We start from the raw sequence: 57,671 nt of genomic DNA on the forward strand, positions 1-57,671 counted from the left end.
AATATACAATACGATGGTGGCATCAGGATTCTGTGCCCGCAGATTGTCAACCATGTATTCCGCACACTTTCCCGAATACCAGGGAGCGTTGTTGAAACGGGTCACAGCATCGTTTTCCGAAAAGCCGAATATCAATAAATCGGGTTTGCGGCTCAATACGGAGTCTTTGAAGTTTTCAGTTGCCCAGAAAGAGCCGATTCCCGACTTCGAGCAGTTGTAGAACGTTATCTTTTCGGGGAATCTGCGTTCGAGTCTAGTACGAAGCTGGTCCACCCAAGCCCGGTTGGAGGTATTGATGGCAGCACTGGCACCGTAAAACACAACAGTCTGCTTTTCGCCTTTCTTGAGTTTCTTCAGGAAAGTGGTTTGAGCACTGGCTGTGGAGACTGTAAAAATTGATACTAATATTAAAAGAAATATACGGTTCATATTTATCTTATTTTTTCCATGGTTTATTATTCACATTCATATTCACATGACGATACCAGTCGAACAGACCTTTCTCGTCCAAGCGGTTCTGCAAGCGACGTACATCGAGATTACGCACACTCGTCTTCTGCAAAGCCGCCATCGCTGCTGCCGTACCGGCTGCTTCGCCAATAGTTGCACATATCGGTTGCACCCGATAAGAACTCATTGCCAGACGGGTTCCGCTGATAATGCGTCCGGCTGTCAGCAATCCTTCGGTATTAACGGGAATCAAGCTGCGGTATGGGATGCCGTAAGGTCCTACGCTGTTCTTTATTTTGGGGTCTACATTCATTCCCCATGGGTCTAACGAGTACCAGGCATCGGCAATCTTATCATCGTGCATCACTCCTTTCAGTACATCATCTACTGTCAACACATATTCTCCTTTGATACGGCGGCACTCTCTGATTCCGATTTTCGGGGCTACATGAGTGACGTATCCGGCCTGGTTGAGGGCTTCGAATTGCGGTTCCAGTTTTTTCATGGCACGGCGATGCGCGTCGGCTACCAATACCGGGTCGGTGGTGTCGGTACATTCTACCGTTGCTCCCCAGTGGAGGTATATGCCGGAGTCTATCTTCCGGAATTCTTCTTCCGTCTGTTGGGTCACCCACTTCTCCTGGTCGTGGTCGAGTACACCGGTTTTGAATATGTGGCGGGGAAATTCCGCGTCGCTGCGGGTGCGTTGGCTGATGTACATCATGGTACATGGCTGCACTCTGCCGTCACTCTTTTCGAGTCCGATGCTTTCGTTGAAGTCCTTGCGGGCGTCGCTACCGTAGAAGTATTCACAACCGGCTTTGGCTGCCAATAGTCCGGTACCGGTGGCGTCGATGGTAACCGGAGCGGAGACTTTCTGCAACATACCCTGACGCATCACGCAGACGCCGGTCACTCTGTTTCTGTTGCCTTTTGTCTCGACCACTGCATCCACAACCGGTGAACCACACATCAACGTGATATTCTTTTCCGCTTTCATAATGCCGTAAACGACTTGCGCAAATGACGACGGCAACCACCAATGCTGCTTATTATCCCATGCCCATTGTCCGAACGTGTTGCTGGGGGTAATGCTTAGTGAATGTTTCTGGTTCAGTTCGCGCACCATGTCGATAAATACACCGACACGGGGTGCGCCGCACATATATGTGACATACATATCCACCGGAGCTCCTCCGGGCATCATATCTTCTTCCAGTAAAATCACCTTGGCCCCCTCTCTGGCAGCAGCAACGGCAGCAGGTATACCTGCCGGTCCGGCACCCACTACAATCACATCGCAATGCAATTCGGGCAATTTAAACAGGGATTTATCTTGGGGATTCATCGCTTCATTCGCAGCAAACATGGAGACTCCGGGCAAAGCTGCACCAGCAGCGCCTATTCCCATGTTCTTCAAAAACTGTCTTCTATTCATTGTCATAGTCGTACGCTTATTTCTTTTTTAAACCATCGAAAAGCCCCATTGAGGCAAGTCGGTCTTGTAGTTGTTTGATATCTATGGAACGAAGTCCGGTTTGATTCAAGGCGGACATAGCTGCTGCCGTACCGGCTGCCATTCCAATGTTGGAACAGATAGGCTGCACTCTAAGAGAACTGTGCGCAATGCGTGTCGCACTGATGATACGTCCGGCAGTGAGCAACCCCTCGGTCTTGGTTGGCAGAATACTGCGATAGGGAATGCCGTAAGGGCCGATATGCTTCATTTCTTCGGGAATTTTCATTCCCCATACATCGAACGAATAGTGTGCGTGGGCTATCACATCATCGTGCATCGTTCCGGCAATCAAGTCATTGGCTGTAAGCACGTACTCGCCTTTGATACGGCGCACTTCGCGCACGCCCAACTTAGGAGCCAGATGTACTGCGTAGCCGGCTTCGTGCCAGATTTCGAGGTTTTCCTGCAGGCGTTCCAGTGCTTCCTGCTGGGCTTGTGCCAGCAACAGAGGGTCGCGGGTATCCTTGCAATATACAGTCCGTCCCCAGTGCAGATAGATGCCGGCGTCTCTCCGGATCATATCCTCCTTATCGTCGGCTTTCACCCAACGATTCAGGTTATCTTCCACAGCACTGCTACCTTTCAGTTTATCAATAGGTAGTATGGCATTGCGCTTGATTCTTTCACTAATCAGCATCCAGGTACAGGGCTGCACCTTACCATCGGCCACTTCGATGCCTACGGGCTCGTTGTAGTCGCTCTTGGCTTCACTGCCAAACATATATTCACATCCTGCCATATCGGCAATCAGTCCGTTGCCGGTGGCATCTATGGTAACTGCCGCATCAATATCCTGATAATCGCCATTACGCATGATACGCACTCCGGTCACCTGGTTTCTGTTGCCGGAGGTCTTGACCTTTACTCCTACAACGGGTGCTGCGCACATCAGCGTGATGTTTTCTTCTTTTTCGAGAAGCTGATAAATCACTTCCGCATAAGAACCGGGCATCCACCAGTGATTCTTTCCGTCACTGCCTGTTTTTCCGAACGTCTCACAAGTACGCCCGCCAATGGTGTGTTTTGCATTCAATACCTGAATCATCTCCTGAAACACTCCCACCCTGGGACCACCGCATATAAAGGGAACATACATATCGACCGGGGCTCCTCCAGGCATATTATCCTCTTCCAGCAATATTACTTTAGCTCCCTGACGGGCTGCCGCAATGGCGGCAGGCACTCCACCTGGACCGGCTCCGACTACCACCACATCACATTTCAATGTTGGATACTTGGGCTTGGCCTTCTCTACCTTCTCATTGCCCATAGCGGCTACAAATGACGAAGGCAGGACACTCAATGCTGCAATAGCAGACATTTTAGTAATGAAATCTCGTCTGTTAATTTCCATATATGTGTATACTTTAATGTTTTTCAATTAGAATTTATGGCAGAATCTCTATTGACGTGTTTGATTCTTAACCGCCAAAGCAACTCATCTACCGGCACTACCTGTACCTTTTTGTCCAGCAATTGCTTACACCAGTACACGGGAGTCACTCCTCTCGGCGAACGGCTGTTCTGCGGCGCACTGACAATACTGTCTTTCGACTCTTTCTCAAAGCGCGACCAGGCATGAACAATGGTCCACGCTATCTCACCCTCGGGAATTTTATTCGTCGCATCTTCATTAATTACTGCTGCAATCTGGGAGGGAGTACCGGACTTTTCTTTTTCCTGGTTAGCCCATATCTGTCCGCGTGCGGAAATCACCGGAATATCGTTCCCTTTCCGGTCTTTCATCCAAAACACTTTACCATATCCGCCATTATAGGGAGAATACTGCACGGCAAGCATTCCGGCTATTCCCTCCAATTCTTCGGCAAAGACACGATACGCATCCAGAGCTTCTTTCGAATCTATCTTATGACAAATGAAACCAAATGCTTTGATACCCATCTTTTGCATGTGCACATTCACGATACGGGCAAAACTCCGCAACAGTCCCTCTCTGTCGGCGCGCTTTGAAGCAAAAAGGTCGGGGTAATAGTATCCGCCGCCATATTCGGCAAGCGATACGTTCCGTGGCTGACTGTTCATCAGTACATTAAGCACATCGGGAGCAGCCATTGACAGGTTGACCATACACGTAGTGAATGACATGGGAATCTTGCCATTATGTTCGTTACTCCAAAAGTCAGGATTATTGATAAAACTACCCAATGTCCACTGCATATTATCTCCGTCGCTCATCACAAAGGAATGATAAATTGCATCAGATTCCCAATTTATCCGGGCCGGATTAACAGTTTTAATCTTTTTTATTTTTTCGTTGCCGGTGATGGAGAGCATGGCCAGATTCATGCACCAGTCGGAAGCTGTATTAATTAATCCCCAATGGGAACAGGGGGCGATGTGCTGAAATTCCGGGCCGCTATTCCAGCCTATCACCGGTGACAAGGGGCGTACCCACTCCAGTACAGTATCCAGTAATTCGTCCACTCCGTAATAAACCATTCCCTTATGGGCAATGGCATAATCACGATTATTGGCTATCGACGGATTGGTCAGAACGATGAAATTATTGTTCATTCGGGATTTGTGTTCGTCAAACCAGGACTGGGTCAGATTCTCCTTGCTGGCGTCATACAATTTCTTCAAGCCGGATGCTTTTGCCTGTTCTTCCAGCGTTATATCTACCAGAATCCCTTTCAGGATGCCGGCTTGTGCAGTTGCCAGATTGATGGAGTTGTCTTTCCGGTTATAATCATATAGAATGTAACCTTTTATATAGCCTTGCTTTTGAAAGCGTTTCACGACTTCCCAAGTATTCAGGGAACCCCGTTCCTTTACTTTGAGGCGTTTCAGCCAGGCCTTATAATACAACTGATAATCCGGTGTACGATTCTCAACCCAAAGTCCCTCGTTGCCGATACCCTCATTTACTGCTTGCGCGGCAAGTCCGCATAAGGATTGAGCGACATTCATCTCACGAATATCACCGGGACGGGACAGTGTACATTTCAAGATGTAACCGGGCCTTTTCTGAACAGGCCACCAGTTATCCGGTGAAGAGGAAGCAACGACCGGTGAGATGGTTCCTCCCAGCAGCATTCCTATTAAGAAGAGTGTTTTAATTAGATTTTTCTTTTTCATCGTGGCATTAGTTTATATAGACAAAGATATCCGGGAGCCTATAATATATGGGTTAATTTATAGGTTACCTCCCACTTTTATTTTATTAATCCTACCCGAAAAGGGCTTTTTTTCGTGCAAATGTGTTCATCTGCTATCGAACGGTGTCGAAGTTCCGTTCATAGATGAATTTGCAGGGAACGTTCCATTCCATGCATCAGTTTAGGAAACATATCTGTAATTCCAGAATAATTAAATGCATGGGAATTACAGCCAATGACAGGACACACGCCAAAAGCAAAATGATTGGACAACAAAAGGGAGCGACGGGAAGCAATGTCAGAAGAAATATGCATCATGTTCTAATCAGTATTATATAGGTTCATCAATTCGATGACACAAAAATAGGGTCGAAGCAAAAAAAAGGGGTTAATTTTCGGATTAGTGCGCTTTTTATTTCATTAATCACCCCATAAAAAGGTAGATGTCAGGCAATCACCCAAGAGAATTAAACTGAATTATTAGGAATACATGAGGGAAATTTCTAACTTTGCATTGAAACGCATTTCTAAAACGTCGTTTAATTATGCAGAGAACATACCAGTTTTTTATATTCATTGCCATATTTGCTCTTTCTTTTCAACCACTAAAAGGGGCAGGACTGCTCTTTTCAAGAGAAACTCCCCAGACTTATTTAGACTTATTCAGTGGAAACGATATTTCATTCACCAATTCTGTAACGATCTCTTTCGATTTATCTATCCTTAGCCATGAGAGTTTCGGACAGATATGGGTGTATGAGGATAAGGCCGCGCCATATAGTTTTGCTTATATCGGTCGCGATAAGAGCAGTTCATCGTTTGTCATCAACAGCCTTTCGGATAAAAAACAATTTCTCGAAATACCCGTTTCGCCCCAAACTATCGGTGCGCGCAAATGGCTACACGTAGAAACGCGGTTGGACTTTCAGCACCAGAAAGCGGAAGTGACTATCGACGGGCAGAAATACTCGCTCGATGGTATTACTATTCCGAATCCGTCTAAGGCAAATATTATCTTCGGTGCCAATATCAAGGCGATTCCGGAAGTGCCTGTCATGGTGATTAAAAATATCATGGTGCGGGATGAGGCTTCTCATTCTTTCCTGTTCCCGCTCACGGAGTCGGATGGGAATTTGGTGCATGAGGCAGGTAACAAGTTGCACGGAACAGTGGTCCATCCCACATGGCAGATTAATAAACAGTTCTTTTGGCAGGAAATAGGTACGTTCACCAGTTCGGCGGCTGCCGGGATAGCGTTTGACGAACCGGACCGACAGATATTAGTTGTAGGTGATAATAATATAGGTAAGTTCGACATCAACACGCTGAAACTGACCGAATACCCCAAAGAAACGGTGGGCACGCAAACGGGATATTCGGGGGAGGCTATTTATAACCCGGATAAGCAGGAGACTTATTTCTATAACTTAGCGGATATTGGCGGACAAACCGGTCCTTTCTTCTCCACTATTTCGGATAAGGATCTGCCCACCCGTATCGTTTCTCCTCAATTCTCCAATCCGTTGCACCATCATGCTTACTTTTTCGATCAGGCAAGCCAATCGCTCTATATTTTCGGCGGATATGGAAACTACCAGTATTCAAATCTGACTTATCAGTATGACTTCGATCATGGAGCATGGAAGGAGATACAATTTACGGGCGATGTCATTTATCCCCGTATGCACACCGTAGCAGGTAAAGGTCCTGTGGAGGGAAGCTTTTTCGTATTCGGAGGAGTGGGTAACGAAACGGGCAAACAGGAGCTTGGCAAGGATTTCTTCTGCGACCTATATCTGTTTGATACTTCCAAGCGTACCGTCAAGAAATTGTGGAGCAGAGCGTTTCCCGACAATTACTTTATTCCGACCCGCGGGCTTGTGTTCGACAGTAAAAAAGGGTGTATTTATCTTTTGTGCATAGACCGGAAAACAACGAATGCCTCTTTGCATCGGTTTGACGTGAAGACAGGAGAACATGCCATTGTCTCCAACGAGATCGTTTTTCAAACAAACTGTATTCTGTCAACAGCCTATCTGTTCAGTAATCCGGAGGACAATGAATTATATGCCGTCATCCGGTATAGCGAAGATAATAATCCGAAAGCGAAGATTGGTGTCTATAAGTTGAATGCTCCTCCTATTACTTATCAGGAGCTTAAAAAATGGGATACGGACGACGACAACGAAGCAGGCAGAGCTAACCTTTATTATATAATCGGAGGAGTCGTACTTTTGCTGATTCTTTGTTTTGCTTATTATCGGCATAGAAAAAGAGGTAGTACACAAGAGGTAGTATCACCGAGCGTTCCTGAAGATGGTATACCTGTCGATGAGAAGAGTGCCGATGGTAGTAATGTTCCTCAACCCCAATCTCCAATAGATGCATCGGCCAGTACTCCGATAAAGGTCAATGCTGTCTATCTGTTTGGAGATTTTCAGGTATTCGATGCCAAAGGCAACGAAATTGCTTATCGTTTCGGTCCGAAAATAAAACAAATGTTTGTCCTCGTACTGCTTCATTCACACGACGGTCAGGAGGGGATCAGTACTAATAAGCTGTCCGCCCAACTCTGGCCAGAGAAGACTACGACCTCTGCCAAGAATATACGTAACGTCACAATCAACCATCTGCGGAACATTCTAACTGATTTAGAGGGAGTGGAACTTGTTTTCTTAAACGACAAATGGAAGATTGTGTATGGAGATAATTTCTACTGTGACTATCTCAAAGCCTTGAATATAGCAAAAATACTGCAACAGGTTCATTCACCTCAAGAACAAGAAGAAGAGGTGAAGCAACTTATCGGCCTGCTGCAACGAGGCACCTTATTGCCTACTTTTGTACATTACGAATGGTTTGGCAATATCAAAATTAACCATGATGAACTTTTCATCCGGATCATCGAGCAACTGCTTCCTATCGTAGAAGCGAATAATGAAGCCAGAAAGGTTATCGTATTGTCCGATGTGCTTTTTTCGTTCGATGGAATGAGTGAAACGGCATTGACCTTCAAAATAAAAGCACTCAAGAAACTTGGGCAGAAAGCATACGCACAAAGTGTTTATGACCGTTTCCAAAAGGAGTACCAGCAACTCTATGGAGAGAAGTATAAGGAAAATTCGTTAGAAGAATAAGGATTTAATGTCATGCTTGGGAAACTCTTTTTCCTTCAAAAGAATAAAGGACCCTATTATAACTAATGATTTTATTAGGCACTTTTAAATAATTGCGTTCCTATCGATAAGAGTAGAGACTTAAAAAAAGCATAAGAGAAATCTCCTAATTGCTATTTACATAGAAAAATAGTACTTTTGTACTCCATTCAAAAAAGAATTTATGACGAAAGCATTATTTTTTGATATAGACGGAACATTGGTCAGTTTTGAAACTCACCGCATCCCGTCGTCTACCATTGAGGCACTAGAAGCCGCCCGTGCAAAAGGACTGAAGATATTTATCGCTACAGGACGTCCGAAAGCCATAATCAACAACCTCTCCGAATTGCAAGACCGGAATCTGATCGATGGATATATTACCATGAACGGGGCTTACTGCTTTGTCGGGGAACAGGTAATCTATAAAAGTGCCATCCCCCAAGACGAAGTAAAAGCGATGGGAGATTTCTGCGAGAAAAAAGGTGTTCCCTGCATTTTTGTAGAAGAACATAATATCTCTGTCTGCCAACCTGATGACATGGTGAAAAAGATATTCTATGATTTCCTGCACGTGAATGTGATTCCGACTGTATCTTTCGAGGAGGCAACCAGCAAGGAAGTCATCCAAATGACACCCTTTATCACGGAAGAGGAAGAAAAAGAAATCCGTCCGTCTATTCCTACCTGCGAGATAGGCCGGTGGTATCCTGCATTTGCCGATGTGACCGCCAAAGGAGACACCAAGCAAAAGGGCATTGATGAAATAATCCGCTATTTTGATATTAAACTCGAAGATACCATGGCTTTCGGAGACGGAGGAAATGACATCAGCATGCTCCGCCATGCAGCCATCGGAGTAGCCATGGGACAAGCCAAAGAGGATGTGAAAGCCGCTGCCGATTATGTGACAGCTCCCATTGACGAGGATGGCATCAGCAAGGCAATGAAGCATTTTGGTATTATCTGATTATGAGTGTAGACACCAATAACGCAGCGTTTCAGGACGCCCTGAATCTGATTCAATATACGCGTCAATCGGTTTTCCTGACCGGGAAAGCGGGTACAGGGAAATCTACATTCCTGCGTTACGTCTGCGAAAACACCAAAAAGAAACATGTTGTACTCGCCCCGACAGGCATCGCTGCTATCAATGCCGGAGGAAGTACGATGCACAGTTTCTTCAAACTCCCTTTCTATCCGCTGCTGCCGGATGACCCGAACTTGAGTCTCCAGCGTGGTCGTATCCATGAATTTTTCAAATACACCAAGCCTCAGCGGAAGCTGTTGGAACAAATAGAACTGGTCATCATCGACGAAATTTCAATGGTAAGGGCGGATATCATTGATGCCATCGACCGAATCCTACGTGTATACTCTCACAATCTGCGCGAACCTTTCGGAGGAAAACAACTGTTATTAGTAGGTGACGTATTCCAACTGGAACCCGTCGTAAAGAACGACGAACGGGAAATATTGAATCGCTTCTATCCCACTCCCTACTTTTTCTCTGCCAGAGTATTCGGACAGATAGATCTGGTATCCATCGAACTTCAAAAAGTATACCGTCAAACAGACCCCGTTTTTGTCGGTGTCCTCGACCATATCCGGAACAATACAGCCGGAGCGGCCGATCTGCAACTACTGAACACCCGTTATGGAAGTCAGATAGAAGAATCGGAAGCTGATATGTATATCACTTTGGCCACCCGCAGAGATACGGTAGACTCTATCAACGAAAAGAAACTGGCAGAACTTCCCGGCGACTCCATTACTTTTGAAGGAGTCATCGAAGGAGATTTCCCCGAAAGCAGTTTGCCCACTTCACAAGAACTCGTACTGAAACCCGGTGCACAAATCATCTTTATTAAAAATGATTTCGACCGCAGGTGGGTAAACGGTACCATTGGTGTCATTGCCGGAATTGATGAGGAAGAAGAAACGATCTATGTTATCACCGATGATGGAAAAGAGTGTGACGTAAAGCGTGAGTCATGGCGCAATATCCGTTATCGCTACAACGAAAAGACCAAAGAAATAGAAGAAGAAGTCTTAGGCAGCTTCACCCAATACCCCATCCGGTTAGCTTGGGCCATCACTGTCCATAAGAGTCAGGGACTGACTTTCAGCCGTGTAGTCATCGACTTCACAGGTGGTGTATTTGCAGGTGGACAAGCATACGTGGCACTAAGCCGTTGTACCTCACTGGACGGTATTCAGCTCAAAAAACCTATTAACCGTGCCGACGTCTTCGTCCGCCCCGAAATCGTAAACTTTGCCGGACGCTTCAACGACCGCCAGGCTATCGACAAAGCTCTGAAACAAGCACAGGCCGATGTGCAATACGCCGCCGCTTCACGCGCTTTCGATAAAGGAGACATGGAAGAATGCCTGGAACAGTTTTTTCGTGCTATCCATTCCCGCTACGATATTGAAAAACCTGTTCCCCGCCGTTTAATCCGCCGCAAGCTCGGTATCATCAATACGCTAAAAGAGCAAAATAAAAAACTCAAAGAACAAATGCGTGAACAACAGGAACGCATACGACAATATGCCCATGAATATCTATTAATGGGTAACGAATGTATTACCCAAGCCCACGATATACGCGCTGCCCTCGCCAACTACGATAAAGCCCTTAGCCTCGACCCTAATTATGTGGACGCCTGGGTGAGAAAAGGCATCACCCTCTTCAACAATAAAGAATATTTTGACGCTGAAAACTGCTTCAACATCGCAGTCAACCTCCATCCCGCAAACTTCAAGGCTGTTTATAATCGGGGAAAACTTCGATTAAAAACGGAAGATACAGAAGGAGCAATTGCAGATTTGGACAAAGCAACAAGTCTGAAACCGGAACATGCCGGAGCACATGAGCTATTCGGGGATGCCCTGTTGAAGGTAGGTAAAGAAGGGGAAGCTGCTTTGCAATGGAGAATTGCGGAAGAACTCAAAAAGAAAAAAGGGAAATAAAACAGCCCCTTTGGCGAAGTTAATTCAATACCGAAATGAGGTAAATGCTCATTTATGAGTTCACCACAGAGGACACAGAGGTTTAATATTTTTTATTCACTATAGAGTAACACAGCTTCTCACGTATTTATCGCTCTGTTTTACTTGCAGAAAGAGAGAAAAGAACTCTGTGTCCTCCGTGTCCTCTGTGGTGAAATTATTTAGCGAAGAGATATGCATTCATTATTTTTCTTTATATCCAAATCTTATTGTTGTTTAATAATGACATGTTTTTCAAGAGCGAGGTACTATTAATCAAAAACTTTTATTAGTTTTGCTCTTTGTAATATCTCAAACTCTTAAAATAGAAGCAAATGAAAAAAGGTTTGAAAATCGCAGCTATCACAGTAGGAGTCATCATCATTCTGATGTTCCTTCTTCCTTTCGCCTTCCAGGGAAAGATAGCCGACATTGTAAAAACAGAAGGCAACAAAATGCTTAATGCACAATTTGACTTTAAGAACCTTAACATTAGCCTGTTCCGTAACTTTCCACAGGCTTCTGTCACTCTCGAAGATTTCTGGTTGAAAGGTACTGGTGAATTCGCCAATGACACCCTTGTACAGGCCGGAGAAGTTACTGCCGCAGTCAACTTATTCTCTCTTTTCGGAGATAGCGGTTACGATATTTCTAAAATATTTATTGAAGATACACGGTTACATGCCATTGTATTGCCGGACGGACGTGCCAACTGGGATATCATGAAACCGGATACAACAGCAACTGCCGAAACTCCTGTTTCAGAAGAAGAAGCATCTTCTCCTTTCAAAGTAAAGCTACAACGGTTTGTTATCAAAAACATGAACCTGATTTATGACGATCAACAAGGGAAGATGTATGCTGATATCCGCGACTTTAACGCAAGCTGCGCCGGAGACTTAGGAAGTGACCGTACTACTCTGAAACTGGAGGCGGAAACCCAATCACTTACTTACAAGATGAATGGAATCCCTTTCCTTGCCAATGCCAATATCTCCGCAACAATGGATGTGGATGCCGACCTTGCCAATAATAAATACACATTAAAAGACAACACCATCCGCCTCAACGCCATTCAGGCAGGTATCGACGGTTGGGTAGCTTTGAAAGATCCGGCTATCGACATGGACCTGAAACTTAACACGAACGATATCGGGTTTAAGGAAATCCTGTCACTGATCCCAGCCATTTATGCTACGGAATTCTCCAGTCTGAAAACAGACGGAACCGCTACGCTTACCGCAACGGCGAAAGGTATCTTGCAAGGCGACACCGTTCCTGCATTCAACATTGATATGCAAGTCAAGAATGCCATGTTCCGCTATCCGGCTTTACCGGCAGGAGTGGATCAAATCAATATCAGTGCCAACGTCCAGAACCCGGGAGGAAATATCGACCTGACTACGGTCAATATCAATCCTTTCAGTTTCCGTCTTGCCGGAAATCCGTTTAGCCTGACGGCTAATGTGAAAACGCCGGTCAGCGATCCGGACTTTAAAGCTGAAGCTAAAGGGATTCTCAACTTAGGCATGATCAAACAAGTCTATCCACTTGGAGACATGGAGTTGAACGGTACCATTGATGCTGATATGCAAATGTCGGGACGACTTTCCTATATCGAAAAAGAGGAATACGAACGTATGCAAGCTTCGGGCACTATCGGACTGACGGGTATGAAACTCAAAATGAAAGATATGCCGGACGTAGAAATCAAGAAGTCCCTCTTCACTTTCACCCCGAAATACCTCCAGTTGAGCGAAACAACCGTCAACATCGGGAAGAATGATATCACAGCCGACAGCAGGTTTGAAAACTATATCGGTTATGCATTGAAGGGTACTACATTGAAAGGGAACCTGAATATCCGTTCCAACTATTTTAATCTGAACGACTTCATGACCGCTTCTGCGGATGAAACGACTGCATCAGAAACTGCGTCTACCGACTCCGTAGCTACAGCTGCCACGGGTATTATGGAAGTTCCCCGCAACATCGACTTCCAAATGGACGCTAACCTGAAACAGGTGTTATTCGATAAGATGTCTTTCAATAATATGAACGGTAAGCTTGTGATAAAAGATGGCAAAGTGGATATGAAAAATCTCTCCATGAACACCATGGGTGGCAACGTGGTCATGAACGGCTACTACTCCACTGCCAACGTAAAGAAGCCGGAAATGAAAGCCGGATTCAAACTCTCCAATATCGGTTTCGCACAAGCTTACAAAGAGTTGGATATGGTGCAGAAGATGGCTCCTATCTTCGAAAACCTGAAAGGTAATTTCTCCGGAAGCATCAATGTACTGACAGATCTGGATGCAACCATGAGCCCTGTACTGAATACAATGCAAGGTGATGGCAGCCTTTCCACCCGTGATCTTAGTTTAAGCGGAGTGAAAGCAATTGACGAGATAGCCGATGCCGTTAAACAGCCAAGTCTGAAAGACATGAAGGTGAAAGATATGACACTGGATTTCACCATCAAAGACGGACGCGTAGAAACCAAACCGTTCGATATCAAGATGGGAGACTACACATTGAATCTTTCCGGTAGCACAGGCCTCGATCAAACCATCGACTATTCCGGAAAAGTGAAGCTGCCCGCATCTGTAGGCAATATCTCTAAACTAATGACTCTCGACTTGAAGATCGGCGGTTCATTTACCTCTCCGAAAGTCAGCGTCGATACTAAAAGTATGGCCAACCAAGCTGTCGAAGCTGTAGCCGATGAAGCTATCAGCAAACTCGGACAGAAACTAGGACTGGACTCTGCCGCTACCGCCAATAAGGACTCAATCAAACAAAAGGTGACAGAGAAGGCTGCAGAAAAGGCACTGGATTTCTTAAAAAAGAAACTCAAATAAGAAAGAAGGAGAATGAATTATGCTTCTGAAGCTATATGACAAAAATAATAACCCGCAGGATTTACAACGAATCATCGATATCCTGAATGACGGCGGACTGATTATCTATCCCACTGATACGATGTACGCCATCGGCTGTCATGGTTTGAAGGAACGTGCCATAGAAAGGATATGCCGGATCAAAGAGATAGACCCTCGAAAGAACAACCTGTCTATCATCTGTTATGACTTGAGTAGCATCAGCGAATATGCGAAAGTAGACAATAATATCTTCAAGCTGATGAAGCATAATCTTCCGGGGCCATTTACTTTTATTTTGAACGGAACCAATCGGTTGCCCAAAATCTTCCGCAACCGGAAAGAAGTGGGTATCCGTATGCCGGATAATAACATCATCCGCGAAATCGCACGCCTGTTGGATGCTCCCATTATGACTACCACACTGCCCTACGAAGAGCATGAGGACTTGGAATATATGACAGATCCCGAACTGATAGATGAGAAGTTCGGTGACATCGTTGATCTGGTCATTGACGGAGGTATCGGAGGTATAGAACCTTCTACCGTAGTGAAATGTACCGACGACGAGCCGGAAATCATCCGGCAAGGGAAAGGATGGCTGGAAGAGAATTAATATCTTTCCACCGGAATCAATCTTTCTATCAAAAAAAGGGCTGCCCTCCGTTCGATACGGAAGCAGCCCATTCTTTTGATGGAATCCATTCAGAGGATAGAATCTTACTTAATCAATGATTCCGGATCCAAATGAGCAGATTCGATATCTTTAAAGTAACGGTAAGTACCCACTTTCAATTCCGCCGTAGCAGCATCATCACAAACGATAATACCCTTTTCATGCATTTGCAATGCACTGATTGTCCACATCTGTGTGATAGCACCTTCTACAGCGTGATACAAAGCACGAGCTTTGTTATGACCATTTACAATAATCATCACTTCTTTTGCAGAAAGCACAGTACCCACTCCCACTGTCAAAGAAGTCTTAGGAACTTTGTTGATGTCATTATCAAAGAAACGGGAGTTAGCAATGATGGTATCCATTGTTAACGTTTTCTGACGAGTGCGTGAAGTCAATGAAGATCCCGGTTCGTTGAACGCAATATGTCCGTCAGGACCGATACCGCCCATAAACAGGTCAATGCCACCATATGACTTGATCTTTTCTTCGTAACGAGCACATTCTGCATCCAAATCAGGAGCATTACCATTCAGAATATTCGTATTCTCCGGTTTGATATCGATATGACCGAAAAAGTTATTCCACATGAAAGAATAATAGCTTTCCGGATGTTCTTTCGGCAATCCTACATATTCGTCCATGTTGAATGTTACCACATTCCGGAAGGAAACGATTCCTTTCTTATTCAGGTCAATCAAAGCTTTATACATGCCCAGAGGAGATGATCCGGTAGGACAGCCCAACACAAATGGTTTTTCGGGGGTTGGATTGGCAGCTTTTATTTTAGCGGCAACATAATGTGCAGCCCACAGAGATACGGACTGATAGTCCGGCTGAATAATAAGTCTCATAAGTCGATTGTTTTATAGGTTAGTTAATAAATTATCTCATTCACTGTTTTAACGATCTTTCTTCAAACGGTCTGCCATGGCACGTGCCAGATTTTCGCACTGGGTATAAGTCAGGTCTTTCATCGCCTGCTTCATCTCCACCGGATCACCGATCAATTCGAATTTACTCTTTTCAGCAAACTCCGCCAGACGTTTCACCGCTGCACCTGCCCATGCGAAAGAACCGAAGTAACCCAAATAGCGTCCCTTCACCTCACGCAGCAGAATCTTTGAAAGCAGCGCTTCCACCTCCGGGAATATCTGATTACTATACGTAGGAGAACCGATAATCAATCCCTTATAACGGAAAATATCCGCTATAATATAAGAAGGATGACTCTTTGTCACGTTATGCATAACGATATTCTTAACCCCCTGTGCAGAAAGCTCTTCAGCAATAGCTTCCGCCATCTGCTCCGTATTTCCATACATGCTTCCGTAAGCAATAACAACACCTTCATCCGCATCATAACGGCTCAAACGATCATATATACCGATCACCTTTGCAATATTCTCCGTCCATACCGGTCCGTGAGTAGAACAAATGGCAGAAATGGGAAGTCCGCCCAATTTCTGCAAAGCCTTTTGCACGGGGCTTCCGTATTTACCAACGATATTAGAGTAATAACGGACCATTTCTCCCCAATACTTATCTACATTGATCCGAGTATCCAGGAATCCGCCATCCACCGTACCAAAACATCCGAATCCGTCGCCGGAGAAAAGAACTCCATCCGTTTCATCAAAAGTCATCATCGTTTCCGGCCAATGCACCATCGGAGTCATATAAAAACGCAGTTTGTGACGTCCCAAAGCAAGGAAATCACCATCCTTTACCAGATATTGTTCACCGGTTACCCCATAGAAACCTTCAATCATACCGAATGTCTGCTTATTACCCACAATGATAATCTCCGGATAATGTTGTTTAATCAATCGGATAGATCCCGAATGATCCGGTTCCATGTGATTTATAATCAAATAATTAATGGGACGTTCTCCAATCACTTGCTTGATTTTACGCAAGTAGACTTCAAAATAACAGATATCTACCGTATCTACCAATGCCACCATTTCATCATCAATCAGATAAGAGTTATATGAAACTCCATAGGGCAATGGCCACATCGCTTCAAATCTGTGCTTGTTACGGTCATTTACTCCCACATAGTGGACATTTCCTTTAATTCTTGTTTTACTTTCCATCTTTCAAATCCATTAAATATTTCTTCCACTATTCTATACTCCGCAAAACAGCTGTTTATTAAGTGGTAAGTTTATCGTCTGCAAAAATAATCCTTTTTTCCGAATCCCTATACTTCTTACCTTGATAAGCACCTCTTTCTTTCATTCTTTTTTGTAAACGAGCTACAAATTCATAATTTTTCAATCCCCAGTCCGGAGCTATTAATAAATCTTTAGGAGATTGGGAAACAAAGCGTTCCACAACCATATCCGGACGGAGATGCTCTACATAATCAATCACCAGATCAATGTATTCCTCAACCTCACTAAACAAATGAAAGTCAGCAGGAGTTACGTCATACTCATGTGCCATTCGCGTACCACGGATCAACTGTAACTGATGAATTTTGAGCGTAGCTAAAGGCAGATCGGAAAGAATTTCCGCTTGCGCCACCATTGTATCATGCGTTTCTCCCGGAAGCCCGAGGATGATATGTCCACCTGTCAGGATACCACAGGCCGCTGTCTGGCACACAGCTTCTACTGTATCTGCATAAGTATGCCCCCGGTTAATACGTCTCAAGGTTTCATCACAAGTGCTTTCGATCCCATATTCTACCATGAGAAACGTATGTTTGTTCAATTCTTCCAGATAACGCAACAAGCTTTCCGGCATACAATCGGGACGCGTACCAATCACCAGCCCGACTACTCCATCCACCGCCAATGCTTCCTCATACTTACGCTTCAAGCCTTCCAACTCCGCATACGTATTGGTATAAGCCTGAAAGTAGGCTAAATATTTCATTTCCGGATATTTATGGGCAAAAAAACATTTGCCTTCTTCCAACTGGGTAGTAACAGATTTCTCTGTCCGACAATAATCCGGATTAAAAGTCTGGTTATTACAATACGTACATCCGCCCCATCCTTTTGTTCCATCACGATTAGGGCAAGTGAAACCTGCATTCAATGAAATCTTTTGTACTTTGTAAGGAAAATATTTCCGCAGAAAAGTAGGGAAATCATTATATAATAGCTGCGTAGACATATTCATTCACTTTTTTTCTTTATTTTACCTACAAACATAAGCAAAATCAACGAGTTACGGAAAGTTGGCACAAAATATCTTCAATATATTAAAAAAATCATAATTACTATAAGATAAATTAATAAATATTGCAATACGAAAAACTATTTAATTAGCTTTGCTATGATTTTAGGCATTGGCAGGAGGATACTTGTGAAAGTCTTGTGCAATTTATTCCCCAATTATGATTTCATCTCACCATACCCCATGCAACTCTTGTCAATAAAATTATCCTCTTTATAATCTGAAAAGATTATAAAGAGGATTTTTTACTAATATGATTCCTTGACTTTATCTAAAACACAAAATAGAAATCAGAGCTATATAGCAAGAAGAGGAAAAAATAGGCAAAAACGAGTATTATTCGTTCAAACCACCTATCTATCTTTCTATTCTGCTTTGTTTTCTCTATTTTTGCTACAAACATTAAAACAACTACTATGAAACGGCTCCATATTCTATTTCTTTTTCTGACAATAACAATCACTCTAACCGCTCAACCCATCTGTCAGGTCAAACACTTTTCGGTAAGTGACGGTCTCGCTCAAGGAGTAGTGATGAGCATATTACAGGATCAGAAAGGGCTTGTTTGGTTTAGTACCTGGAATGGGCTTAACAAATTTGACGGATACACGTTTAAGACTTATAAAACTTCGCAAGAAAGTAAATATGCATTCGGAAGCAATCGCATGGGGACTATTTCAGAAAGCAAATACGGAGATATATGGTGTCCCACTTACGATGGACAAGCTTGTCTTTTTGATGTGGAAACCGAGAAGTTTATCGATGTCCTCCAACCTATTGAGCTTGCCACGAAACAAACAAATGATGTCACGCGTATTTATTCGCTGGAGAAAGGGATCGCCTGGATTCTCTGTAAAAACGGATATGCTTTCAGAGTAGACGAACAACGATGTAAAAAAGGAGAAGGTATCACTCTTTATTCAACTTCCAACCACAATCTGAAAGGAGATCAGATATTGAGCGTTTATCAAGACTCTGAAGAAGATGAATGGATATTGACGGACAAAGGTGTTTCTATCATAGGAAAGAAAACACTGGATACAGACTTTCCTTTCCAGTTTATCACTCAAATAAAAGAAACCATCTATCTGATTGCAGAAAATGACAAGTTAGCCAGATATAACTTCCACACTAAAAAACTGAAATTCGTAGACATTCCTTATCCCCATCATAAAATAAACAATGTCACTGCCATAGGAAAAGATATGCTGGCATTGGGAACGGACAATGGACTCATTTTATATTCTATCCCGAAGAATAGTTTCCAGCAAATAGACATCCGTACAGCTACCCAAACTTCCAACGATGTGGAATCTGTCTATCAAGACCACTTGGGAGATATCTGGATCTTTTCAAAAGATCCGGGGATTGTTCATCTTAACCTCGCGACCCATGAAAAAGAGCATCTGTTCACTCCCAAAGATGAGATTATCAAGCATGGGCGTAAAAGTCGCAAACTTATTTTTGAAGACAATGCGAAAAACCTATGGCTACTCCCCACGGAAGGAAACTTTTGCTACTATGACCGGAAAGAAAGAACTCTCAAACCGCTTCTTACGGATATCAATAATCCCAAGTCTATTTTCAGTCCGTTAGTCAGGTCTTATACATTGGATAATCAGGGGAACTGCTGGTTTGCAACAGCACGCGGCGTAGAGAAACTATGCTTCTTTCCACAGAGTTATCAATTTAACTTGACTGATTACGAGGCGGAAACACGTGCCTTCCTGCAAGACAGCAATCAACGTCTATGGACAGCATCGAAATCTAATTATATCCAGATATTTGCACCGGATGGTAGCTTGGCGGGATATTTATCCAAACAAGGAAATATCATTAAAGAAAAACAGTCGTTCTATAATGGAGTATATTCCATTCTGGAAGATAAAGATGGAAATATCTGGTTGGGGACTAAAGATATCGGACTTTTCCAACTCAAAAAGACAGGAGTAAATCATTATTCTATTCACCATTTTGAACACCAGCCAAACGATCCTTATAGTTTAAGCAGCAATAGCATTTATGCCATCTTTCAGGACAGTCGCAACAACATTTGGGTGGGATGTTATGGGGGCGGTTTAAATATGCTGACACAGGATAAAGATGGAAAAACATCCTTTATTCATAGTAATAATGAATTAAGAAACTATCCCATAGCTTACGGTATGAAAGTACGCAATATTGCAGAAGCTCCGGGAGGAGTGATTTTGGTGGGAACGACTAACGGGCTGCTTACATTCTCAAACAACTTCGAACGTCTGGAAGAAATTAAATTCTACCGGAATATCCATAGGCCGGGAGATAAAAACAGTCTTAGTGCCAATGATATCATGCATATCTATACAGACAAGAATAAAACCACTTATGTCATCAGCTTTACCGGAGGTGTAAACAAAGTGATATCTCCCAACCTGCTTAGCGATCATATCCAATTCAAGAACTACGACAAGAACAACGGGTTGGCCTCCGACTTGGCACTATCAATCATTGAAGATGCACAGAATCAATTATGGGTTGTTTCGGAGATTGCGCTCTCCAAGTTCGATCCGGCCAAAGAAACTTTTGAGAACTATGAATTAAGTTCCATCTATCAGGAGTTCAATTTCTCCGAAGCTCTTCCTATCATCAATGCCCGTAACCAAATTGTATTGGGAACTGATAAAGGCTTTCTGGAAGTTTCTCCGGAGAAGATGCGGAAGAGTAGCTATGTTCCTCCTATTGTGTTTACAGGACTCAAGATTCAAGGACACCTTACCGATCACTCCATTGACAATCTGGAAGAATTGGAACTGGAACCGTCGCAAAGGAATGTAACTTTCCAGTTTGCTGCGCTTGATTATGTCAATCCGAAAGGGATTCTATATGCTTATCGCCTGCAAGGATTAGAGAAAGAATGGAATGAAGCAGATAATAACCGTTCCGCTAGCTACATCAACTTACCTGCAGGCAAATATCAGTTGCAGATAAAGTCAACAAACAGTGACGGGGTCTGGGTGGACAATGTACGGACTCTATCTATACATGTACTCCCCACCTTTTGGGAAACCTACTGGGCATGGCTGCTCTATTTCATTCTATTCATACTCTTTACGGCAAGCATCGTATATGTATTATTTTACATCTACCGGTTACGTCACAGAGTGGATATGGAACAACAATTAGCAAATATCAAACTGCGATTTTTTACGGACATATCTCATGAGTTACGCACTCCGCTGACTTTAATCAGTAGTCCTGTGACAGAGGTATTAGAGAATGAACCTCTTTCTCCTTCTGCCCGTGAACACTTGACTTTGGTACATCAGAACACAGAGCGCATGCTCCGACTGATGAATCAGATTCTGGATTTCCGCAAGATTCAGAATCAGAAAATGAAACTACTGATTGAAGAAACCGATTTGATTCCACTTCTGCAAAAGGTGATGAGTAGCTTCAAACTGATAGCCGAAGAAAAGAACATAAACTATCAGCTGACTTCTACCATCCAATCGGTGTATAGCTGGGTGGACAGAGACAAGTTTGAAAAGATATTCTTCAATCTGCTTTCCAATGCATTCAAGTATACACCTGCCGACAAATCGATCACCGTTCATATCACAACGAAAGAGAAGACGGTAGAGATAGAGGTTGCAGACGAAGGAATCGGAATTGCAGTAGAAAAGCAACATTCCTTGTTCCAACGTTTCGAGTCATTGGTAAAACAGAATATTCTGCAACCATCTTCCGGAATCGGACTGTCTCTCGTGAAAGAGATGGTGGAAATGCATCATGGCACTATTACAGTAAATAGTCAACCCGGAGTAGGCAGCCGTTTTACAGTAAGCTTGCCTTTACAACGGGAAATTTTCGAAGAGGATGTGCAGGTAGAATTTATCCTGAATGATAGCCAGCGTTCAGCGCCTCATCCCGTCGATAGCATGAAAGCACCGGAAGAGGTGGAAAAAAAAGAAGACCTTGAGACTAATTCGGATAGTTTCTCCATACTGGTGGTAGAAGATAATGAAGAGTTAAAGGCTTTTCTGAAAAGTATTTTATCGGAGAATTATACGGTAATCACAGCTTCCAATGGTGAAGAGGGATTGCAACATGCTGTTGACGATCTGCCCGATCTTATTATCAGTGATGTTATGATGCCGGTAATGGACGGTTTAGAAATGATCAGGCAAATCAAAGAGAACAACAATATTTGCCATATCCCCATCATCGTATTATCTGCCAAAGCCTCTCTGGACGACCGTATCGCCGGATTGGAACAAGGCATTGACGATTATATCACCAAACCTTTCAGTGCTACTTATCTAAAGACCCGTGTAGCCTCCTTGTTACGACAACGCAAAGCATTGCAGGAGCTCTATATGAATAGACTGATGGAAGGAAAGAAGACCTCTTCTCCCGATCCTCTGACTCCTTCACAACCACAGATTACTCCATACGACGAGCAATTTATGGAGAAAGTAATGGCATACATGGAAGAACAGATGGACAACGCCGAACTAACGATTGACGAATTTGCAGAACAGTTGATGCTTAGCCGCACAATCTTCTACCGGAAATTAAAATCAATTGTCGGGTTGACACCAGTTGACTTTATACGGGAAATACGTATCAAACGTGCTGTACAACTGATTGACAGCAACGAATATAACTTCTCACAGGTAGCATACATGACGGGGTTCAACGATCCTAAATATTTCAGCAAGTGCTTCAAAAAAGTGATAGGAATTACTCCGTCAGAATATAAAGAAAGGAAAAAGTGAAGAAATCCTCCTTTTCTACCGGATATTCCCCACAAAAAGAATGAAAAGGGCGTACTATTGCAGTCTCAAATCTAAAAACCAAAAAAACTAGAAAATGAAAAAGCAATGGATCATTGCCTGTTTTATCGGAATTCAAGGGGTAAATGTACAGGCACAACAACCCAGCAAGTATCCCTATCAGGACACGAAGCTGACTGTGGAACAACGGGCGGATGATTTACTTCAACGCCTCACATTAGAAGAAAAAGTGGCGTTGATGCAAAACAATTCACCGGCTATTCCCCGGCTTGGCATTAAGCCGTATGAATGGTGGAACGAGGCCCTTCATGGCGTTGCCCGTGCCGGACTGGCTACTGTTTTTCCGCAAACCATAGGTATGGCCGCTTCTTTCAACGATGCATTACTATATGAAGTCTTTGATGCCGTATCCGATGAAGCACGTGCCAAGAACCGCCAATTCAATGAAAAAGGACATTATAAACGTTATCAGGGACTGACCATGTGGACTCCCAACGTCAATATCTTCCGCGACCCCCGCTGGGGACGGGGACAGGAAACCTATGGCGAAGACCCTTACTTGAGCGGTCGGATGGGAATGGCAGTAGTCAGAGGCCTGCAAGGACCGGAAGATGCCGAATATGACAAACTTCATGCCTGCGCCAAACACTTTGCCGTGCACTCGGGTCCCGAATGGAACCGTCACAGCTTCAACGCAGAAAACATCGCACCCAGAGATTTATGGGAAACCTATCTGCCTGCCTTCAAGGAACTGGTACAAAAAGCAGGAGTTAAAGAAGTGATGTGCGCCTACAATCGTTTCGAAGGCGATCCCTGCTGCGGCAGCAATCGTCTGTTAACCCAAATTCTCCGCAACGACTGGGGATTCAAAGGAATCGTAGTCTCCGACTGCGGAGCAATCGGAGACTTCTTCCAGCGCAAAAAACATGAAACGCATCCCGATGCCACCCATGCCTCTGCCGACGCTGTTTTAAGCGGAACGGATCTCGAATGTGGCGGCAACTTCAAAAGCATCACCGATGCTGTGAAAAAAGGGCTGATTTCGGAAGAGAAAATCAACACATCAGTCAAAAGACTACTGAAGGCCCGCTTTGAACTGGGAGAAATGAATCCGACTCATCCTTGGAGTAACATTCCATTTTCTGTTATCGACTGTCCCAAACACAAAGAACTGGCACTGAAAATGGCACATGAGAGTCTGGTATTGCTCCAAAACAAAAACAACATCCTTCCATTAAACCGCCAGATGAAAGTGGCAGTCATCGGCCCCAATGCCAATGACTCGGTCATGCAATGGGGCAACTACAACGGCTTCCCTTCACATACCGTTACTTTACTGGAAGGAATACGCGCCAAACTGCCCGACGCACAAATCATCTACGAACCTGTATGCGGATATACAAACGACACCACCCTGCACAGCCTGTTCAACCAGTGCAGTATCGACGGAGAAGCCGGATTCAACGCCACCTACTGGAATAACCGCGAATACAAAGGCAAGATTGCCGCAACCGACCGCCTGACCACTCCTTTCCATTTCAGTGCCGAAGGTTCTACCGTATTTGCTCCCGGTGTAGGATTGAAAAACTTCACCGCCATCTATCGTTCCACTTTCCGCCCGGTGGATTCCGGTGCCGCCACTTTCCGCGTGATGACGAACGGAGGAGTCACTTTATTCCTCAACGGCAAGCAAATAGCTGAAGCCACCAACATCAAGAATCATACCAATCTGTATTCTTTCAACTACGAAGCAGGAAAGAGTTACGACATTGAGTTGCATTTTATCCAGGTAAAAGATAACCCTGCACTGAACTTCGACCTGGCGAAACAAACTCCTATGGATGCCCGTGAAATCCTGAACAAGTTGCAAAGCGCAGATGTAGTTATCTTTGCCGGAGGTATCTCTCCCCTGTTGGAAGGAGAATCCATGCGGGTATCCGACCCCGGATTCAAAGGTGGCGACCGTACAGAAATCGAATTACCCGCCATCCAGCGCGAAGTTCTTGCTCTTCTGAAAAAGAATGGAAAGAAAACAGTATTCGTCAATTTCTCCGGTTCGGCGATGGCCATCGTGCCCGAAACGCTGAATTGCGATGCTATCCTGCAAGCATGGTATCCCGGACAGGCAGGTGGAACAGCCGTTGCTGATGTTCTTTTCGGAGATTACAATCCTGCCGGACGTCTGCCTATCACTTTCTATAAAGGTTTGCAGCAATTACCGGACTATGAAGATTATTCGATGAAGGGACGTACTTATCGTTTCATGGCGGAAACTCCTCTTTATCCATTCGGCTACGGTTTAAGTTATACCCGTTTCTCTTATGGGAAAGCCACACTGAACCAATCGAAACTAGCCAAAGGCGAAAAAGCCATCCTTACTATCCCGGTAAGTAACGTCGGACAGAGAGACGGTGAAGAAGTGGTTCAAGTATACATCTGCCGTCCTGACGACAAAGAAGGTCCGCAAAAAACTCTTCGTGGTTTCCAACGGGTCAACATATCCAAAAGCAAGACCGAAAATGTAACAATCGAGCTTCCCTACGAATCATTCGAGTGGTTTGATACCGCCACTAATACGATGCGTCCTTTGACCGGAACATACAAGGTACTTTATGGTAGCAGTTCATCCGCCGACGATTTGCAATCACTCTCTATAAAGATTTTATAATTTTGCCCTCATGCCCTCATAAGCTACTTTAATCCCTTTATTCATCGGGGATATAGCTATGAGGGCAGACTATAACAGCAAGTAATGGCGAAAATTAACCGCCGTGAAATTAACCGTCGTTATTTTTAGGAGGCATTATTAGATTTTATAACAGAACCAAATGATTGGAATAACTTGGAATAGATCGGCCTAGGAATTAAACACCATTTTTTCTGTCAACTTTCGCTTTTCCCTCCTGCAAAAGATTTTTCATTTTCATTTCTCATATTCTCATAGTATTCGTATAAAGCAAAGACTGTCAAACAGATAGTCTATGAGAAATGATTTCTAAATAGGCATTTCTCATAGTTTTTTGGCCAAACACCCCGGATTTTACCTCATTTCTCATACTTACTGGAGGCATTTCTCATAGTGTATCCGGAGGATTGATTTCCCATCAACAGAACTTATTGCTTCTTTTCGTGTGTACTGCTTTTATTCCTACAGCAATGACATTTTACAAACAATTCATTGTTTGTTTATATGAAATGTACTCGTTAATAAGTTATTAATCAATGGATAATACCGTTTTTTCTAAGGAGGAAACCAATCGTTGCACTCCAGTGAACAGATCCTTGCACTCTAGTGGAAAGAACCGTTCACTGGAATGCAACGATCTGTTCACTAGAGTGCAACAAACCGGATAGTGGTAAGAAAAAACGGTTATGATGAAGGAAAAACAGATAAGTATACGGTAAATAATACACAGAAAAGCTATAAACAACAGAAAGTTGCCAATTAAACTGAAGAAGGAAAGGAGTATGAGAATAAGATGAGAAACACCTCGGAACCTATGAGAAAAGGGTTGGACAAGCTGTTATCCAACCCTTAATTTGAACTCTATTAATTCTTTGTAAGCAGCCGTTTTTCTGAAATTGTCCCATATTCTTTGCCATTGATAGTAATACCTGTTGTATTCTCTATCTGTATCATCGAATCATCGGGAGTTTCTATATCCACATTCTCTATGCTAATCTTTGCAACTTTATTAATTACGATACCTTGCTTCGCGCCCGTTACCACCATATTCTTTATGGAAATGTTCTCAATCGGCATTTCGGGAAGTCCGTTCAGATACACCGCCCGTCCGGCTCCCTTGCAGAACACGTCCGAGATATGTATGTTCCTGAATGCCGGAGTTTCTTCGGTAACATCCGGCACAGGCCCGCCCGGAGCACCTTTGGTGGCATAATACAAGTCGGCAATCAAGGCATCATTCGGAATGTCTATCATATTGATATGGTTGATATAGATATTCTCCACAACACCGCCACGACCGCGGACACTCTTGAACCGCAGCCCTACATCCGTACCGATAAACGAACATTCGGATACATACACATTCTTCACGCCGCCGGACATTTCGCTACCAATGACGAATCCGCCATGACCGTGCAACACGGTATTGTTTTTCACAATCACATTCTCGCAAGGCTCTCCACGCCTGCGCCCGTCTTTATCCTTTCCCGATTTCAGACAGATTGCATCGTCACCCGCGTCGAAGAAACAGTTCGTTATCAGTACATTCTTGCAGGATTCCACATCGAGCGCATCCCCATTCTGCGAGTACCACGGATTGAACACCTTTACATCATTCAACGTCAGGGATTCGCAAGACAAAGGATGAAGGCACCAATTCGGAGAATTTTTAAAAGTCACGCCTTCCAGAAGCACCTTTTTGCTCTTCACAATGCTTAGCAGAACAGGGCGCAACCAGCTTTTCATTTTTTCCCATTCTTTTATATCCATGTCCGGACGCTTATTCCCCCAGTCTGCCATAAGCACGGAAGCCTTTAAAGCACCTTCATCAGGATACCACACCTTGCCGCTTTCATCTACCTTACCGCCGGATTGAAGCAACTTTTTCCATTGTCTATCCGTCATCTTATCCTTTTTGACGGGACGCCACCGGTCTCCCGCCCCATCGAAAACACCGTAGCCGGTGATGGCTATGTTTTCCGCATTTATTGCCGAGATAGGCGACTGGCAACGTCGCGTATCCAATCCTTCAAACGAAGTCGTGACGATTGGATATAAAGAAGTATCACTACTGAATACAATCAAAGCATTCTTTTCAGCGTGCAAATTGACGTTACTCTGCAAAACAATGGGACCTGTCAGCCATAAGCCTTCCGGAATGACCACTTTGCCCCCGCCTTTGTCGTGAACCGCTTTGATAGCCTTGTTAATAGCCTCTGTATTCAGCGTCACACCATTGCTTTTTGCTCCAAAATCACAGATACTCACCTGATAATCGGGGAAAACGGGACGTTCCACTTTAGGCATGGAGAAAGGAAGGTCTTTATATAAATCTTCCATTTCTATCGTTTGATCCTCCGAGTTTGAATATGCCTGACAAGATGCCAATAACAAGAGTCCCATCAGCATTACTCTGAAATCCTTTTTCAAAAATCTATTCATACTTATCTTTATTATGTATCAAAACCTATTGAAATATACTATTTTATTTTCAACGGGAAAGAATCGCCTTATTTCCCAAAGAACCATACTGATTCACGGCACAAACCTGCAATATCATCACCGGATATTCAGGAAGAGTCAGATACATTCCACGTGTCATACCTACTACCCTGTCTCCACTGAAAACAATATACCCCGTCGCATCCTTCACACTTTTCCACTCCAGTCTCCGGTCCTTTCTTTTAAGCCCCTCCGGAGCAGGAAGTTTTTCCATCATCCTGCGGGGATCCCACTGATCTGTTCCGGGAATTATATTCTCATAAGTATAAGTAGCAGCCTCTTCCGCCGTAATCACCGCACGACAGGTTCCTTTCGGAGCATTCTCACCACGTCCCTCATATTCCGTCTTACGCTGATCCAGTTGCAGGACATTACCCGCGGCATCCCGACTGTCATATTCGGCAAACAAAGCAGGGATCGCACCCATATTTGCCCAACCTTCAGGAGAAATAGGAATATTCATAGTAGTGTGAATATAAACCGTCTTTGGCGAATTATGCCACGGACGTCCCAGTTTCACCCCCCACTTCTTAACATTAGCCGCCGCTTCGTTACCATCTATCGTACAGTCTCTGAAAACATACCCCCATTTCGCATCCTTATGACAAGGAGCTACAATAATAGCACCACTACGCGTATTATAGAAAGTACAATTTTCCGCCAGTACATTTCCTCCGCCATAGAAATAATCTACCGCTCCTTCAATCCAACAATCTTTGACGTAATGTCGTGCAGTATCATTGCCTGTAGTCATCCATGTATCCTGAAAAGAACGGAAGTTACAATTATTAAATGCGATACGATCCGCCTGACTGCTCATTGCCAAAGCTTGCGGCCCTTTCTGGCTATCCACTCCCCAGTCGTTAACATAAGAGATGTTTTCCGAATAGAAATCAGGCGCTTCAATCTTCACTACACTGCCATCGTATTTATAGACATCCGATTCCGGATTATGAACAGAATGCCTCCAATAACCGGTATCTGTCGAAGTAGCCTCTGGTTTGCCACCCACATTCAGACTGTGGTGAATGATGGTTTTATCTTTGTCCTGTCCTATCAAATGGATGAATGTTTTTGTCTTTGGTATAAATAGGTACTCTCGATAAGACCCATTCTTCACAAATATGCACCAAGGCGTCTTTGAATTTTCGGGTGCGGCATCAATAGCCTCTTGCACCGTTCTGTAATCACCACTGCCATCTCTTGCCACTACAGCCTGAAAAGGAGAATTACTTTCACCGGAATGATTCCTATCTATATGCCCCCTCCCATCAGCACCCCAGACTGGGGAACACAAGGAGAACAGCAAGATGACTCCCTGTAAAATGCATTGTATCTTCTTCATACTTCAATTGTGTAAATTTTATATAGAGGAAAAAACAGCCCCCGGTTTCTTTTCCCAAGGGCCATTTGTTTTCAGAAAAACGATTACCTGTTCATAACCAGTATGGTCCCGACAATGATCCGGTTATGGAATCCAACGAGTATCACCGGAACGATTAGTGACAATCGGAGAATTCGAATCCTTGATTGTCAGATCGCCCTTTTCCGGGTCAACAAACAGTTCGGCAGCAGTCATATCCAAATCGGTTGCATTGATCTTACTACCACCCAACGCATAATCTTTCGTTGTATAGTTGTTAGAGAAGCTAGTGGTAGTATTGGCACCGATTGAATAAATTTCACCACACGGTGAAGCCAAGACTACTCCTTCCAACACCAATTCCGAACCAACAGCAGACTGTATATTAATCATACGCTGATTGCGACAGAAGCTGTAGAAGGTTACATTTTTATATTCCAGATGAATAGGTTTGTCCAGATTGGGCGCATAGAAGATGTTACCCCAGCCCCAGCCGTCTGTACTGTTGTTATCTCTACTGAATGTGCAGTTTCTATAAACAACTCTTTCTACATGATCATAAGAGTTACCTTCCTTATCGGTCGATCCAAGATGGAACGTACCGTATGCACCTGTCTGCCAACCGCATTGTTCAAACTTGCAGCCTTCCATTTCGAAGTTCATCAGATGTTTATTGTTAGCTCCCTGATGACGCCAGAATCCACGTCCGAATCCATAGAAGTCGCAATTAACGAAACTGATATTCTCCAGCGTGTATGCATTACCACTATTAAAGAAATAACTGTTCAATATCTCCTGCCGGAATTCGATATTTACAAACTCTATACCGGAAATATAAGATCCGGCAACCACATTCCATGAAGATTCCATAGTGACAATAGGCTTAATGCCTTCCGTGCTACCGACCAGACGGAAACCTTTCTTTATTGCAAATGGACTCAAACGATAAGAAGAGCCAGCCGGCAAGAAATATTCGGTACCCTCCGGAATCTCCGCATTATCATTATTATCAGTCAGAAGTTTCGTCAAATCATCATCCCAACCTACCGTAATAGATTCGGCAGCCGGTCCCGCTGTACGGAAAGTAGCCTGATTATAAGGTTTGTCATATTTCCTCGGCTTACTTGTATCGTAAATATTAACCGCATACAGTGTATTCTTATCCAGACCGGTCACTTCGGCACGTCCTTGTGCTTTTTCCTCTTCAGTCAGATAACGGGATACATTCGCTAAAGTTTTGTCCATCATCGGCATCACGCTGATACTGTCCACCGGATTCTGTACATCTACTTTCCAACGAATGATAGCAGAGTTTTCTGTTATCTCTGTTTTTGATACGTCTTCCAATAACTTCGCATATTCCGGTCTGGCCTCTGTAGAAGCATTCGTATAAGTCCATTGAGAATTATTGACTGCATTTGCCGCATTCGAACGCACACGAATATAGAACGTTGTTCCATAAGGGATATCGTCCAGAAAGACAAATGGTTCAGTTGTATCTACCGACATAAACAAACTTTTGTAATACGTATCCTGATGCAACTCTACCGTATAGGATGATGCATCATTTACTTTATACCACACCAAAGTAATAGAATTACTCTTCACCTCCGGTTTCTCCAATACGAATCTGGGCTGAAACAGATCGTCTATTTTGTTATATTGGTCGTCTTGGCAACTTGTGAAAAGCGCTCCCCACAACAAAGCAGGCAATAAGACTGTTGTCAATCTATATAGTAACTTCATCATAACATTCATTTTTACTGGTTAATATCCATAATAGTTTTGAATAGCCCCTCTATGGTCTGTAATTACTTGTGAAGGATAAGGACACAAATATCTCAACGGATCAGAAGGTTTCACACTCTTGTCGTTATTCAGATTGATAAATCCTCTGAAACTCCAGGAAATCTCTTTCAAGGTCTCAAATTGCTGCGTTTCCGAGTTCAGGACTCTCCATCCAATAGCGTATGCCAACGTTTGATAACCGGCAGGTTTACCCGTTCCGAATTCTTCTTTCTCAATGCCGACTATATCCAGAATGGTTCTGTCCGGATGTTCCGGATCAGGGACTGACTTATAATAAATATTTTCAGGTACTTTCTCAATACCCGGTATATAGGTACCATTGGCAACCAACCCCCAATTAATCATTTCAAAATAGAGATTATAGATCACCTCACTGTACTTATTCCAACGGGCCAAGTCATATTTACGGATACTTTCACCCCCAAATTCCCATTTTCGTTCGTCCATGATTGCTTTGAAGAAATCGTCTTCTGTATTCAGACTTTCTACGTAAGATTCTACTTTCGAAGCCCACAAAGAAGAATCAAACGCACGCCGCCTTACCCTCTTCATCGCTTCCTTTGCATCATCACGCGGTCCGAACCGCTCGTTCACCGCTTCAGCATACATCAACAACACATCTGCAAACCTCATGCGTATGCTATTGATACCCGTTCCCGCACCACTGGAAGAGCCTAACGGAGACTTCATTTTAAGTTTCGACCATTTACCTACTCCCATGCCGGCGATTCCCATATCCATCTCCTGATTCAGGTTCTTATCGTATTTGTAAGGAGCACACGTAACGTCACGACGCAAATCATCCCCATCAAATGTAAACATATACGTACCACAATAATGCAGATAGTTGCTGGCACTTCCGTACTCGTGCTTGTCACCGGCAATCGTTACACCTACATTATACCCGTAACGGCTGGTCACACTTTTCAGCATAGGGATAGCAAAAATCACATCGTCATTATTCGCCGTCGTCCAATTGCATTCATTGTACCAAAGTTCTTCGTAACTCTGTTTCAAATCATGCTTGTTTTCCTTGATTACTTTACCCAGATAGGTGATAGCGATATCATAATAATGCTCGAAATTGTCACCACGTTCCATATATCCCACGTTGTCCGGATTCTCTTTATCGGGACGTAAAGACCATCCTCCACGATACAAAGCCAGTTGTCCGATAAGTGCCTGGCAATATTCGCGGGAAGCACGCTCTACCCCGTAATCCAGATCGGCGGCATATTTCATCATCGGCTCTACATCAATCAACTCGTCAATCAGGTATTCCAGTATCTTGTTCCGTTCCGTCACACCGACTGAAAAGAAATCATCTGTGGATTTCGAAGGTTCGGTCACAAAGACGACATCTCCCCATGTACGAATCAAATCCAGATAAAGCATCGCACGAAGTGTTTTCACCTCTCCGTACATCTGTTGTATTTCAGTCGGTCCCTCCTCTTTTATCTGTAAGGAGAACAAAGAGGAATTTTCCATTTCATGCAGGAAGTCGTTCGCATAATTGATCACGGAATACATATTGTTCCATGTACTATTCAACGTATTCCAGTAGGGTTTGGAATCGAAACAACCGATATCCGCACCGGTGGCCGCTACGGTATTATTCTTAAAGGAAGACATTTCTACATCCGTATTCGTATTCAGGCTGTTGGCAAGCGTACTGCCATACATACCGTCTTCTGTCATTGCAGAATACATTTTAGTCATCAAGGCTTTGGCTTCCTCTTCTGAAGTAAAAACGTATCCGGGGGTAAATCCTGAAGGAGGCTCCACATCCAGAAAGTCATTACAAGATGTGAAAGAGAGCATCGCGCAGGCTATGGTTGAATATAATAACTTCTTATTCATTGTTCTTTCATTTTAGTTAGTTTATTAAAAGGTCAATTGCACACCGAACGTGTATGTGCGGCTTCTCGGATATCTGTTATTATCGATATTCGGCGTTAATCCGGTAGCAATATCTACCTCCGGATCATAACCGCTATATCCGGTAATCGTAAAGAGGTTGTAACCTGACGCATAGAAACGTACTCTGCTCAAACCCACTTTATTGGTCCATACACGTGGCAGTGTATAGCCGATAGTAGCCGTATTGAGACGCAGGAAAGAACCGTCTTCCACTGCATATGACATTGCAATGGGACGTCCGATAGAAGTCGGATTCCACATCGTCGCATTCTTATTAAACTCTGCAAGAATTTCCGGACTGTAACGAATTTCATTACCCATATCGTCAAAATTACGCCAACGCTTCGCAGCAGAAATATCCATGCTGAAATTGTTGTAATTATTACTTGCCCATGTAGTCATCATTACTTTATTGGCATTGAACACATCGAAATCATACATGAAATTAAAGAACGCACTTACATCAAAACCTTTAAAAGTTGCATTTAATCCAAATCCTCCCGAAAACTTCGGAGTAGTATTACCGATCACAGTACGGTCGTCATCCGTCAACGTATACGGGTTGGCACTATTTTCATCCACCGGAGTGAGTTTTTTAAATTTGGCATTACCCGGACGCGGGTCACCGGACAACGGGCTGGAGTTTACGACTCCGTCTTTCAATGTCCATGTTCTGGATTTTGAATCAAATGGCTTGAAATCATCCACTGTATAGAAACCGTCATTCACAAATCCATAGATCAAACCGGTAGTACCTCCTACGTAGGCACGATAATCATCTGAATTCAAGAGTTGAGAGCCTGCCCAGCCAGAAGAAAGCACCATTTCCTTTTCACCACTTGCGAGCTTGTCGATCTTGTTTTTATTACGACCGATATTAAACGTCGCGTTCAATGTAAAGTCCGGACGGTCGATGATATAACCGGTCAGAGACAACTCAACCCCTCGGTTTGAAGTCTGCCCCACATTCTCCATAAGATGCGTGTAGCCTGTATAGCCGGGAATAGTAGAAGAAAGCAGTAAGTCTTTCACCGTGTTCCAATAGAATTCCAATGATCCGCTTAACCGTTCTCTGAAAAAGCCGAAGTCAACGGCAAGGTTACGGGTAATGGTAGTCTCCCATTTTACATGGGGATTATACAGTTCTTTCGTGTTATAAAATTGATAATAGTACCGGCTCGTTTCTTCCCAACCCGCAGGCCGGCTGCTGCTGATACCATACAATTTCTGATAAATATCGGAAGAGATACGGTCATTTCCAGAAGCACCATAACTTACTCTCAATTTAAGATTCGACACCACTTCACTCTCTTTCAAAAAGTCCTCATTAGACATACGCCATGCAACAGCCGCTGCCGGGAAAAATCCCCAACGATTGCCTGAAGCAAACTTCGATGAACCATCGGCACGCAAGGTCACAGTAGCGAGATATTTATCCTTATATCCATAGTAAGCACGACCGAAAAAAGAAGAAATGCGTGTGGGCGAACCGGCAGAAGACTTATTTTCGTAAGGAGTACCCAAAGACAGGTTATCAAATGCCTTTTCCGCAGTTGTATTCACCGGAAAATAGCGGGTAGTATAGGTCTTACGGCTGGATTGGGAACTCTTCATTTCTTGTCCGACCATCAATTGGATATCATGCGTATCATCCAACATAAAGTTGTAGTTAAACACATTGGATAATTGCCATTTGGAACCTTGAGACATACTCCACTCAGCCATTGGCTGGTTATTATTATTCTTGGCGTTAGATGTATCAGTGCCCCAAAAACGTCGAGACTCCTCTGTATTATTTTCAAAGCCGAATTCCGTACGGAAAGTCATGCCTTTCATTATATTCCAAGTCAGAGCACCTATCGTATTGAGAGACTTATTAATTCTTTTCTTATAATTCTTTTCAGATTCTTCTTTCGGGTTAAAGCGGGTTATCTCATCCAATAAATCAGGGTCATAATAAGTGTCATCTTCCGGCAATTTCATATATTCATCCAATCCTTCAGTAGGTGCCTGACGGAGTGCATCCAAAAGACTCACCCCATCCGTACCGGAACCGTCCACTTCTTTATGCAACAAACGGGTGCGGTATTCAAAAGTCAGGAATTTAAAGAGCTGGGTATTCAGACTCACATTCAGGTTGTTCTGTTTCAACCCGTTTCCCACCATCACACTAGGACGGTCCTGATGGATAAATGCCACTTTATACTTCGTTTTCTCTGTACCGCCATTGATACTAAGGTCTACATATTTAGATACCGGATTCGTTCCAAAAATTTCATCCTGCCAGTCCGTTCCTTTATCTCCCTGATAAATATAGAATTCATATGCTTGTCCATACTTATTAAAGAAATCGTCGGGTATGGAATTCTTTTGACGGGCATTCTCATATTGCATCAAAACATATTCGTAGGGATCCATCACGTCCAGCTTGTTTGATAATGTGCTTGTCTGCAAGTAAGTATTCAAATTGATAGATACGCGTCCTTCCTTTGCTTGTTTGGTAGTCACCAGAATGACACCATTAGCACCGCGAGCTCCATAAACTGCCGTAGAAGCAGCATCTTTCAAGACATCGATGGACTCTACATCTGTCGGTGGAATATCATTTAAACTTCCCACTTCAAATCCGTCTACCAAAATCAGCGGACTGTTGTCCTGCGTGATCGAACCTCCACCACGCACCAATATTTTAATTTCCGCATCCGGTGATCCATCCACTGCCGTCACCTGCACACCCGGCATTTTACCGACAATAGCCTCTGCAACGGAAGCAGTCGGTACTTTTTCGAGAACCTTGCCTGATACGCTCGATACCGAACCAGTCAGATTCCCTCTTTTCTGTGTACCATAACCGATTACGACCACATCATCCAGTTGTCCGACGGCTTCCGTCATCTGAATATGAATTCCGGAAGTACGTCCTTTCAATGGTTCTTTCACTTCATTCATTCCGACATAACGGATAGTCAACACGGCTTTATTCACATCAGGAACATTGGTCAGTGTAAAGTTTCCGTCCATATCGGTAGTAGCACCTATTTTTGTGCCTTGCACCATTACTGCGGCACCTATTACCGGCCCGTAGTTATCTGTCACCGTACCGGTTACGGTCTGTGCAAAACCACTGACCGCCACCAATAACAGGGTGAATATACTTATAATTAGTTTATTCATTATACTAAAGTTTTTTGTTACAAAATATACGGTTTACTATTTCTTCTCGATAACCTGACCGCCCAGATTCTGATTGTAAACAATATGCTGAACCAGGTTATGAAAATAAACTTCCAGATTGGAATAACGCCCGTTGGGATCTACTGACGTACTTATCTGTGCAGCATCATCCGGATTATTCGGATCAAGTCCGTAAGCTTCTTCCCAAATATCAGGAATTCCATCGCCATCCGTATCGGACCAGGCTTTCAACGATTTAACTTCAGGATATCCTTCTGTATCCCCCACCGTATCAATAATTCCAGGGCGCGGTTTTTCATCCTTCGAACCAGTCCATGTAGAAGTACCTTCTCTGACCTCTTTCACGATACGTTGATCAATAATATCTCTGCGCAAAGAGGCGCCGGCATATTGCAATACCTTTTCATAGGCTTGCTCGGGTGTATGGCTGGTCACCTTACTAAATGGCTGCGGTTCCGCCATTCTCATTGCATGCATTTCTTCTTCTGTAGGATGCAAATCGCGCCAAAATTGACTCCAGATTCCATTCGTCCAGTTATCTGCCGTAACTTCTGCACTGGCAGTCACATGGTTGCCCTCGATATATGCTCTGGCGGTAGGATCACTTGACAGAACTCTCCACGACATACTTCCTGTTCCGGTAGCCGGTCCTGCTTTATAATAGCAGTTGACAATATTGAACGTTCCATATTTTCCACCATAACAGCCAAATCCGGCTTCACTCCAGTTATAATAGACATTGTTTCGTACATCAAAATATCCGATATGGTCACCGGCTCCTTGGGTTCCGGGTTCCGGCATATCAGAAATTCGGGGAGCACGGCTACTATGATGTGCCATCAGAATATGATGGTAAGAAGCATTATCACCACTAAACATCGCTCCATACCCATGAGCTCCTTTGGCATGATTGGAATTATTCAAGCTCTCTGTTGACATACACCACTGCGCAGTAAAATTCTGACAACCATAGAAAGACAGAGTTTCATCAACTCCCCAACTGGCAGTAACATGATCGACAATCGCATTCGTGAAATATCTTCCTCCAATAGCATCTTCGGCATAATCCTCGTATTTGTCACCGGGACGGCAACGTAAGAAACGAATAATTGCATTCATTTCTTTGCTGTCTGCCGACAGATTAAAAGAGAAATTATAGTTCTTCAACGTGATACCATCGCCCGGAGCTGTCTGTCCCAAGATACTTACATTGGGATGATCTACTAAAAACAATCCACGCTTCAGTTCTATGATACCCGAAACATCAAAGATGATATTCCGAGGCTGGTCGGACTTCTCGATTCCATAACGCAGACTTCCTTTGATGGGAGTTTCATTTTTGCCATAATCTTCCAGATTAGTGACCCGATAGATTTCACCGCCACGGCCTCCGGTTGTAAAACGTCCACCTCCCTCCGCACCGGGGAAAGCCAAAAGTTGTCCGGCCGATGGGTCGTCACCAATACTCGTATCAGGTTTACCATACTGAAATATCTCTATCTTCTGTTCCAACACGCTGTTCTTTATGGTCACAGAAGAAGTGCGTGGAAAACGATCTGTATTATCTTGTATTTTCAGTACGATTGCATCTTCTGTCGAAGCTTCCTTATCCAAAGTAATCCAGGGTTCGGTTGAAGTCATCGTATATTCTATTGCATATTCTTGAGTGACGGGAATAGTTAGTGCCTTACACTTATAAGGAATAATATATTCATCCTGCTCTACTTCCAGAGTCGTTTTGACTCCTTCCTGAACAATCTCCACAGTCTTACTCATGATGTAATCACCCACTGTCTTAAATACGATATTCCCTCTTCTCTCCGCTGCCACGTTCAATGCAATAGCAAAGTGAACATTATCCGTCACAAAACTACGGCTCTCCTGTGCAGACTGATCGACTTCCTTGATCCAGTCGGTTTGATCGTCAATCTCTATTTTCCATGCCACATTGGATACAACCTGACAAATCAGAGTAGTTCCTAAAAATGGAATCACTTCTTTTGAATAATCCAGCAAAATATCCGGATCAGTACCCAGTTGTTCTACAGAGATTTCCTGTTCAATCGTCGTATTAACATTCGTCAAAGTAACCTTAATCTTACTTTCACGCTTCGCGTCATCTGTGTTTTCAGTGAAGAATAAACGAAGATCGCCGTTTCCATTTCCACTTTCTTTCGAAAGAGTCAGCCAGCTACCATTACTTTCTGTGACTTTAGCTGTCCAATCGCCGGTTGCAGTCACATTGATAGTAAAAGAACCTCCTACATTGGTGAGTTTCACCTCATTCTTTGATACTTCCAAGTTATTAGCTAATGCTGCTTCGTTCTTTTCGTCATCCGAACTACAAGCCCCAAGCAATCCTGCCAATAATATGATTAGAAATGATCTCATATCCTATATAATTTATTCGTTTATACTTTAACTATTTTCTAATCCAATGCGGATCACCGATTCCTTTGGTATATACTTCCGAACTCTTGTCCTTAATAGTCAGATCCCTTCCCTCAACATCCGTAAAGAGTGCACTCATTGAAGTTGTTTCAGCCGGAAGCTCATTATCGTTTACTCCCCAAGTATTCATGACGAAACCTTGCGTATGATAATTGTCTGCGAATGTTCTGTCTGTTACATTTCTCAAATTAAACCAAGTACCACTGCCTTCTCCGGATATGCCACTGAACAGATTATTCTTAACCGTCAATGTGAAACTGCTGGTATTCTTCGGCGACAAATCAAAGAATGTCATACCTACAGGTGCCATTCCGATGAATGTACAATTCTCTATGGTTATACTCAAATCACCGGTCATGGAACTCAGGCCTGTTATCAATGCTTTAGTCAGATTATTTGCATGGAATGTAGAATTTCTGAACACAAAATTGTAAATAGGAGCATCCTGTTTAGTAGACAACCCGAACAATCCGCTGCTACCAGAATTTAATCCGAAGAAACGGCAATCTTCAATAATAAGGTTATCAACAGTTTGCGCCTGTTTAGCGTTTACTTCCTGATACCACATCGTACGTCCCAAATCATTAATATCACATCCTTTCAGCGAAATCTCTTTCACATGGAAATGTTGATTCTTCAACTTGAAGAAATCCGAGTCTGTCGTTTTTATACTCAGGTTTTCAAAATGAACAGCATCAATCTTGTTATCACCGGTAGATATGCTCATATTACCCATTTCCATATAGGCCAGTTTTTGTCCATTTGTCGGTTTCTGCCCTACAATATAGAGACTCTTTCCGAAATCAGTCTGTCTTCCCAACTTATACTCTCCCCCTGCTTTCAAGAACAGCTTCACTTCAGTTACAGTCACATCCGCCATCAACGCTTTGCATATCTGTTCCAGATTCTCTTCCGGATTCACATATCTATATCCATCCGGTATTCTCATCGGAGCTTCCGGATTTATTTCTTCTTCATCCCATCCTTCCGACGCTATCGTCACTTTATAATCCTGAATCATCGGTTCGTCGGCGTTATTAAGAGCAAAAGCCACCTGTGTAGTGTCATCGGGCAATATAGGGAATGTACCATCAATAGTTTTCGACTGCACCACATTATTATGCTGATCCAAATAATCAATGCGAATACCTATCTCTTTTCCTATCGTCCGCGTCTCAAACAACACCATATCATCTGTATAATTCACACCACCACTGCTGGTAGCTTTATCGCGGATTATTTCTATCGGTGTTTCTATGAATCTGGCATCCGACACTTTATAACCGGAAATCGGACATGAAAGCACAGCGCGTACCGTAGAATATCTCTTATCCGCTTTTTTATCCGTAGCTTTCAGACGGATCACTCCTGTCCGGTTATACATACGAATACTCAACGGATCATTGAACGGAGAACTGTATTCCACAGGTGCTGAAATAGCATACTTCGTTTTTGCCGCCAGATCTTGCCGAATAATAATATCATTCAAATTACTCGGACAAGGAATCGAATCTGTCTGTGTTGTTGACAGAATCCTATATTTTCCATTAGGTAACTGGAAACGATAATGTGAGGTATAATTAGCAAAATACTCTCCGTTATCTTTATATATAAAAAGAGGTTTGGTTGATAATCCCGTATTCACTGCCCACGGTTCATCATCCAAGAATAATTCGATTTGATTTACTACTGAAGTCGAATACTTATCATCATCAGAGCAAGCATACGTACCCAGTAGAAGTGTCAATCCCACTAAAGAATAAATTATATTTTTTCTCATAAGACTCCTGTTTTAAAATTCAGATTCTTCTATTGTAAATGGTTGGGGTAACATATCAGTTTTACTCATGACCAGACTACGAGTCCACGAATTTTGTAAATACGCTTCCTCTAATATTGGCATATAGACTATAGAATGTTTGGACGGTTCAAAGGCAATGCCTGTATCAAGCGGACTATTTGTGCGGTTTACTTCTTCTCCGCCTTTCAAATATACCACATCTACCGACGTTCTTAAGTCTGCATTGATTGTTGGAAATGAATAAACAGATGCACTAAAGCCTGCAGCCCGATCCACACTAATCGTTATATCCTGTTGAACACATGCTCCGGTTTTTACTTTATAGGCAACACCTACATTCGTAAAAGTGACATTCAACTGGTCAAACCGAGTAATAGCATTGAGTTCATCTGCAGTTTCTCTAGGTTGGAATGTAGCTTGTCCAACCAAACGTTTCAGTTCCAGACTTAGATTACTGACAGAATAGTCTGAAGTCAGATCTACAACATTGGAAATATACACCTGTTTTTGTGCATAGATATCTTGATACACTACCACTTTAGAGAGGCTGTCTACATCGGTCAGATGATCCGCATTCGCTACAGCGAAAGTTTGCAGATTTTCTCCGAGAGGAAGATCTATTTGCAAATTCCCATCGTTTAAAGGTAGATTCTTTCCGTATACCATAGAATCTTTCAGATACGCATAAATGCCAATCTCCGTTATGCCTTGTTCGGTAAAGGTTTCAAGACTTGCCCGGCTAAAACTAACGCTTACAGGATGCGTTTCGGGCTCTTGAGGTAACTCGCCAGATTCCCATCCCTCCTCTATCTGCTGTGAGCAAGAGAAGAAAGTGAGAAATAGTAAAATTGAAAATTTCGTTAGATGTCTCATAAATATTAGTTTATACAGTTTTAAAATACAACAACCATTATAGTGTTCTTTTCCCCCAAGGGACAGGGGGCTTTTTAAGGAGAATTCATACTCCGGAATAATAGATTCATGTTTCTCATTTGTTTAGATTTTCATTATACATTAAGATGTTTTTCGCTAAAGTGAATTCTTTGTTCTTTCACCAGTGCAAATTTGAAGATTAAACAAGAGAAGATAGAGTAAGATTTAGTAGAAAAGGAGGAAAAAACGGACTGGGGCAAAATGTGCCCCTCAAGTATAGCTATGCACAAAAAAGATATGCCCTTCAAGTGTTATCATAAAACACCTGAAAGGCATATCATCTAAATTCACCGCATTGAACGGAGAATTACTGATTACCTATTTGTTCTGTGCATCGACTATATTTTGCACCAAACTATTCAAATATACCTCAAGATTCGTATATTGTCCATTCGGATCTTTCGTTTTTGTATTTCCATCTGCGGGATTATTCGGATCAAGTCCGTTTTTTATTTCCCACTCATCAGGTATGCCATCACCGTCTGAATCCACCGGTACCGAAAGACCTGCTATTGACAATTCCGGCCAGGGAGAATCACCTATATCTTCGGGGCTATTGATAAATCCGGGTTTATTTCCTTCTCCTGTGAAAGTTGCCGTTCCTTTCCGGGTGTCAGAGATGATACGTTTGTCTACTTCATCACGATAATTACAACAACCCGCATAGTTCATTACCTGTTCATAAGCCTTGTCAGCCGAATAGGTAGTGATTACTCCAAAATCAAGAGGTTCTTTCAGACGGATAGATTCTTTGGCTTCTTCTGTCCAGAGGAAGTCTACTTTTTCATCATTCTTCAACTGGGCATAGACCCCATCCGTCCAGTTATCGGCAGTCACTCTGTTGTTACCTTCTATCTTATTTCCATCAATATAGAAAGTTCCCCATTTCTGCAGGTAAGGTTGAAAAGCTAAGTTCTTTTTGGGTTCTCCATCAACGTAAACATAAGCCTGCGGATAAACTCCGACTTTGGCGATACGATATTGCACCTGTTTGGAGGCCTGTTTGGTTGCCGGTCCCGGTTTATAATAGTTATTGACGATATTGACATGCTGATCTTCTCCGCCATAGCAACCGTTTCCAGCCCAGTTGTAGAAAACATTATTCCGAATATCAACACATTCGCCAAGAGCTAATGTAGAAGGACGAGGGCCCAGACGCGGCACGCGACTTTCACAGTGAGCGATCAAGTTATGATGATAGGAAGCTTTATGGCCTCCCCAATTACCGCCATATCCGTGTGCCCCTTTTACATGAGTCGCTTTTCTTAATGCTTCAGAGCCAATACACCATTGTACCGTGGAGTTTTCCATACCATAAACGGAAAGACATTCATCCACACTCCAACTAACGGAGCAATGGTCTACCATAATATCTTTTTTATCACAGCCGCCCAATCCATCGGGTTCTTTTCCACTGGCTTCTCCGGGGCGGAAACGAAGAAAACGGATAATTACATTATTAGAATTAATAGAAAAGCCATAATCAGCCAGACAGATTCCTCCGGGAGAAGTCTGTCCTGCAATGGTGAGATGATCTTTCCCTGTTCGTAACTCCGATTTCAGATGAATCGTGCCAGCCACATCAAAAACAATCGTTTTAGGTCCATTTTGTTTCAAAGCCCATCGTAAAGTCCCTTGCGAACCATCGTCTTCCAAAGAAGTCACATGATACACTTTGCCACCACGGCCGCCCGTCGTGTATCTACCGTGTCCTTCAGCTCCGGGAAAAGAGATCACTCGACCTTCCCGGACGCCTGTCTCCTGTTTTTCGGGTATGTCATAGGAAAAAGACATCGTTCCTCCCACGACCATTGCCAGCAGACAGACATTAACTAATATTCTTCTCATTTCCTTATTCACATTATTAGATGATGGAAACAAAAGTAGTGGAAGCTTTTCATTCTGACATTCATTTTTTGACCGATATGGGGGAAAAATCAGTTTTTATGATAAGATTGAACCAATTTTAGATCCCCAGCCGCTCTTTTAATAACCGGTAACCGGAAAGACTCACTTTTAGTTTCACGCCAGTTTTCAATAACAACTGATAAGTTTCTTTTCCAAAAAGCTCCACCCGCGAAATTTGTGTTACGTTGACAATCGTAGAACGATGTACACGCACAAATGTATCAGGAGACAGATGGGTCTCAAAATACTTCATTGTTTGTTCTTTCAGATATTCTCCGGTAGGAGTTATCAGCATCACATAATCTCCACACGCTTGTATGTAGATCAGTTCATCTGCCTTTACCAGATGAATTCGGGAACCGTCTTTCACTGTAATGCGATCTATTAATTCTGTCTGTGGTTTTCCTTGTTGTTCGGTCACAGTTAGCTGATGTGCAGCCAATTCTTTATCCAGTTCCTGATTCTGTACTTCTTCCTTAGTTACGATCAGGCGATACCATAAAGTAATGGCAATCAAGGTTGGTAGTCCGAATAATAACCGGAAAGGTATGGTCTGCACAAAAGGAATATAGGATACGCCTACAATCCTCACCATGATATCACAGATCATAAAACTACCCGCCAGCCATAACAGGCTTCCAACGATTATCATGATTATATCCGTCTGGAACAACGAAACAAGACCGACCACAAACCAGGCTAAATAGGCTATGGCTGCCAGCCAACCAATTGTTGCGACTCCATCTACCAGAGCAGGAAGATAGTCGGTTCCGGTATATCCACAAACTAAAGCCACCTGTGTTGCAACCAGAATCAACGCTAGCACCAGCATCGGAACCCAGCGGAATGGATAATCTATTATCGGATGTGCTTTCATACGCTAGTCTTTAACTTCCAAGCCTCCGAAAGAAAGCGTTCCACGAATGACCAATATGCTCTCCTTGTTTACATTCCCATTTTGCCAGCGTTTGTCATCACATCCTCCAAAAAAAGCATTGCATTTGAACACGACTGTCCAATCCGACGGGACATAAATTTCGACTCCCCCCCAACTGCAATCCAAATCAATATAGGTTTCTCCCGGTGCAATATGGGTATGGCGAAGATCAATAGTTGTCCCCCCCGAAAGAGGTACAAATGATGGCTCCTTTAAACAACTCATCAAGTACTACGTGGCGTGCAGCTCCCCAGACATTCTCCGAACGCAAAAAGCCATCTACTGATTCCGACTGTTGTTGTTCACTCTCAAAGTTCATGCCGGGTCTACCCTGATGCATCTTCATCCATTGCCGACGATGTTCCATTGTATGCTGGCGAGCCCATTGCGCCCTCTTATTTCTGCCGGGTTTGAAGATAAATAAAACGCCTGCTATTATCAGGGCGAGGGGCCACACCATTGCCTGTGAATTCTCCGGCAACCAGGAAAGTCCTCCTGTCAAAAAATAGGCACCCGCCAGAAAAAGGATGATTCCACCGATGAAATGGCGGCGAATCATAGCATATATACCTAATAATATAAGGAGTGAATGCCAGGATACGATTATATCAAATACTTCTGATGTAATCCATCCCATATTACGGGCAAACAGTAGAATCCCGGAAAGGATAAAAAGTGAAGCTATCAGTATTTTACCGGAAAAGCCTGTAGCACGGGGAAAATTTTGTTTCTCTTCCATTGTCTCTATTATTAATTGATTAATGGTTCAAAGATACATCATTTCCCTATGCTTCCACAGGCTTTTCTGTTGATTTACGGTATAAATTCCGATGAATGCCGGATAAAAACCGGTGAATACGATTATGATAAACGACCTCGCCCGACAAAGACAAATCTTATCTGTTTATAAATTATTTCTTTCCACCGTTATTCTGTTTTTCAACAATATCATGTACTAAACTATTCATATACATTTCTAGATTGGTATACTGACCATATTTATCTATCGTTTTTCCATTACAATCAGAAGCATCATTCGGATTTAATCCAAATTTTCTCTCCCATACATCAGGCATACCATCATTATCGGAATCAACCAAGACAGTTCCTTGTGGAAGAACAGGCCATGGAGAAACATTCTCCGGAGCATTTGAAGAAAGCAAATCATCCTGACTATCTATCAATCCGGGTTTCGGATATCCTTCACTTTTCCACATGCCCCCTTCTCCATTATGATTATTCAAACCTTTATATCCGGCTGTCCTGGTACGTGTTTCCTCCACAATACGTATATCAACATCATCTCGATGTAATGAACATCCCGCATAATCCAATACTCGTTTATAAGCATTGAAAGCTGTATGTGTCGTTACCGATGCAAACCCGTGAGGTTCATTCAGACGAATAGAATCTTTAGTCTTTTCTGTAATTACTTTTTTATAATTACTTGAGAATTGATTATAAACTCCATATTCCCAATTATCAGCTGTAGCCTTCTGGCTGTTTTTATCATCTGCCCCTCCGTCTACAACATTACCATCAATATAATACTTTCCCCACAAATAACCTCCATTTCCATCTTCTGTTGCATCTATAGCAAAAATCCGCCCACGTTTAGATCCCGTCACTGTAGCAGGACCCGGTTTATAATAATTATTCACTAGATTAATATTCATCCTTTCCCCACCATACGAACTATTCATTCCCCAATTATAAATAACATTATTACGAAAATCGACATTATCACCATCACATTCTCCATGCTTACGAGCCTTGGCTCCTAAACCAAAACGAGGGTTACGACTATCATGATGGGCTAACAGATTATGATGATAAGAAGAGTGTTCACCTCCCCAGATTCCTCCATAACCATGAGGTCCTTTTGTATGTCCTCCCAATCTAAGGCTCTCCGAAATAATGCACCATTGCATAGTAAAATCATCATTTTCATAAAACGAAGCACATTCATCGGTACACCAACTTACAGAACAATGATCTATAATCACATTCTTCGCTCCTTTCCCTCCTAAAGCATCCGCGCCGTCAGGATGTACACACTCTTTATTACCCATACGAAAACGTAAAAAACGAAGAATTACATTACTTGCATAGTTTGTTACCGGATAACCCGCTATACAAATTCCTCCTCCTGGGGCAGTTTGTCCCGCAATGGTTAAATCCCCTTTCCGTATTTTCAAGTCTTTAAGCAGAAATATCGTACCAGATACTTGGAAAATGATAGTACGAGGACCATCCAACTTTTCTATACCATATCGTAAAGTACCAGGTAATCCATTATCAGCCAATGAAGTAACTATATACACCTTACCACCACGTCCACCTGTAGTCATGCTCCCATATCCCTCTGCACCAGGAAAAGCAGCCAGCTCTCCAAAATCAAGAGTATTACCAACACCTGAAGAGGCAAAAATAACTTCACTCCCCATCATAGTTAAAAATACAACCAAACAACGAAAGATTAAATTCATATTCTTTTTATTTATCAAAATAATATCCCAATATAGCAGATTTGTCTATTGTATCCCTCCTTTATTCTGTCCTTCAACAATTTTTTGAACCAAACTATTCATATACATTTCCAAATTCGTATATTTCCCTTCTTCATCTACCGTTCTACCATTTCGATCTGAAGCATCATCCGGATTTAAACCATGCTTTCTTTCCCATTCATCAGGTATACCATCATTATCGGAATCTTTCAGCACAGTATCTTGTAACAATTCAGGCCATGCAGACAATGCTCCAATAGGAATCACGTCATCCTGGCTATCAATGATACCTTTCTTTGGATATCCCACACTTTTCCAGTCAATACCTTCAACAACTCCCTGACCATTGTGCTCATTCTTTCCCTGATAATTTGCAGTTCCAGTTCGAGTCTCTTGAACAATGCGTGCATCTATTTCATCTCTATTCAATGAACAACCCACATAATCCATTACACGCTCAAAGGCCGTACGGGCATCATGAGTTGTAACAGTACCTGTCTCTACAGGAATTGTCCGTCTAAGAGCTTTTTTTGTATCTTCATCCAAAGTTCCATACTTTTTATCAAACTGATTATAAACACCATACTCCCAATTATCCTCCGTGGCTTTCACACAACGGTCATAATCAGCCGCACCGTTAATTTTTCCATCATCCACTACATTTCCTTGAATGAAGAAATCTCCCCAAGTATCAAAAATAGCCGGATATGATTTCTTATCCGAATCACTCACTTTTTTATCAATAGCAATAATACGTCCACGCTTTGAAGTGCCGGTAGGGGTAGCAGGACCGGGTTTATAGAAATTATTTACAATATTTACATGCATGGCTTCTCCACCATAGCAAGAGTTCCCGCACCAGTTATAAATAACATTATTACGCATATCTACAATTTCATTCTCCTTTGTCGAATTAACTCCAGGACCTAAACGAGGATTACGGCTATCATGATGCGCCAATAGATTATGATGAAAAGAAGCTTTCATTCCTCCCCAAATACCACCATAACCATGTGGACCTTTCGTATGACCACCTAAACGTAGACTTTCAGAAATGAGACACCATTGCAATGTGAAATTTTCATTTTGATAGAAAGAAACACATTCATCGGTACACCAACTCATGGAACAATGATCAATCATTATATTTTTATGATACCGACCACCAAAAGCATCTGCCCCATCTGCACTTACATCTTCTTTATTTCCCATTCGGAAACGTAGAAAACGGACAATTACGTTATCTGCCTCCAAAAAGACCGGATAGCCAGCTAAGCAAATACCATCACCCGGAGCTGTCTGACCTGCAATGGTTAAATCTCCATTTTTTATTTTTAAATCACTATTTAAATGAATAGTTCCTGATACTTGGAAAACAATCGTACGTTTTCCGCTTAATTTCTCTATACCATAACGTAAGGTTCCGTTTTGCTGTTTGTCTTCCAATGAAGTAACAATATATACATCGCCATCACGTCCTCCGGTCGTGTAGCGTCCATGTCCCTCCGCCCCAGGAAAAGCCGGTATCTTTTCATCTTGAACATCTCCAGTCCCTTCGGGTTCTTTCGGATTTTCATTGGTATCAACACTATCAGTACATGCCATGATTCCAAAAACAAACAAAACGGCCCAATACCATCTACTTAGAATTATATCCATTTTCATACATTATTAGATTAATGGGAGCAAAAGTAAGCAGGAAAAAGAATAGTCATGTTCAAATTTTGTTTTTCCCAAGTACTAAAATCGACAAAACAAGGCATTTCAAGCTATCATGTGTATTTTTTGTTTCAAAACTATCATAAAAATGCCTGTCAGCAATTAAAAAACAAAAAATACTAGGTGAAAAACAAATATTGCACATACCTATATTCACATTCCTATACTTTTGTACCGAGGAATTAACCCTAAATGTGAGTACAGAATCAAAAACAATAACCATTAATTAATAAACATGCAAAGAATGTCTAACAAAGTGAAAAACATGCGCAGTTGGCTGCTAATGCTATTTGCAGCGATATCGCTTGGCGTATCAGCGCAAACAATTACCGTAAAAGGTAATGTGAAAGACACAACAGGAGAACCGATCATCGGAGCTTCTATAGTTGAGAAAGGCAATACCACCAACGGTACAATTACCGATTTAGATGGTAACTATTCTATTAAAGTTCCTGCAAAAGCAACCCTTACATTTTCTTATATTGGAATGAAGACGCAGGATATTGCTATAAAAGGACAAGGCCCTATTAATGTCACCCTTTCTGATGACACACAAGCACTAGATGAGGTGGTAGTAATTGGTTATGGCACTGTTGCCAAAAAGGATTTGACTGGTTCAGTGTCTTCTGTTAGTGCAAAACAGATTGCTGCCATTCCAGTATCTTCCGCATCAGAAGCACTACAAGGAAAAATGGCCGGTGTATCTATTACGACTACTGAAGGATCTCCTGATGCAGACGTAAAAATCCGCGTACGTGGTGGTGGCTCTCTATCCCAAGATAACTCACCGCTTTATATTGTAGACGGATTTCCCGTATCAAGTATTTCTGATATTGCTCCAACAGATATTCAATCAGTAGATGTATTGAAAGATGCTTCTTCTACTGCTATTTATGGGGCCCGCGGTGCAAATGGTGTTATCATCATCACTACTAAATCCGGTCAGGAAGGTAAAATCCAGGTAAACTTGGGTGCCTCGTTCGGTGTTCGTAAAGTTACCAAAATGGTAGATGTATTAAACCCGTACGAATATGTATTATGGCAACAAGAAATAGATCAGGAAGGTATGAAATATGGTATCTTTGATGATTTGGATATTTACAAATCGATGAAAGGTACTGACTATCAGGATGAAATTTTTGGTCGCACAGGAAATCAGCAACAATACAATGTGAGTGTAAGTGGAGGCAATAAAGATACTAAGTTCAGCGTCAGCTACGCCCATAACGAAGAAAAAAGTATCATGCTTGGTTCAGGCTTCTCTAAAGAGAACATTAATGCTAAACTTAATACCAATATCAGCAAATGGTTAACGATGGACTTTAACGCCCGTTTTAGTTACCAAACGATTGATGGTATCAGTGGTGGAGCAGATGCAAATGAATCAAGCGCAGCCAATTCATTGATAGCACGTTCCGTTATCTATAAGCCAGTAGAAGAAATAAATACAACAAGTTCTGACAGCGATGATGATGAGAATGTGAATAATGCACAATATAATCCGTTAGAACGTTTAAATGCAACTTACAAAAAACAGACTCGGCTACAACAAAACTATAATGTAGGACTTAATTGGAAACCAATCAAAGGATTGACTTTCAGAAGTGAGTTCGGTTATGGCTGGAGATATAACAATACGGACCAAGTATGGGGAGTGGAAGCTACAAGTAATTCTAAATATGGTTATTATGGACAACCACAAGCTCTATTAAACAAGGTTATTAACAAGAACTGGCGTAATGCAAATACAGTAACATATGATACCAAATTCTTGAATAACACGCACAAGTTAAATGTAATGTTGGGACATGAAGTTTCAAGCAGTTATGATCACGAGACAATTAACACTTCTGTTGCATTTTCCAAATATATGACCATTGATGATGTTCTTTCCGGTATGAGTAACGGAACAGCATTGCCAACCTCTACTTACATTGGCTTTAAAGATAATCTGCTATCGTTCTTCGGACGTGTCAACTACACAATACAAGACAAATATCTGATGACTTTCACCATGCGCGCTGACGGATCCAGTAAATTCTCCAAAGGAAACCAATGGGGATATTTCCCTTCATTAGCTCTGGCATGGAGAATATCTGACGAAGCATGGATGGAAAGAAGCAAGGAATGGTTATCCAACCTAAAACTACGTTTAAGTGTGGGTACTGCCGGTAATAACCGTATCAAATCTGGTGCCATCAATTCTACTTTCTCATTAGCGGAAACAAGTGATAAGAACATTTATTTCAATGAAATGAGTGCTGTTGTGCTACAACATGCTTCCAATCTTTCCAATCCTGATCTAAAATGGGAAACAACGCTTACCCGTAACTTAGGTATTGATTTCGGATTTTGGAATAACCGTTTATCAGGTAGCATTGATGCATATTGGAATACAACTAAAGACCTATTAATGAATGCAACAATTCCTTCAAGTACAGGTTTTTCCACCCAATATAAGAATTTTGGACAGACATCGAACAAAGGTATAGAATTAGCATTAGATGCAGTCATAGTAGATACTAAGGACTTCGGTTTAAATGCGAACTTCAACATTTCTTATAATAAAGCCAAAATTGACAAACTAGCCGGAGGACAAACTTGGCAAAGTAGTAACTGGGGAGGTAAGCCAGCCGGACAAAACGACTTCTTTATTGAAGAAGGAGGACGTCTGGGAGAAGTATATGGATATGAATTGGATGGTTTTTACACTACTGACGATTTCTCATGGGACGGTAGTAAATGGGTACTTAACGAAAACCTTACTGATCCAACGGAGCTGATTAAATATAACAATTTCGGTCCGGGTGCATTGAAACTGAAAGCTGATGAAGATGGTAAATTTACTAAAAAGCGTTTGGGCAATACAGTTCCAACTGTTACTGGTGGTTTCGGTATAAACATGCGCTACAAGAATTTTGATCTATCAGCCTTCTTTAACTACTCTCTTGGTAACAAGATCGTTAATGCGACCAAATTAGGTTCAGGCTACTATAATGATACTAAAAAGGGATGGAATTTAAATGACAACTTCACTTTAGCCAAACGTTATTCTTGGATTGATCCCACAACAGGAGAAAATATGTTAAAGAGTTCATATATCAAAAGTAATGGACTTGATTATACTATTAATCGTTTAAATGAAGTGAATGCCGGAGCTTCCATGTATAATCCGGGCTCAATTACAGAGATGCCATTGCTTGACTGGGCAGTAGAAGATGGTTCTTTCCTCCGCGTCAACAATATCTCAATTGGATACACATTGCCTAAAGCTTTTGTAAACAAAATATTTATGCAAAACGTACGTATCTATGTAACTGGTTACAACTTATACTGCTTTACCAAATATTCAGGAGCAGATCCGGAAGTAGATACACGCCGCAGTACTCCTATGACTCCAGGTGTAGATTACTCCGCATATCCCAAAAGCCGCTCATTTGTAGGGGGTATTAATGTTACATTCTAACCCATAAATAGAAAGGAAATACATATATGAAAACTTATATAAAATCAATATTATTAGGAACCGGACTGCTGGGATTGTTTTCATGCAGTGATTTTCTCGATCAGTCTTCCCCTTCGGAATTAAAAGGAGAAAACGTCTTTAACTCTGTTGTATATACAGAACAGGCGTTAAACAAGGTATATGCCGATTTGACATACGACCATACTTATGGTTCTCGTATCCCTATTAATTTTGGTAATAATACAGATATCGAACTGGCAAATGCAACCAAGCAATCTGAAGTTCATCAGAATTCAGAAAGAGGATTAGGAAACTACTATCTAAGCAAAGGATGGGATAAACTCGATACAAACTGGGAAAGATGCTTTGCTATTATTGAAAATGCCAACATCGTTATTGATGGTATTCGTAATAGTGATCTGTTAGCAGAAGGGACTACCACTCGTAAACCAATGCTTCGCTATTTAGGAGAAGCATTGACCATGCGTGCAATGGTATATTATGATATTGTTAAAAATTACGGAGATGTCCCTATGCGTTTTGAACCTACTCAAGCTGACGGCTCTAACATGTATGCAGCAAAAACAGACCGTGACGTTATCTTAGACCAACTATTAGATGATCTGGATGAAGCTGCAAATTATCTTCCTTGGGCAGGTGAAGACGGATACACAACAGAACATGCCACTGCAGGTTTTGCACATGGTCTATTTGCCCGTATTGCTTTATCACGTGCCGGATATAGCATCCGCGAACAGGCAAAAACAGGTTATAGAAATCATCCGACTTGCAGTGACGGACAATTCCCCACTCAACGCCCGTCAGAAGCAGAAGTTCAAAAACTACACGAACGTGCATTGGCACATTTGGATATTGTAGTTAGTAAACAAGTTCATAAATTGAATCCGTCTTTTGAGAACCAATGGGATTTGATCAACAAGCGGACATTAGATACTAAATATTACGAAAATCTATACGAGGTAGCTCACGGATTAGGAAGATCAGGTGAAATGGGATACAGTACCGGAGTTCGTATTAATGGTGCCAGCAATAAATATGGCGCAAAAGGCAACAGTAGTGGTAACATCAGACTCACAGCTTCTTATATCTTGTCTTTTGACAATAACGACAGCCGTAGAGACATTACATGCGCCTATTATGAATTAAAACAGACTACAGTAGACAATAAAGCAGTCATAAAAGAGACATTGCTTTCCAACTCTCCTTTCAGTGCTTACGTAGCAAAATGGGATATCCGTAGAATGGACGATGCAATCATCTCTTTGGCACAAAATACAGACCAGAAATGGGCTCCGGGTATTAACTGGGTAGTGATGCGTTATTCTGATATTTTATTAATGTATGCTGAAGTTATGTATAACTTGTATGGATTAGAAAGTAGCAATCCAAACGGCACCACTACTAAAACCGCACTTGAAGCTTTGACAGAAGTACACATTCGTGCTTTCGATACTGCTGCCCAGACTGCTGCCAAAACAGCAATTGAAGCATCTGCCCGAAACAACTTCATGGAAGCACTTGACCAGGAACGCGCATGGGAATTTGCAGGAGAATGTGTTCGAAAATACGATCTGATACGTTGGGGAACACTCTCTGAAAAACTGGATCAGTTCAGGACAGACTATAAAGCCATGATTGAAACAGCTCCTAAATTTATCTTCTACAAAATGAAAAGTGATGATCCATATTCAATTGATATGAACAGTATCACTTGGCGTACTGAACAAATTCCTACCGACCTTAGAGACCTTGAGGATCCTGATAAAGTGAAGGAAGCTGCAAAGACTGCAGGTTATGAGTATGTTACTGGTTGGGGAACTAACTATGAATGGAAGAAAGGAGTAGCAGATACTAGCAAAACAACCAATGATTTAAATCTTGAGTATGTAGATGATATCAGCAGTGGTTTAAATACTACAATCAAAAATAGACATCTATTACCAATAGGCTCCAAAACAGTTTCGGATGCCAATGGATACATAGAAAACTCCTATAACTTCTAATAAATGTATGAATATCATTCAATAATTGATCTCATGAACATGAATATTATCAAATCAACAAAATATACGGTTTTATCAGGACTTTTTATAGTCCTGACCGTACTGCTTTCATCGTGTGAGAAAGCAAATGATTGGGAAACAGACAGTGCCTACAATCGTCTGTTCCGTAGTACTAAACTGGCAGTCAGCCCTAGCATCAACGATGCTGAAGTTATATGGAATAATACAATCAATACCGATTATTATATCATTGAAGTGAATACTTCTGAACTCACCGCTGAAAATTATCAGGAAGGCTCTGTTATTTTCGGAGAGGATAAGAGTATAAAAAGCTCTCCATACACTATTGAGGGATTGGATGCAAATACCAATTACTATATTCGTATTCGCTCATGCTCAGAAATAGCATCACCTTCCAAATGGGTATATCCGGAAAATACAAGCTTTAAGACTAAAACAGAACAGTTAATTGAAGATATCTCAACCATCACCGGTTCTACTGCCATTATCACATGGAAAAAGAATCAGAGTGTAACTCATTTCCTACTGACGAACACAGAAACTTCAGCAGTTACAAACATTCCAATCACTTCGGAAATGAATGCTAAAGGTAGTTACCAACTTACAGGACTGGCTGCTTCTACCGCATATACTATTGGTATATACAATACTGTCAGTGGTGAAGAAATCTTGAGAGGTGAGAAATCGTTCCAAACTACAGAAAACTTCCCGGACGGTTATACACCTGTATATCTTACAGCTGCTGATGATCCTAATGAGGTGCTTGCTGCTCAAAGTGGAAATATCGTTCTGGTTGTGCCTCACTCTACAACGATCACATTCAATAAAGCTGTCATTGTACCTGAAACTATTACATCAATAGTATTTTGGGGAGCAAGTGGAGGAGCTGAACAAGCAACGATGACAACTAAAACTATTTTGACTTTAGGAAATAAGGATGTGGTACGTTTCTATAACTTAAATGCCGATGCGCAGGGAGATTATTTCTTTAATCTTCAGAAGAGTACAGAAATGACAGATGATATAGCAACTAGTATCAACACTCTATTAATAGAGAATTGTACGATAAACAATTCTAAATCGTTAGTAAGAGCTAAAGAAGGTACTAGTATTCAAATCAATAAAGTTAGTGTAAGTAAATCTATTATCAACGGTTGTAGCGGAGATATGTTTGCTTATAAAGAATCAACAGTTGCCCAAATCCCTGTTACTGAAATAACTAATAGTACCTTGATTAAGCCACAAGGACGAATCTTCTATGCAGGAAATGCAGCTTCTTTCTCCATCGATTATTGTACGATGTATGGCTGGGGAGGTTCAAAAGCATTATTAGAATTAGGAGATAAAAATACGACAGGAATGTCCTTAGCTATCAAAAATACAATCTTGGCTAATGGTGGAAGCAGTAGAAAAGCTCATAATGCAAATGCAGCTGCAAATCTTAGTCTGACTATCGAGAAAGTTTATGGTACTAATGATATGACATTCCATAGTACTCTTGGTGATGTAACCAAATATGATAAATCATCTGCGGAAGTGTTCGAAAATCCGGAAGAAGGAAACTTCAAAATCATAGATGCCCTATTCCCAAGTGGCATTGGTGATCCTCGCTGGACAGAATAAGAAAATAATGGAATGTCTGAAAAGACATACTAAAATTGAAAGGCTATCATTTTATCTGATAGCCTTTCTTGTTATCTCCCCACTCTATCCCGATACTCCGTAGGCGTCATTCCAACCTGTGCTTTAAAGCATTTACTGAAATAACGCGGATCATTAATGCCTACCATATACGAAATCTGGGTCATATTAAATTCTCCGGTTTCTATTAATTGTGTAGCCCGCTTGATACGCATTTCTTTGATAAATTCAATCGGAGCCAGTCCGGTAAGTGTTTTCAGCTTCTTGAAGAAGACAGAACGGCTGACAGCCAGTTCCCGAACCAGATCATCTACCACCAGTTCTCCATTATCCATGTTCTGCTCCATCAACTCTACCAATTTATCCATAAACTTACGGTCGTTGGGAGACATTTCGAGAGTTGCAGGTACAGTTTCGGAGGCATCTTCTTCAGCAGACGGCATATCCGTAGCCACAGGCGCTACCTCCTGGCCGGTAGAAATATTGATATGCATCAGACTATCCCGGTAGAAACTTTGCAGTTTCTTACGCTGCATCAACAGATTTTCCACACGGGCTTGCAAATAGGTAGCACTGAAAGGCTTCGTTATATAATCGTCCGCACCATATTCCAGTCCCTCCAGTTTGCTTTCAATCGTAGTTTTGGCAGTAAGCAAGATGATAGGTATATGGCTGGTCGTCATATCCGCACGCAGTTCGCGCGTCATTTCGATACCATCTTTCTCAGGCATCATCACGTCACTGATGATAATATCCGGCAGGTACTTCAAAGCCTTGCTTGCCCCCTCCTTACCGTCAGCAGCTTCCACCACCCGGTACATCGGAGAAAATATACTGCGCAAGAATTCACGTAACTCCTGATTATCTTCGACTAACAACATCAATTCTTTGGAGTTTTCTTCTTTCGCAAATTCTTCCCCATACACATCTTCAATTTTCTCCGAATCATCGCTTACCAACGTTTCAGACTGAATGGAAGAATTGGCTATATCCACTACTTGTCCCATTCTTGCCGGAGCAACCGCATCTTCCAGAATAAACTCGGCTTCCTTATCATAATGTTCTTTTCCCTTTAGGAAATCTACTTTGAAGCAACTCCCTTCTCCCAAATGGCTATCAACGGAAATAGTCGCTTTATGCATTTCTACCAGCTCTTTCACCAATGAAAGTCCGATACCCGTACTAGCCTGATTGAAAAGATTCTTATCCACCAGATTCTCAAAACGGACAAACAGTGACTTCTTTTTATTTTCCGCAATACCGATACCCTGATCTTGCACGCCAATAGAAACTGTATTTTCATCTTCACGGATAAACACTGTAATCATCTTACCATTCGGCGTATATTTAAATGCATTGGAAAGCAAATTGAATACAATCTTTTCCAGCTTATCGGCATCCACCCAAAGATAAAGATGTTCCTTTTCGGTCTGGAACAGGAAATCAATCCGATGTTCTTCGGCCACAGCTTCAAAATTATCCATCACCTTACGGACGAAAGGTACAATATCCAGCCGCTGCACCTGCATCTTCATCTTCTTATTCTGAATCTTGCGGAAGTCCAGAATCTGATTGACAAGACGGAGCATCCGATTGGTATTCCGTTCAACCACCACTAACTGTTCGCGAGCATCAGCCGGCAATTTATCATTCTTCAAGACCTGCTCCACCGGACCTGCTATCAACGTAAGCGGAGTACGCAACTCATGCGATATATTAGTAAAGAAACGTAGTTTTATATCCGAAATCTGCTGTTCGACCGAAACCTCATGCTTCAACCGATAAATGGTAAACAGGATATAAACGGCTACGAAAATAATAATCAGAATAAAAAGTACATAAAGCACATAAGCTACCGGCGTCTCCCAGAAAGAAGGAAGAATAACAATGTTCAGCAGACGTTCATTATCCACCCACACACCATCACTATTCGTTGAACGAACACGGAGCACATACTCTCCTTTCGGAAGATTCGTATAAGTCACACTACGCTGTTTGTCGGCAAAAGTCCACTGTTTCTCAA

Annotated in this window: 30 protein-coding genes and 1 pseudogene (2 of these 31 running past the window's edge); 10 read left to right on the forward strand and 21 right to left on the reverse strand. The window is 42.3% G+C overall.

Features of this window, described 5'->3' with window-relative positions:
* The 4 genes in view from AAHJ11_RS06290 to AAHJ11_RS06305 are tightly spaced (at most 23 nt apart) and all read right to left on the reverse strand, a layout consistent with a single transcriptional unit that may run on beyond the window.
* Positions 1-429 carry the 5' portion of an SGNH/GDSL hydrolase family protein gene (locus tag AAHJ11_RS06290; RefSeq protein WP_148366390.1) on the reverse strand. Its footprint begins 267 nt before the window's first position, so 429 of the gene's 696 nt are visible here — the first part of the coding sequence; its start codon is at positions 427-429; its stop codon lies beyond the left edge, outside the window.
* 7 nt (positions 430-436) lie between these two features.
* A complete protein-coding gene (locus AAHJ11_RS06295) occupies positions 437-1,888 on the reverse strand; it encodes an FAD-dependent oxidoreductase (RefSeq protein WP_234131835.1) in 1,452 nt (483 codons plus the stop codon).
* A 16-nt stretch (positions 1,889-1,904) separates the two neighbouring features.
* Entirely contained in the window at positions 1,905-3,323 is a 1,419-nt protein-coding gene (locus AAHJ11_RS06300) for an FAD-dependent oxidoreductase (protein WP_148366392.1), read from the reverse strand.
* Positions 3,324-3,346: 23 nt separating this feature from the next.
* Positions 3,347-5,068 (reverse strand): GxGYxYP domain-containing protein, encoded by a 1,722-nt coding sequence (locus tag AAHJ11_RS06305; RefSeq protein WP_148366393.1) that lies wholly within the window; start codon positions 5,066-5,068, stop codon positions 3,347-3,349.
* A gap of 565 nt (positions 5,069-5,633) precedes the next feature.
* On the opposite strand from AAHJ11_RS06305, the gene AAHJ11_RS06310 reads away from it, so the two are divergent.
* From AAHJ11_RS06310 to AAHJ11_RS06330, 5 genes are all read left to right on the forward strand, one after another.
* Positions 5,634-8,225, forward strand: coding sequence for a kelch repeat-containing protein (locus tag AAHJ11_RS06310; RefSeq protein ID WP_258979590.1), 2,592 nt, complete (start codon positions 5,634-5,636; stop codon positions 8,223-8,225).
* A 202-nt stretch (positions 8,226-8,427) separates the two neighbouring features.
* Complete coding sequence (locus tag AAHJ11_RS06315; RefSeq protein ID WP_148366396.1) at positions 8,428-9,213, forward strand: Cof-type HAD-IIB family hydrolase; 786 nt, start codon at positions 8,428-8,430, stop codon at positions 9,211-9,213.
* Between the two features lie 2 nt (positions 9,214-9,215).
* Positions 9,216-11,216, forward strand: coding sequence for a tetratricopeptide repeat protein (locus AAHJ11_RS06320; protein WP_148366397.1), 2,001 nt, complete (start codon positions 9,216-9,218; stop codon positions 11,214-11,216).
* 353 nt (positions 11,217-11,569) lie between these two features.
* Positions 11,570-14,098, forward strand: coding sequence for an AsmA-like C-terminal region-containing protein (locus tag AAHJ11_RS06325; protein ID WP_148366398.1), 2,529 nt, complete (start codon positions 11,570-11,572; stop codon positions 14,096-14,098).
* 19 nt (positions 14,099-14,117) lie between these two features.
* On the forward strand, positions 14,118-14,732 hold the full coding sequence (locus tag AAHJ11_RS06330; RefSeq protein WP_148366399.1) for an L-threonylcarbamoyladenylate synthase: 615 nt from the start codon (positions 14,118-14,120) through the stop codon (positions 14,730-14,732).
* 104 nt (positions 14,733-14,836) lie between these two features.
* On the opposite strand, the gene nagB is transcribed toward AAHJ11_RS06330, so the two are convergent.
* The 3 genes from nagB to AAHJ11_RS06345 are packed head-to-tail and all read right to left on the reverse strand — an operon-like array spanning position 14,837 to position 17,930.
* Entirely contained in the window at positions 14,837-15,649 is an 813-nt protein-coding gene (gene nagB / locus AAHJ11_RS06335; RefSeq protein WP_148366400.1) for a glucosamine-6-phosphate deaminase, read from the reverse strand.
* Positions 15,650-15,697: 48 nt separating this feature from the next.
* Complete coding sequence (locus tag AAHJ11_RS06340) at positions 15,698-16,894, reverse strand: FprA family A-type flavoprotein (RefSeq protein ID WP_004305272.1); 1,197 nt, start codon at positions 16,892-16,894, stop codon at positions 15,698-15,700.
* Positions 16,895-16,952: 58 nt separating this feature from the next.
* Positions 16,953-17,930, reverse strand: a complete 978-nt coding sequence (locus AAHJ11_RS06345; protein ID WP_195648520.1) for a TIGR01212 family radical SAM protein — start codon at positions 17,928-17,930, stop codon at positions 16,953-16,955.
* 473 nt (positions 17,931-18,403) lie between these two features.
* Here AAHJ11_RS06345 and AAHJ11_RS06350 point away from each other — a divergent pair, with 473 nt between their 5' ends.
* Together AAHJ11_RS06350 and xyl3A are read left to right on the forward strand one after the other, a co-directional pair.
* A complete protein-coding gene (locus tag AAHJ11_RS06350) occupies positions 18,404-22,744 on the forward strand; it encodes a two-component regulator propeller domain-containing protein (protein ID WP_320974907.1) in 4,341 nt (1,446 codons plus the stop codon).
* A gap of 94 nt (positions 22,745-22,838) precedes the next feature.
* Positions 22,839-25,430, forward strand: coding sequence for a xylan 1,4-beta-xylosidase (gene xyl3A, locus AAHJ11_RS06355; protein WP_320974906.1), 2,592 nt, complete (start codon positions 22,839-22,841; stop codon positions 25,428-25,430).
* Between the two features lie 882 nt (positions 25,431-26,312).
* On the opposite strand, the gene AAHJ11_RS06360 is transcribed toward xyl3A, so the two are convergent.
* From AAHJ11_RS06360 to AAHJ11_RS06420, 13 genes and pseudogenes are all read right to left on the reverse strand, one after another.
* The gene (locus AAHJ11_RS06360) at positions 26,313-27,890 is read right to left on the reverse strand and encodes a glycoside hydrolase family 28 protein (protein WP_410551901.1); all 1,578 of its coding nucleotides are present in this window, start codon (positions 27,888-27,890) and stop codon (positions 26,313-26,315) included.
* 49 nt (positions 27,891-27,939) lie between these two features.
* The gene (locus AAHJ11_RS06365; RefSeq protein WP_413579199.1) at positions 27,940-29,295 is read right to left on the reverse strand and encodes a pectinesterase family protein; all 1,356 of its coding nucleotides are present in this window, start codon (positions 29,293-29,295) and stop codon (positions 27,940-27,942) included.
* Between the two features lie 123 nt (positions 29,296-29,418).
* Positions 29,419-31,062, reverse strand: coding sequence for a DUF5123 domain-containing protein (locus tag AAHJ11_RS06370; protein ID WP_320974904.1), 1,644 nt, complete (start codon positions 31,060-31,062; stop codon positions 29,419-29,421).
* Positions 31,063-31,080: 18 nt separating this feature from the next.
* The gene (locus tag AAHJ11_RS06375; RefSeq protein WP_320974903.1) at positions 31,081-32,982 is read right to left on the reverse strand and encodes a RagB/SusD family nutrient uptake outer membrane protein; all 1,902 of its coding nucleotides are present in this window, start codon (positions 32,980-32,982) and stop codon (positions 31,081-31,083) included.
* Between the two features lie 24 nt (positions 32,983-33,006).
* On the reverse strand, positions 33,007-36,216 hold the full coding sequence (locus tag AAHJ11_RS06380) for a TonB-dependent receptor (RefSeq protein WP_320974902.1): 3,210 nt from the start codon (positions 36,214-36,216) through the stop codon (positions 33,007-33,009).
* A 36-nt stretch (positions 36,217-36,252) separates the two neighbouring features.
* Positions 36,253-38,628: a BACON domain-containing protein gene (locus tag AAHJ11_RS06385; protein WP_320974901.1), complete on the reverse strand. Its 2,376-nt coding sequence runs from the start codon at positions 38,626-38,628 to the stop codon at positions 36,253-36,255.
* 31 nt (positions 38,629-38,659) lie between these two features.
* Complete coding sequence (locus AAHJ11_RS06390) at positions 38,660-40,468, reverse strand: DUF5123 domain-containing protein (RefSeq protein ID WP_320974900.1); 1,809 nt, start codon at positions 40,466-40,468, stop codon at positions 38,660-38,662.
* Positions 40,469-40,480: 12 nt separating this feature from the next.
* The gene (locus AAHJ11_RS06395) at positions 40,481-41,362 is read right to left on the reverse strand and encodes a hypothetical protein (RefSeq protein WP_074636970.1); all 882 of its coding nucleotides are present in this window, start codon (positions 41,360-41,362) and stop codon (positions 40,481-40,483) included.
* A gap of 378 nt (positions 41,363-41,740) precedes the next feature.
* Entirely contained in the window at positions 41,741-43,270 is a 1,530-nt protein-coding gene (locus tag AAHJ11_RS06400) for a pectate lyase (RefSeq protein ID WP_195648532.1), read from the reverse strand.
* A gap of 118 nt (positions 43,271-43,388) precedes the next feature.
* Positions 43,389-44,207 (reverse strand): LytTR family DNA-binding domain-containing protein, encoded by an 819-nt coding sequence (locus tag AAHJ11_RS06405; protein ID WP_217722025.1) that lies wholly within the window; start codon positions 44,205-44,207, stop codon positions 43,389-43,391.
* A 3-nt stretch (positions 44,208-44,210) separates the two neighbouring features.
* Positions 44,211-45,006 (reverse strand): annotated as a pseudogene (locus AAHJ11_RS06410) (LiaF transmembrane domain-containing protein).
* A 172-nt stretch (positions 45,007-45,178) separates the two neighbouring features.
* A complete protein-coding gene (locus tag AAHJ11_RS06415) occupies positions 45,179-46,756 on the reverse strand; it encodes a polysaccharide lyase family 1 protein (protein ID WP_320974898.1) in 1,578 nt (525 codons plus the stop codon).
* A 45-nt stretch (positions 46,757-46,801) separates the two neighbouring features.
* Complete coding sequence (locus AAHJ11_RS06420) at positions 46,802-48,442, reverse strand: pectate lyase (protein WP_074636966.1); 1,641 nt, start codon at positions 48,440-48,442, stop codon at positions 46,802-46,804.
* 298 nt (positions 48,443-48,740) lie between these two features.
* Between AAHJ11_RS06420 and AAHJ11_RS06425 the strand changes: the two genes are divergently transcribed.
* Genes AAHJ11_RS06425 through AAHJ11_RS06435 form a run of 3 tightly spaced genes read left to right on the forward strand, consistent with a single transcriptional unit; the run spans position 48,741 to position 55,630 of the window.
* Positions 48,741-51,962: a SusC/RagA family TonB-linked outer membrane protein gene (locus AAHJ11_RS06425; RefSeq protein ID WP_148366412.1), complete on the forward strand. Its 3,222-nt coding sequence runs from the start codon at positions 48,741-48,743 to the stop codon at positions 51,960-51,962.
* 26 nt (positions 51,963-51,988) lie between these two features.
* Positions 51,989-53,986, forward strand: coding sequence for a RagB/SusD family nutrient uptake outer membrane protein (locus AAHJ11_RS06430; protein ID WP_148366413.1), 1,998 nt, complete (start codon positions 51,989-51,991; stop codon positions 53,984-53,986).
* A gap of 33 nt (positions 53,987-54,019) precedes the next feature.
* Entirely contained in the window at positions 54,020-55,630 is a 1,611-nt protein-coding gene (locus AAHJ11_RS06435; protein WP_167511834.1) for a DUF5123 domain-containing protein, read from the forward strand.
* Between the two features lie 71 nt (positions 55,631-55,701).
* Here AAHJ11_RS06435 and AAHJ11_RS06440 read toward each other — a convergent pair whose 3' ends face one another.
* A protein-coding gene (locus tag AAHJ11_RS06440) for a two-component regulator propeller domain-containing protein (protein ID WP_413579202.1) crosses the window boundary here: on the reverse strand, positions 55,702-57,671 show its 3' end. The gene runs 2,566 nt beyond the window's last position; 1,970 of the gene's 4,536 nt are visible here — the last part of the coding sequence; its start codon lies off the right edge, out of view — the gene reads right to left on this strand; its stop codon occupies positions 55,702-55,704.

It is taken from the genome of Bacteroides sp. 90-K9/2, assembly GCF_047310725.1.
Classification (GTDB): Bacteria; Bacteroidota; Bacteroidia; order Bacteroidales; family Bacteroidaceae; genus Bacteroides; species Bacteroides vicugnae.

Coding starts and splice junctions, on each gene's coding strand:
- AAHJ11_RS06295 (WP_234131835.1), bottom strand. CDS start 1,888: ATGAATAGAAGACAGTTTTTGAAGAACATGGGAATAGGCGCTGCTGGT.
- AAHJ11_RS06300 (WP_148366392.1), bottom strand. CDS start 3,323: ATGGAAATTAACAGACGAGATTTCATTACTAAAATGTCTGCTATTGCA.
- AAHJ11_RS06305 (WP_148366393.1), bottom strand. CDS start 5,068: ATGAAAAAGAAAAATCTAATTAAAACACTCTTCTTAATAGGAATGCTG.
- AAHJ11_RS06310 (WP_258979590.1), top strand. CDS start 5,634: ATGCAGAGAACATACCAGTTTTTTATATTCATTGCCATATTTGCTCTT.
- AAHJ11_RS06315 (WP_148366396.1), top strand. CDS start 8,428: ATGACGAAAGCATTATTTTTTGATATAGACGGAACATTGGTCAGTTTT.
- AAHJ11_RS06320 (WP_148366397.1), top strand. CDS start 9,216: ATGAGTGTAGACACCAATAACGCAGCGTTTCAGGACGCCCTGAATCTG.
- AAHJ11_RS06325 (WP_148366398.1), top strand. CDS start 11,570: ATGAAAAAAGGTTTGAAAATCGCAGCTATCACAGTAGGAGTCATCATC.
- AAHJ11_RS06330 (WP_148366399.1), top strand. CDS start 14,118: ATGCTTCTGAAGCTATATGACAAAAATAATAACCCGCAGGATTTACAA.
- nagB (WP_148366400.1), bottom strand. CDS start 15,649: ATGAGACTTATTATTCAGCCGGACTATCAGTCCGTATCTCTGTGGGCT.
- AAHJ11_RS06340 (WP_004305272.1), bottom strand. CDS start 16,894: ATGGAAAGTAAAACAAGAATTAAAGGAAATGTCCACTATGTGGGAGTA.
- AAHJ11_RS06345 (WP_195648520.1), bottom strand. CDS start 17,930: ATGAATATGTCTACGCAGCTATTATATAATGATTTCCCTACTTTTCTG.
- AAHJ11_RS06350 (WP_320974907.1), top strand. CDS start 18,404: ATGAAACGGCTCCATATTCTATTTCTTTTTCTGACAATAACAATCACT.
- xyl3A (WP_320974906.1), top strand. CDS start 22,839: ATGAAAAAGCAATGGATCATTGCCTGTTTTATCGGAATTCAAGGGGTA.
- AAHJ11_RS06360 (WP_410551901.1), bottom strand. CDS start 27,890: ATGAATAGATTTTTGAAAAAGGATTTCAGAGTAATGCTGATGGGACTC.
- AAHJ11_RS06365 (WP_413579199.1), bottom strand. CDS start 29,295: ATGAAGAAGATACAATGCATTTTACAGGGAGTCATCTTGCTGTTCTCC.
- AAHJ11_RS06370 (WP_320974904.1), bottom strand. CDS start 31,062: ATGATGAAGTTACTATATAGATTGACAACAGTCTTATTGCCTGCTTTG.
- AAHJ11_RS06375 (WP_320974903.1), bottom strand. CDS start 32,982: ATGAATAAGAAGTTATTATATTCAACCATAGCCTGCGCGATGCTCTCT.
- AAHJ11_RS06380 (WP_320974902.1), bottom strand. CDS start 36,216: ATGAATAAACTAATTATAAGTATATTCACCCTGTTATTGGTGGCGGTC.
- AAHJ11_RS06385 (WP_320974901.1), bottom strand. CDS start 38,628: ATGAGATCATTTCTAATCATATTATTGGCAGGATTGCTTGGGGCTTGT.
- AAHJ11_RS06390 (WP_320974900.1), bottom strand. CDS start 40,468: ATGAGAAAAAATATAATTTATTCTTTAGTGGGATTGACACTTCTACTG.
- AAHJ11_RS06395 (WP_074636970.1), bottom strand. CDS start 41,362: ATGAGACATCTAACGAAATTTTCAATTTTACTATTTCTCACTTTCTTC.
- AAHJ11_RS06400 (WP_195648532.1), bottom strand. CDS start 43,270: ATGAGAAGAATATTAGTTAATGTCTGTCTGCTGGCAATGGTCGTGGGA.
- AAHJ11_RS06405 (WP_217722025.1), bottom strand. CDS start 44,207: ATGAAAGCACATCCGATAATAGATTATCCATTCCGCTGGGTTCCGATG.
- AAHJ11_RS06415 (WP_320974898.1), bottom strand. CDS start 46,756: ATGAATTTAATCTTTCGTTGTTTGGTTGTATTTTTAACTATGATGGGG.
- AAHJ11_RS06420 (WP_074636966.1), bottom strand. CDS start 48,442: ATGAAAATGGATATAATTCTAAGTAGATGGTATTGGGCCGTTTTGTTT.
- AAHJ11_RS06425 (WP_148366412.1), top strand. CDS start 48,741: ATGTCTAACAAAGTGAAAAACATGCGCAGTTGGCTGCTAATGCTATTT.
- AAHJ11_RS06430 (WP_148366413.1), top strand. CDS start 51,989: ATGAAAACTTATATAAAATCAATATTATTAGGAACCGGACTGCTGGGA.
- AAHJ11_RS06435 (WP_167511834.1), top strand. CDS start 54,020: ATGAACATGAATATTATCAAATCAACAAAATATACGGTTTTATCAGGA.